Origin of the sequence: Nocardioides massiliensis (genome assembly GCF_030811215.1) — a bacterium.
Lineage (GTDB): Bacteria > Actinomycetota > Actinomycetes > Propionibacteriales > Nocardioidaceae > Nocardioides_A > Nocardioides_A massiliensis.
This window is the reverse complement of sequence record NZ_JAUSQM010000001.1, coordinates 2,605,138-2,658,262: the sequence shown is the minus strand read 5'-3', so window position 1 is coordinate 2,658,262 and position 53,125 is coordinate 2,605,138. Positions and strand designations below refer to the sequence as shown.

The 53,125-nt window shown below is 69.8% G+C and carries 64 protein-coding genes, 4 tRNA genes and 1 pseudogene (2 of these 69 running past the window's edge); 18 read left to right on the top strand and 51 right to left on the bottom strand.

The window, feature by feature from the left end:
• The 5 genes in view from ruvX to J2S59_RS13185 are tightly spaced (at most 11 nt apart) and all read right to left on the bottom strand, a layout consistent with a single transcriptional unit that may run on beyond the window.
• Nucleotides 1-137, bottom strand: the 5' end (the start) of a protein-coding gene (gene ruvX, locus J2S59_RS13205) for a Holliday junction resolvase RuvX (RefSeq protein ID WP_068121131.1). The gene continues 331 nt to the left of window position 1, outside the view; only the first 137 of its 468 coding nucleotides appear in the window; it begins with the start codon at nt 135-137; the stop codon falls past the left edge of the window.
• Nucleotides 138-141: 4 nt separating this feature from the next.
• On the bottom strand, nt 142-2,826 hold the full coding sequence (gene alaS, locus J2S59_RS13200; protein WP_306825199.1) for an alanine--tRNA ligase: 2,685 nt from the start codon (nt 2,824-2,826) through the stop codon (nt 142-144).
• Nucleotides 2,826-3,164 carry a DUF6167 family protein gene (locus J2S59_RS13195; protein WP_068124551.1) on the bottom strand — a complete coding sequence of 113 codons (339 nt, stop codon included), beginning with the start codon at nt 3,162-3,164 and terminating at the stop codon, nt 2,826-2,828. Before J2S59_RS13195 ends, alaS begins: the two co-directional genes overlap by 1 nt.
• Nucleotides 3,161-3,757, bottom strand: coding sequence for a hypothetical protein (locus J2S59_RS13190; protein ID WP_306825198.1), 597 nt, complete (start codon nt 3,755-3,757; stop codon nt 3,161-3,163). Before J2S59_RS13190 ends, J2S59_RS13195 begins: the two co-directional genes overlap by 4 nt.
• An 11-nt stretch (nt 3,758-3,768) precedes the next feature.
• The gene (locus tag J2S59_RS13185) at nt 3,769-5,151 is read right to left on the bottom strand and encodes a replication-associated recombination protein A (protein ID WP_306825197.1); all 1,383 of its coding nucleotides are present in this window, start codon (nt 5,149-5,151) and stop codon (nt 3,769-3,771) included.
• A 116-nt stretch (nt 5,152-5,267) separates the two neighbouring features.
• Between J2S59_RS13185 and J2S59_RS13180 the strand changes: the two genes are divergently transcribed.
• Nucleotides 5,268-7,400, top strand: coding sequence for a VWD domain-containing protein (locus J2S59_RS13180; RefSeq protein ID WP_306825196.1), 2,133 nt, complete (start codon nt 5,268-5,270; stop codon nt 7,398-7,400).
• Between the two features lie 25 nt (nt 7,401-7,425).
• On the opposite strand, the gene aspS is transcribed toward J2S59_RS13180, so the two are convergent.
• The 3 genes from aspS to J2S59_RS13165 are packed head-to-tail and all read right to left on the bottom strand — an operon-like array spanning nt 7,426 to nt 11,302.
• Entirely contained in the window at nt 7,426-9,207 is a 1,782-nt protein-coding gene (aspS, locus tag J2S59_RS13175; protein WP_068124486.1) for an aspartate--tRNA ligase, read from the bottom strand.
• Nucleotides 9,204-10,562, bottom strand: a complete 1,359-nt coding sequence (hisS, locus tag J2S59_RS13170; RefSeq protein WP_068124490.1) for a histidine--tRNA ligase — start codon at nt 10,560-10,562, stop codon at nt 9,204-9,206. The genes aspS and hisS overlap by 4 nt, the downstream gene beginning before the upstream one ends.
• Nucleotides 10,563-10,567: 5 nt before the next feature.
• Complete coding sequence (locus tag J2S59_RS13165; RefSeq protein WP_068124492.1) at nt 10,568-11,302, bottom strand: MBL fold metallo-hydrolase; 735 nt, start codon at nt 11,300-11,302, stop codon at nt 10,568-10,570.
• A 149-nt stretch (nt 11,303-11,451) separates the two neighbouring features.
• Between J2S59_RS13165 and J2S59_RS13160 the strand changes: the two genes are divergently transcribed.
• Nucleotides 11,452-12,855 carry a DUF349 domain-containing protein gene (locus tag J2S59_RS13160; protein WP_306825195.1) on the top strand — a complete coding sequence of 468 codons (1,404 nt, stop codon included), beginning with the start codon at nt 11,452-11,454 and terminating at the stop codon, nt 12,853-12,855.
• Between the two features lie 83 nt (nt 12,856-12,938).
• Here the strand turns inward: J2S59_RS13160 and J2S59_RS13155 are convergent, their stop codons facing one another.
• From J2S59_RS13155 to J2S59_RS13090, 14 genes and pseudogenes are all read right to left on the bottom strand, one after another.
• Nucleotides 12,939-15,176 carry a RelA/SpoT family protein gene (locus tag J2S59_RS13155; protein WP_068124819.1) on the bottom strand — a complete coding sequence of 746 codons (2,238 nt, stop codon included), beginning with the start codon at nt 15,174-15,176 and terminating at the stop codon, nt 12,939-12,941.
• Nucleotides 15,177-15,349: 173 nt separating this feature from the next.
• Nucleotides 15,350-15,910: an adenine phosphoribosyltransferase gene (locus J2S59_RS13150; RefSeq protein WP_068124811.1), complete on the bottom strand. Its 561-nt coding sequence runs from the start codon at nt 15,908-15,910 to the stop codon at nt 15,350-15,352.
• Nucleotides 15,911-15,915: 5 nt separating this feature from the next.
• On the bottom strand, nt 15,916-16,215 hold the full coding sequence (yajC, locus tag J2S59_RS13145; RefSeq protein ID WP_068124809.1) for a preprotein translocase subunit YajC: 300 nt from the start codon (nt 16,213-16,215) through the stop codon (nt 15,916-15,918).
• A gap of 72 nt (nt 16,216-16,287) precedes the next feature.
• A complete protein-coding gene (ruvB, locus tag J2S59_RS13140) occupies nt 16,288-17,445 on the bottom strand; it encodes a Holliday junction branch migration DNA helicase RuvB (RefSeq protein WP_181642622.1) in 1,158 nt (385 codons plus the stop codon).
• Between the two features lies 1 nt (nt 17,446).
• Nucleotides 17,447-18,073 carry a Holliday junction branch migration protein RuvA gene (gene ruvA / locus J2S59_RS13135; protein WP_068124806.1) on the bottom strand — a complete coding sequence of 209 codons (627 nt, stop codon included), beginning with the start codon at nt 18,071-18,073 and terminating at the stop codon, nt 17,447-17,449.
• Nucleotides 18,070-18,609, bottom strand: a complete 540-nt coding sequence (gene ruvC / locus J2S59_RS13130; RefSeq protein ID WP_068124803.1) for a crossover junction endodeoxyribonuclease RuvC — start codon at nt 18,607-18,609, stop codon at nt 18,070-18,072. Before ruvC ends, ruvA begins: the two co-directional genes overlap by 4 nt.
• Before the next feature lie 82 nt (nt 18,610-18,691).
• Nucleotides 18,692-19,459: a YebC/PmpR family DNA-binding transcriptional regulator gene (locus J2S59_RS13125; protein ID WP_068124800.1), complete on the bottom strand. Its 768-nt coding sequence runs from the start codon at nt 19,457-19,459 to the stop codon at nt 18,692-18,694.
• A gap of 51 nt (nt 19,460-19,510) precedes the next feature.
• The gene (pdxT, locus tag J2S59_RS13120; RefSeq protein WP_181642621.1) at nt 19,511-20,137 is read right to left on the bottom strand and encodes a pyridoxal 5'-phosphate synthase glutaminase subunit PdxT; all 627 of its coding nucleotides are present in this window, start codon (nt 20,135-20,137) and stop codon (nt 19,511-19,513) included.
• A gap of 28 nt (nt 20,138-20,165) precedes the next feature.
• A complete protein-coding gene (locus J2S59_RS13115; protein ID WP_068124796.1) occupies nt 20,166-20,666 on the bottom strand; it encodes a hypothetical protein in 501 nt (166 codons plus the stop codon).
• A complete protein-coding gene (locus tag J2S59_RS13110; protein WP_181642620.1) occupies nt 20,663-21,223 on the bottom strand; it encodes a SipW-dependent-type signal peptide-containing protein in 561 nt (186 codons plus the stop codon). Before J2S59_RS13110 ends, J2S59_RS13115 begins: the two co-directional genes overlap by 4 nt.
• 50 nt (nt 21,224-21,273) lie before the next feature.
• Nucleotides 21,274-21,846, bottom strand: a complete 573-nt coding sequence (locus J2S59_RS13105; protein ID WP_246360614.1) for a signal peptidase I — start codon at nt 21,844-21,846, stop codon at nt 21,274-21,276.
• 37 nt (nt 21,847-21,883) lie between these two features.
• A pseudogene (locus J2S59_RS13100) lies at nt 21,884-22,772 on the bottom strand (IS5 family transposase).
• A gap of 62 nt (nt 22,773-22,834) precedes the next feature.
• On the bottom strand, nt 22,835-23,371 hold the full coding sequence (locus J2S59_RS13095; protein ID WP_068121941.1) for an alternate-type signal peptide domain-containing protein: 537 nt from the start codon (nt 23,369-23,371) through the stop codon (nt 22,835-22,837).
• A gap of 251 nt (nt 23,372-23,622) precedes the next feature.
• On the bottom strand, nt 23,623-24,792 hold the full coding sequence (locus J2S59_RS13090; RefSeq protein WP_306825194.1) for a metallophosphoesterase: 1,170 nt from the start codon (nt 24,790-24,792) through the stop codon (nt 23,623-23,625).
• 77 nt (nt 24,793-24,869) lie between these two features.
• Between J2S59_RS13090 and J2S59_RS13085 the strand changes: the two genes are divergently transcribed.
• Nucleotides 24,870-25,067: a hypothetical protein gene (locus tag J2S59_RS13085; protein ID WP_068117296.1), complete on the top strand. Its 198-nt coding sequence runs from the start codon at nt 24,870-24,872 to the stop codon at nt 25,065-25,067.
• Nucleotides 25,051-25,389, top strand: a complete 339-nt coding sequence (locus J2S59_RS13080) for a type II toxin-antitoxin system PemK/MazF family toxin (protein WP_068117293.1) — start codon at nt 25,051-25,053, stop codon at nt 25,387-25,389. Before J2S59_RS13085 ends, J2S59_RS13080 begins: the two co-directional genes overlap by 17 nt.
• Nucleotides 25,390-25,442: 53 nt before the next feature.
• On the opposite strand, the gene pdxS is transcribed toward J2S59_RS13080, so the two are convergent.
• Genes pdxS through pgsA form a run of 5 tightly spaced genes read right to left on the bottom strand, consistent with a single transcriptional unit; the run spans nt 25,443 to nt 29,671 of the window.
• Nucleotides 25,443-26,351: a pyridoxal 5'-phosphate synthase lyase subunit PdxS gene (gene pdxS, locus J2S59_RS13075; RefSeq protein WP_068117289.1), complete on the bottom strand. Its 909-nt coding sequence runs from the start codon at nt 26,349-26,351 to the stop codon at nt 25,443-25,445.
• On the bottom strand, nt 26,348-27,016 hold the full coding sequence (locus J2S59_RS13070) for a hypothetical protein (protein ID WP_181641536.1): 669 nt from the start codon (nt 27,014-27,016) through the stop codon (nt 26,348-26,350). The genes pdxS and J2S59_RS13070 overlap by 4 nt, the downstream gene beginning before the upstream one ends.
• On the bottom strand, nt 27,013-28,110 hold the full coding sequence (locus tag J2S59_RS13065; RefSeq protein ID WP_181641535.1) for a glycosyltransferase family 4 protein: 1,098 nt from the start codon (nt 28,108-28,110) through the stop codon (nt 27,013-27,015). Before J2S59_RS13065 ends, J2S59_RS13070 begins: the two co-directional genes overlap by 4 nt.
• A gap of 3 nt (nt 28,111-28,113) precedes the next feature.
• Nucleotides 28,114-29,034, bottom strand: coding sequence for a phosphatidylinositol mannoside acyltransferase (locus J2S59_RS13060; protein ID WP_068117286.1), 921 nt, complete (start codon nt 29,032-29,034; stop codon nt 28,114-28,116).
• 16 nt (nt 29,035-29,050) lie between these two features.
• On the bottom strand, nt 29,051-29,671 hold the full coding sequence (gene pgsA, locus J2S59_RS13055; RefSeq protein WP_068117282.1) for a phosphatidylinositol phosphate synthase: 621 nt from the start codon (nt 29,669-29,671) through the stop codon (nt 29,051-29,053).
• A 107-nt stretch (nt 29,672-29,778) separates the two neighbouring features.
• On the opposite strand from pgsA, the gene J2S59_RS13050 reads away from it, so the two are divergent.
• Together J2S59_RS13050 and J2S59_RS13045 are read left to right on the top strand one after the other, a co-directional pair.
• Entirely contained in the window at nt 29,779-29,913 is a 135-nt protein-coding gene (locus J2S59_RS13050; protein ID WP_281366690.1) for a hypothetical protein, read from the top strand.
• Nucleotides 29,914-29,957: 44 nt separating this feature from the next.
• Nucleotides 29,958-31,079: a N(5)-(carboxyethyl)ornithine synthase gene (locus tag J2S59_RS13045; protein ID WP_068117279.1), complete on the top strand. Its 1,122-nt coding sequence runs from the start codon at nt 29,958-29,960 to the stop codon at nt 31,077-31,079.
• On the opposite strand, the gene J2S59_RS13040 is transcribed toward J2S59_RS13045, so the two are convergent.
• A complete protein-coding gene (locus tag J2S59_RS13040) occupies nt 31,054-31,626 on the bottom strand; it encodes an HIT family protein (protein WP_068117277.1) in 573 nt (190 codons plus the stop codon). The genes J2S59_RS13045 and J2S59_RS13040 overlap by 26 nt on opposite strands.
• Before the next feature lie 7 nt (nt 31,627-31,633).
• Nucleotides 31,634-33,655, bottom strand: coding sequence for a threonine--tRNA ligase (gene thrS / locus J2S59_RS13035; protein WP_068117275.1), 2,022 nt, complete (start codon nt 33,653-33,655; stop codon nt 31,634-31,636).
• A 256-nt stretch (nt 33,656-33,911) separates the two neighbouring features.
• Here thrS and J2S59_RS13030 point away from each other — a divergent pair, with 256 nt between their 5' ends.
• Nucleotides 33,912-34,388: a hypothetical protein gene (locus J2S59_RS13030; protein ID WP_306825193.1), complete on the top strand. Its 477-nt coding sequence runs from the start codon at nt 33,912-33,914 to the stop codon at nt 34,386-34,388.
• Nucleotides 34,389-34,403: 15 nt separating this feature from the next.
• On the opposite strand, the gene J2S59_RS13025 is transcribed toward J2S59_RS13030, so the two are convergent.
• Nucleotides 34,404-35,063, bottom strand: coding sequence for a DUF2238 domain-containing protein (locus tag J2S59_RS13025; RefSeq protein WP_068119555.1), 660 nt, complete (start codon nt 35,061-35,063; stop codon nt 34,404-34,406).
• 215 nt (nt 35,064-35,278) lie between these two features.
• Between J2S59_RS13025 and J2S59_RS13020 the strand changes: the two genes are divergently transcribed.
• Nucleotides 35,279-36,088, top strand: a complete 810-nt coding sequence (locus tag J2S59_RS13020; protein WP_181641748.1) for a GTP pyrophosphokinase — start codon at nt 35,279-35,281, stop codon at nt 36,086-36,088.
• Between the two features lie 68 nt (nt 36,089-36,156).
• Here the strand turns inward: J2S59_RS13020 and J2S59_RS13015 are convergent.
• Nucleotides 36,157-36,228, bottom strand: a tRNA-Val gene (locus tag J2S59_RS13015).
• A 55-nt stretch (nt 36,229-36,283) separates the two neighbouring features.
• A complete protein-coding gene (locus J2S59_RS13010; protein WP_181641749.1) occupies nt 36,284-36,826 on the bottom strand; it encodes a TIGR02611 family protein in 543 nt (180 codons plus the stop codon).
• 186 nt (nt 36,827-37,012) lie between these two features.
• Between J2S59_RS13010 and J2S59_RS13005 the strand changes: the two genes are divergently transcribed.
• Complete coding sequence (locus J2S59_RS13005; RefSeq protein WP_068119565.1) at nt 37,013-37,438, top strand: SsgA family sporulation/cell division regulator; 426 nt, start codon at nt 37,013-37,015, stop codon at nt 37,436-37,438.
• 3 nt (nt 37,439-37,441) lie between these two features.
• Here the strand turns inward: J2S59_RS13005 and J2S59_RS13000 are convergent, their stop codons facing one another.
• Nucleotides 37,442-38,278, bottom strand: coding sequence for an aminotransferase class IV (locus tag J2S59_RS13000; protein WP_306825192.1), 837 nt, complete (start codon nt 38,276-38,278; stop codon nt 37,442-37,444).
• Between the two features lie 167 nt (nt 38,279-38,445).
• Between J2S59_RS13000 and J2S59_RS12995 the strand changes: the two genes are divergently transcribed.
• From J2S59_RS12995 to J2S59_RS12955, 9 genes are all read left to right on the top strand, one after another.
• A tRNA-Gly gene (locus J2S59_RS12995) sits at nt 38,446-38,518 on the top strand.
• Between the two features lie 34 nt (nt 38,519-38,552).
• Nucleotides 38,553-38,626 (top strand) — tRNA-Cys (locus J2S59_RS12990).
• Between the two features lie 22 nt (nt 38,627-38,648).
• A tRNA-Val gene (locus J2S59_RS12985) sits at nt 38,649-38,723 on the top strand.
• Nucleotides 38,724-38,840: 117 nt separating this feature from the next.
• Nucleotides 38,841-39,371, top strand: a complete 531-nt coding sequence (locus tag J2S59_RS12980; RefSeq protein WP_306825191.1) for a hypothetical protein — start codon at nt 38,841-38,843, stop codon at nt 39,369-39,371.
• Nucleotides 39,368-39,610, top strand: coding sequence for a hypothetical protein (locus tag J2S59_RS12975; RefSeq protein ID WP_068116647.1), 243 nt, complete (start codon nt 39,368-39,370; stop codon nt 39,608-39,610). The genes J2S59_RS12980 and J2S59_RS12975 overlap by 4 nt, the downstream gene beginning before the upstream one ends.
• Nucleotides 39,607-39,807, top strand: a complete 201-nt coding sequence (locus J2S59_RS12970) for a hypothetical protein (protein WP_068116645.1) — start codon at nt 39,607-39,609, stop codon at nt 39,805-39,807. Before J2S59_RS12975 ends, J2S59_RS12970 begins: the two co-directional genes overlap by 4 nt.
• A gap of 66 nt (nt 39,808-39,873) precedes the next feature.
• The gene (locus J2S59_RS12965; protein WP_068116644.1) at nt 39,874-40,182 is read left to right on the top strand and encodes a hypothetical protein; all 309 of its coding nucleotides are present in this window, start codon (nt 39,874-39,876) and stop codon (nt 40,180-40,182) included.
• Nucleotides 40,179-40,490, top strand: a complete 312-nt coding sequence (locus J2S59_RS12960) for a DUF6907 domain-containing protein (RefSeq protein WP_068116642.1) — start codon at nt 40,179-40,181, stop codon at nt 40,488-40,490. Before J2S59_RS12965 ends, J2S59_RS12960 begins: the two co-directional genes overlap by 4 nt.
• A gap of 9 nt (nt 40,491-40,499) precedes the next feature.
• The gene (locus tag J2S59_RS12955; protein ID WP_068116640.1) at nt 40,500-41,288 is read left to right on the top strand and encodes a tyrosine-type recombinase/integrase; all 789 of its coding nucleotides are present in this window, start codon (nt 40,500-40,502) and stop codon (nt 41,286-41,288) included.
• Between the two features lie 101 nt (nt 41,289-41,389).
• Here J2S59_RS12955 and J2S59_RS12950 read toward each other — a convergent pair whose 3' ends face one another.
• From J2S59_RS12950 to J2S59_RS12875, 18 genes are all read right to left on the bottom strand, one after another.
• Nucleotides 41,390-41,929 (bottom strand): GNAT family N-acetyltransferase, encoded by a 540-nt coding sequence (locus tag J2S59_RS12950; RefSeq protein WP_181641447.1) that lies wholly within the window; start codon nt 41,927-41,929, stop codon nt 41,390-41,392.
• Entirely contained in the window at nt 41,926-42,132 is a 207-nt protein-coding gene (locus J2S59_RS12945) for a hypothetical protein (RefSeq protein WP_068116636.1), read from the bottom strand. Before J2S59_RS12945 ends, J2S59_RS12950 begins: the two co-directional genes overlap by 4 nt.
• 155 nt (nt 42,133-42,287) lie before the next feature.
• Nucleotides 42,288-42,839 (bottom strand): hypothetical protein, encoded by a 552-nt coding sequence (locus tag J2S59_RS12940; RefSeq protein WP_181641446.1) that lies wholly within the window; start codon nt 42,837-42,839, stop codon nt 42,288-42,290.
• A 58-nt stretch (nt 42,840-42,897) separates the two neighbouring features.
• The gene (locus J2S59_RS12935) at nt 42,898-46,572 is read right to left on the bottom strand and encodes a tape measure protein (protein WP_068116632.1); all 3,675 of its coding nucleotides are present in this window, start codon (nt 46,570-46,572) and stop codon (nt 42,898-42,900) included.
• Nucleotides 46,573-46,627: 55 nt separating this feature from the next.
• Nucleotides 46,628-46,849 (bottom strand): hypothetical protein, encoded by a 222-nt coding sequence (locus J2S59_RS12930; protein WP_068116630.1) that lies wholly within the window; start codon nt 46,847-46,849, stop codon nt 46,628-46,630.
• Between the two features lie 58 nt (nt 46,850-46,907).
• Nucleotides 46,908-47,399 carry a hypothetical protein gene (locus J2S59_RS12925; protein WP_306825190.1) on the bottom strand — a complete coding sequence of 164 codons (492 nt, stop codon included), beginning with the start codon at nt 47,397-47,399 and terminating at the stop codon, nt 46,908-46,910.
• 112 nt (nt 47,400-47,511) lie between these two features.
• The gene (locus tag J2S59_RS12920; RefSeq protein WP_068116626.1) at nt 47,512-48,147 is read right to left on the bottom strand and encodes a hypothetical protein; all 636 of its coding nucleotides are present in this window, start codon (nt 48,145-48,147) and stop codon (nt 47,512-47,514) included.
• Nucleotides 48,144-48,551, bottom strand: a complete 408-nt coding sequence (locus J2S59_RS12915) for a hypothetical protein (protein ID WP_068116624.1) — start codon at nt 48,549-48,551, stop codon at nt 48,144-48,146. Before J2S59_RS12915 ends, J2S59_RS12920 begins: the two co-directional genes overlap by 4 nt.
• A gap of 10 nt (nt 48,552-48,561) precedes the next feature.
• Nucleotides 48,562-48,789, bottom strand: coding sequence for a helix-turn-helix domain-containing protein (locus J2S59_RS20355; RefSeq protein ID WP_370871539.1), 228 nt, complete (start codon nt 48,787-48,789; stop codon nt 48,562-48,564).
• Nucleotides 48,790-49,276: 487 nt separating this feature from the next.
• Entirely contained in the window at nt 49,277-49,549 is a 273-nt protein-coding gene (locus tag J2S59_RS20350; protein WP_368668665.1) for a WhiB family transcriptional regulator, read from the bottom strand.
• A gap of 8 nt (nt 49,550-49,557) precedes the next feature.
• On the bottom strand, nt 49,558-50,805 hold the full coding sequence (locus J2S59_RS12910; RefSeq protein ID WP_068116623.1) for an AAA family ATPase: 1,248 nt from the start codon (nt 50,803-50,805) through the stop codon (nt 49,558-49,560).
• Complete coding sequence (locus tag J2S59_RS12905) at nt 50,802-51,041, bottom strand: hypothetical protein (protein WP_068116620.1); 240 nt, start codon at nt 51,039-51,041, stop codon at nt 50,802-50,804. Before J2S59_RS12905 ends, J2S59_RS12910 begins: the two co-directional genes overlap by 4 nt.
• Entirely contained in the window at nt 51,038-51,298 is a 261-nt protein-coding gene (locus tag J2S59_RS12900) for a hypothetical protein (protein ID WP_068116619.1), read from the bottom strand. Before J2S59_RS12900 ends, J2S59_RS12905 begins: the two co-directional genes overlap by 4 nt.
• The gene (locus J2S59_RS12895) at nt 51,298-51,576 is read right to left on the bottom strand and encodes a hypothetical protein (protein ID WP_181641443.1); all 279 of its coding nucleotides are present in this window, start codon (nt 51,574-51,576) and stop codon (nt 51,298-51,300) included. The genes J2S59_RS12900 and J2S59_RS12895 overlap by 1 nt, the downstream gene beginning before the upstream one ends.
• On the bottom strand, nt 51,576-52,397 hold the full coding sequence (locus J2S59_RS12890; protein WP_306825189.1) for a hypothetical protein: 822 nt from the start codon (nt 52,395-52,397) through the stop codon (nt 51,576-51,578). The genes J2S59_RS12895 and J2S59_RS12890 overlap by 1 nt, the downstream gene beginning before the upstream one ends.
• Nucleotides 52,394-52,621, bottom strand: a complete 228-nt coding sequence (locus tag J2S59_RS12885) for a hypothetical protein (protein ID WP_181642050.1) — start codon at nt 52,619-52,621, stop codon at nt 52,394-52,396. The genes J2S59_RS12890 and J2S59_RS12885 overlap by 4 nt, the downstream gene beginning before the upstream one ends.
• A complete protein-coding gene (locus J2S59_RS12880; RefSeq protein WP_068121585.1) occupies nt 52,614-52,826 on the bottom strand; it encodes a helix-turn-helix transcriptional regulator in 213 nt (70 codons plus the stop codon). The genes J2S59_RS12885 and J2S59_RS12880 overlap by 8 nt, the downstream gene beginning before the upstream one ends.
• A gap of 103 nt (nt 52,827-52,929) precedes the next feature.
• On the bottom strand, nt 52,930-53,125 hold the end of the coding sequence (locus tag J2S59_RS12875; protein ID WP_068121588.1) for a hypothetical protein. It continues 308 nt past the right edge of the window; only the last 196 of its 504 coding nucleotides appear in the window; the start codon falls outside the window, past its right edge; it ends in the stop codon at nt 52,930-52,932.

Here is a 53,125-nt window from a genome sequence, read left to right as displayed (position 1 = left end):
CCGAGGATCTGCTGCAGGTCTCCCTCGCCACGCTGGACCGTCGCCAACGGGGTCGCGATGATCCCGGATGGGTCGCACACGGCGACGCCGATCCGGACGTCACCGGGATCGACGCCGAGCCGCACTCCGGCGCGCATGGGTTCAGGCGCTCCCGCTGCGGATCGCCGTACGCACGGCCTCGAGCGCCTCGCCGATCCGGCTGACGTCGGTGCCGCCACCCTGCGCCACGTCGTCCTTGCCGCCGCCCTTGCCACCGAGCGCCGGAGCCGCCGCACGCAGCAGGTCGTTGGCCGACAGACCACGCTCGCGCGCGGCCTCGTTGGTGGCCACGACGATGGCGGGCTTCCCGCCTCCGTCACCGATCACCGCGACGACCGCAGGCGCGCCGTTGCCCAGGCGCCCCCGCACGTCCAGGGCCAGCTTGCGTACGTCGCCCCCGCCGGTGCCGGCGGCGTGGTGGCCGACGAAGCGGACCCCGCCAAGGTCTTCGGCTCCGGCAGCCAGGTCGCCGGTGGCGGCCAGCAGCTGCTCGGCGCGGAGCTTCTCGAGCTCCTTCTCCACCGACTTGAGCCGGTCGACGGTCTCCCGGACGCGGTCGACGAGGTTGTCGGGGCGCGCCTTGAGCATTCCGGTCAGGGAGTTCACCAGGTCGCGCTCACGCGCGAGGTAGGCGAATCCCTCCAGCCCGACCAGCGCCTCGACGCGGCGGTTGCCCGAGCCGACCGACGACTCCGAGGTGACCACCACGGTGCCGATCTGCGAGGACCGCTCGACGTGCGTGCCACCGCACAGCTCGCGCGACCACGGGCCGCCGATCTCCACGACCCGCACCTTTTGGTCGTCATACGTCTCGCCGAACAGCGCCAGCGCACCGAAGTCGCGCGCCTCCTGCAGCGTCATGTAGTCCGCGGCGACCGGCAGGTCCCGGCGCAGCGCCTCGTTGGAGATGCGCTCCAGGTCGCGCACCTGGTCGGGGCTGAGCGCTTTGGTCCAGCCGAAGTCCAGGCGCAGGTAGCCCGGCCGGTTGTAGGAGCCGGACTGCAACGCGGTGGGTCCGAGCACGTCGCGCAGCGCGGCGTGCACGACGTGGGTGCCGCTGTGGGCCTGCCGCGCGCCCACGCGCCACTCCTTGTCGACCTGCGCGTGCAGGGTGCCGGCAGCGCTGGAGCCGACCGCGAGCTCGCCCTCGACCACGCGCACCTGGTGCACCACCAGCCCTCGCACCGGTCGCTGGACGTCGAGCACCTCGAGCCGGCCGCCGTCGAAGGCGATGATCCCGGCGTCGGCCGCCTGCCCGCCGGACTCGGCGTAGAACGGCGTCCGGTCGAGCACGAGCTCGCCGACCGAGCCCTCACGCAGCACGTCGACCGACTGACCCTCCGACAGCAGCGCCAGCGGCGCCGACTCGGTCTCGAGGGTCTCGTAGGCGAGCCATTCCGTGGGGCCGTGCGCGTCGAGGATCCCGCGATAGACACCGGTGTCGGCGTGCTGGCCCTTCTTGGCCTTCGCATCGGCCTTGGCCCGCTCGCGCTGCTCGGTCATGAGCGCCCGGAAGCCGGCCTCGTCGACCTCGAGACCCTGCTCGGAGGCCATCTCGAGGGTGAGGTCGATCGGGAAGCCGTAGGTGTCGTGGAGCGCGAACGCCTTCTCCCCCGACAACCGCGTCCCGCCGCTCTGCTTCACCTCGCCGGCCGCGACGTCGAAGATCTGCGTACCGGCGGTCAGCGTCTTGCGGAACGCGTCCTCCTCGGCGTACGCGACGCCCGAGATACGCGCGAAGTCGGCTTCGAGCTCGGGGTAGCCGAGCTTCATGCGCTCGAAGCTGACCGGCAGCAGCTCGGGCAGTGCCCGGTCCTCGTAGCCCAGCAGGCGCATCGACCGCACGGCGCGGCGCAGCAGCCGGCGCAGGACGTAGCCGCGCGCCTCGTTGCCGGGGGTGACGCCGTCGCCGATCAGCATGAGGGCGGAGCGGACGTGGTCGGCGACGACCCGGAAGCGCACGTCGTCGGTGTGATCGGCGCCGTAGCGGCGACCCGTGAGCTCACTGGCCTTCTCGATGACCGGGAAGACCTCGTCGATCTCATACATGTTGGTCTTGCCCTGCAGCAGGTACGCGACCCGCTCCACACCGAGGCCGGTGTCGATGTTCTTGGCCGGCAGCGGACCCTCGATGTCGAAGTCGTCCTTCGCGCGGACCTGCGAGAGCGACTCCTGCATGAAGACGAGGTTCCAGATCTCCAGGAACCGGTCCTCGTCGACGATCGGTCCGCCGTCAGGCCCGAACTCCGGGCCGCGGTCGTAGTAGATCTCGCTGCAGGGACCACCGGGACCGGGAACGCCCATGTTCCAGTAGTTGTCGAGCAGGCCGCGGCGCTGGATGCGCTCGGCCGGGATGCCGGTCTCGGAGCGCCACAGCTCCGCCGCCTCGTCGTCACCGTCGAGGACGGTCACCCAGATCCGGTCACCGTCGAAGCCGAAGCCACCGGACTCCACCGATCCGGTGATCAGCTCCCAGGCCAGCCGGATGGCGCCGTCCTTGAAGTAGTCGCCGAAGGAGAAGTTGCCGGCCATCTGGAAGAACGTGCCGTGGCGGGTGGTCTTGCCGACCTCCTCGATGTCGAGGGTGCGCACGCATTTCTGCACGCTGGTCGCCCGGGCGTACGGCGGCGTCTCCTGGCCGAGGAAGTAGGGCTTGAACGGCACCATGCCGGCGTTGACGAACAGCAGGTTGGGGTCGTCGAGCAGCAACGACGCCGACGGCACGAGGGTGTGGCCGTTGCGCCTGAAGTGCTCGGTGAACCGGCGGCGGATCTCCGCGGTGTCCATCAGCGGTGGGTGCCCTTCTTGTCAGGTGTGGGGTTCGGCAAGTGCTCGGAGGGAGGGGGTACGGCGTGCAGCGCGCGCGCCGCGGGTGCCGGCAGGTCATCGACCGGGTCGGCGGCGGTGATCGCCAGCATCCGGTCGTCGATGCGGGTGCGCAGGTCGGTCTCGGCCTCGTCGCGTCCGGTCTGGAACTCCTCAACGAGGACGCGGGCGCCGGCGAAGAGCCCGTTGACGCGGTCGCGCATCCCGTCGGGGGTGAACGCCTCGGCGGCGCGCCGGGCCTTGGTGAGGGCGTAGACGCCCGCCCCCGCGCCGGCGAGGAACCAAGCGGCTCTGCTCATGCCGCTCCGTCCCCCGTGCGGTCGCGGCGAGCTTCGTGGGTCAGGTGTTCACGCTGGTGCTCGTGCAACAGGCGGCGGGCTTCGCGGAGCTCCTGCCGACGGTGCTTGCGCGAGCGGCGTACCTCCTGGCGGGCGGCGAACGCCGCTCGGTTGCGCGCCTCCGGCGAGAGCGCCCGCCGCAACCCGTGGCCGAGGACGGCCACCCGTGCCAGGGACTCCCCCAACGCGATGGCTGCGAACTGCCGGCTGTCGGTGACGCGACGCTCGACGTCGGCCGGCGCGTGCCGCGCCAGCTCAGAGCGGGGGTGGGTGGCCGGCTCACCTATCCCGGTGATCACGAACTCGGCGCGGGTCACCTGGCTGGCACGTCCCGTCGCCGGGGCAGCCTGCGCACCAGTGCGCTGCTCGAGCTCCTCGCGCAGCCGGACGATCTCCGCGTGGGCGGCGTCCTGTGCGGCCGACGTACGCCGCAGGGCGCGCGCGGTCCGCGCGGTCAGCCAGCCGAGGACCACCACCGCCAGGACAGCGGCGGCGAGCAGTCCCCCCGCCAGCCAGACCGCCCACGAAGGCAGGTCGGTCAGGGGGCCATCCATGGGGCCCGACCCTACCGCGCGGGCCGGGACCCGCGGATCAGCGCCCGTAGCCGCTCCCACCGCTCGCGGACGCCGGCCTCCGCGCCGAGGTTGGTGGGTTGGTAGTAGGTCGCGTCGAGGACGACGTCGGGGGCGTACTGCTGCTCGACCACGCCATAGGGAGCGTTGTGGGCGTACTTGTACTTCACGCCGTGCCCGAGGTCCTTCGCCCCCTGGTAGTGCGCGTCGCGCAGGTGCGCCGGCACCGGGCCGATCTTGCCGGCGCGGACGTCGGCCTGGGCGGCGTCGATGGCGGCGATGACGGCGTTGCTCTTCGGCGCGACCGCCAGCGCGATGACGGCCTGGGCGAGGTTGAGCCGGGCCTCCGGCATGCCGATCAGCTGCACGGCCTGGGCAGCCGCCACCGCCGTCGTCAGGGCGGTCGGGTCGGCCAACCCGATGTCCTCGCTGGCGAGGATGACCAGCCGGCGCGCGATGAACCGCGGGTCCTCCCCCGCCTCGATCATCCGCGCCAGGTAGTGCAGCGCCGCATCGGCGTCGGAGCCGCGGATGGACTTGATGAACGCCGAGGTGACGTCGTAGTGCTGGTCGCCCTGCCGGTCGTAGCGCACCGCGGCCCGGTCGACGGCCGTCTCCGTGGTTGCGAGGTCGATGACGACTCGCTCGCCGGTCGAGCTCGTCGAGACCCCCGCCGCTCCCGCTGCGGCCTCGAGGTAGGTCAGCGAACGCCGGGCGTCACCCCCGGCCAACCGGACCAGGTGGTCGAGCGCGTCGTCCTCGATCGTCGCCGTCCCGGCGAGGCCGCGCTCGTCCTCGAGCGCCTGGCGGATCACGTCGCGGATGTCGTCGTCGGTGAGCGGCTCAAGCGTGAGCAGCAGCGAGCGGGACAGCAGCGGCGAGATGACGGAGAAGAACGGGTTCTCCGTCGTCGCGGCCACGAGCGTCACCCAGCGGTTCTCGACCCCGGGGAGCAGCGCGTCCTGCTGGGCCTTCGAGAAGCGGTGGACCTCGTCGACGAAGAGGACCGTCTCGCGGCCGGTGCGGACCAGTTCGGAGCGCGCCGCGTCGATCGCCGCGCGCACCTCCTTCACCCCGGCCACGACCGCGGAGACCTCCGCGAAGTGCCGGTTGGTCTGCTGGCTGACGATGGCCGCGATCGTCGTCTTGCCGACCCCCGGCGGCCCCCACAGCAGCAGCGACATCGGCTGGTCACCCTCGATCAGCCGTCGCAGGGGCGACCCGGGCGCCAGCAGGTGCTGCTGGCCGACCAGCTCGTCGAGGGTCCGCGGCCGCATGCGTACGGCGAGGGGTGCCGAGGCGTGCGTGTTCCCCGCCAACGACCCGGCCGGTGTCCGGGGCGCGTGGCCGGGCACCTCGAACAGGCCGTCGCTCATGGCGCCATCGTAGGTGCGCACCCTCGCAGCGGCGGCCCGGTCGACACCGTGCGGGTGGGGCATGGTGAGAAACCAACTATGGCTACCGCTCGGCAGATCGCTCTAGCGTCCCGGCCATGCGTCCGCACCGCCTACTGCCGCGCCATCGTGCGCGGTTGCCCATCGCCATCGCCGTACTCCTCGTCCTCACTGCCTGCACCGGCACGACGGCGCCGGCCGAGAGCGCCCCGAAGGAGGACGCCGCCGCGACGGCAGCGGCGGCCGGGGCGGGCGGCAACCCCCACACCCAGGACCTCTGGCTCTTCGACGGTCTGCGCACGCTCGACCGGAGCGGGCAGGTGGTCGAGCACAGTGCTGCGGTGCTTGCTCACCTCAGTGACCTGGAGCCCACCGGTGACGCCATCGAGCTGATCCCCGGTGCGACGTTCTATCCACTCGAGCAGATCGGTGCGCACCTGAAGGGTCCGGACGGCGAACCGCGCACTGACGCCGATGCCGTCGTCGGCCTCGTCGAGACGGAGGTGGGCGCGACGTTCGCGGTGCTCGGCAGCGTGAACGCGAACAGTCAGGTCCCGATCTCGATCGAGGACCGGTTCTTCTTCGACATGGAGTTCGTCGGCGACAGCATCGCGGTGGGCGACCTGGTGAGTGCCGACTACACGCTGGTGCAGCTGCTCCCGACCGGGGAGGCCGCCGAAGCCGAGCTGAACTCGCTCGAGCTCGCCGCCCACCGCGCAGCGGCCGGGGCCCTCTCTTACACCGCAGACGACGACGGCGACGTGATCGTGCTGACCCACCAGCTCGGGCGGATCGTCCAGGGCTCGACCGGCCCGGAGCTCCCCCCGAAGTCGGACGACATGATCGACGGCCTGAAGAAGGACAAGGCGAAGTGTCTGATCCGCTCTGCCCGTCCCGGGGCCGCACTCAAGTGCATCGGGCAGCACTTCAAGAACTTCGGCGACGGGGCGTTGAGCAGCTGGCAGCAGATCTGGCGCAACGACACCCCGGAGCCGTGGCGTCCGCCGTCGCCGGAGCCTCCTCCCCTGCCCCCGGCCCCGCCGCACCCGCCGTGCATCCACCCGCCGTGCGGCAAGTCGACCGGCGACCCGCACCTGACCACGCTCGACGGGCACCGCTACGCCATGCAGGCCGTGGGTGAGTTCGTCCTCGCCCGCCACGAGAACGACGGCGTGGAGGTCCAGATCCGGACCGCAGCGGTCGACGAGCACGTGTCCTGGGTGGACCGCGTGGCGGTGTTCGTCGGCGAGACGCGCATCATCGCCGGTCTCGACGACCTGATCATCGACGGCAAGGCACACACCCTGCGAAAGGCCCCACACACGAGCGACGGGGACGGCTACGAGCTCACCCACCACAACAAGGTGAGCGTCGTGGAGACCGACGCAGGTCATCGCATCTGGATCAGTCGAGGCGTCCGCGCGACCATCAACGTCGTCGTGGCTGCCGCGGAGGCGGACGGCGGGTGGGCGGGCCTGCTCGGCGACGCCGATGGCGATGTTGCCAACGACCTCAGCACCCGCGACGGTGATCGGCTCGACCTGGACCCCGGCTTCGACGAGTTCTATGACCTCTTCGTCGCCGGCTGGCGGGTCAGCGACGCCGAGAGCCTCTTCGACTACGCGCCCGGCGAGGACACCGACACGTTCACCGACCTGGCCATGCCCCAGGCGGAGATGACCGTGAACGACCTCGGGGCCGACCAGCGTGCGCACGCCGAAGCTGCGTGCGGCCTCGCCGGGGTCGTGATGGCGACGGCTCTCGCCGAGTGCGTCCTCGACTACGCCCTTACCGGGGAGATCGACACCCTGCGAAGCGCCCGGGTCAGCGATCTGGTCGACAGCGTGTTGGACGGCCGGACCGACCCGTACGGCGTCCCGCTGGACGGCGACAGCCCCGGACCCGAGGCGGTGGACGCGTGGAGGGTCGGAGGCGAGAGGCTGCTCGGCGCCCACGCCACCGACGGGTCGGTGACCCATCACTGTCCGGCAGTCGAGGCCGACGTGCTGAGCGGTGCTGTGGTCTACGGCGACGGCACCTACTCACCGGACTCCGGCGTGTGCGCAGCTGCTGTTCACGCTGGCGTGATCACCGTCGACGGCGGCACCATCGAGGTCATTGCCACGGTGCCCGACGCAGCGGGGTATGCCGCGCGTGAGCGCAATGACGTAAGAGCCCGAGCTCTGCGTGCCGACTACCCGTGGGGGTTCCGGGTCAGGCGAGCCGACTGACCCGGCGTCGGTCCGGCCACCGCACTCAGACGGGCTCGGTGGCCGGCTCCGGCTTGGCGTCGACGCCGGCCTCCTTGCGCTGCTCGGGCGTGATCGGCGCGGGCGCCGCGGTGAGCGGGTCGTAGCCGCCGCCGGACTTCGGGAAGGCGATGACCTCGCGGATCGAGTCGGTGCCGGCGAGCAGGGCGCAGATCCGGTCCCAGCCGAACGCGATGCCGCCATGGGGCGGGGCGCCGTACTTGAACGCCTCGAGCAGGAAGCCGAACTTCTCCTCGGCCTCCGCCTCGCCGATGCCCATGATCTCGAAGACCCGCTTCTGCACGTCTTCGCGGTGGATACGGATCGAGCCGCCACCGATCTCGTTGCCGTTGCAGACGATGTCGTAGGCCCAGGCCAGCGCGTTGCCGGGGTCGGTGTCGAACTCGTCGAGCTGCTGGGGCGAGGTGAAGGCGTGGTGGACCGCGGTCCACTGGCCGGTGCCGACCGCGACGTCGCCGGAGGCGACCGCCTCGGAGGCCGGCTCGAACAGCGGGGCGTCGACCACCCAGCAGAACGCCCAGGCGGACTCGTCGATCAGGCCGGCGCGGCGGCCGATCTCCAGGCGCGCAGCGCCGAGCAGCGCGCGCGAGCTCTTGACCGGGCCGGCGGCGAAGAAGATGCAGTCGCCGGGCTGGGCACCGACGTGAGCGGCGATGCCCGCCTTCTCGGTGTCGCTGAGGTTCTTGGCGACCGGACCGCCGAGCTCGCCGTCCTCGCCGACGAGCACGTAGGCCAGACCCTTGGCGCCGCGCTGCTTGGCCCACTCCTGCCACGCGTCGAGCTGCTTGCGCGGCTGGCTCGCACCGCCGGGCATGACCACGGCACCGACGTACGGCGCCTGGAACACCCGGAACGAGGTGTCCGCGAAGAACTCCGTGCACTCGGTGAGCTCGAGGCCCATCCGCAGGTCGGGCTTGTCGGTGCCGAAGCGCGCCATGGCGTCGGCGTACGTCAGCCGCTCGAACGGAGCGGAGAGCTCGACGCCGATCAGCTTCCAAATCGCGACGAGCAGGTCCTCGGCCAGGGCGATCACGTCGTCTTGCTCGACGAAGCTCATCTCGATGTCGAGCTGGGTGAACTCGGGCTGGCGGTCGGCGCGGAAGTCCTCGTCGCGGTAGCAGCGCGCGATCTGGAAGTAGCGCTCCATGCCGGCGACCATGAGCAGCTGCTTGAACAGCTGCGGGCTCTGCGGCAGGGCGTACCAGCTGCCCGGCTGCAGACGCGCGGGCACGAGAAAGTCGCGCGCGCCCTCGGGGGTCGAGCGGGTCAGGGTCGGCGTCTCGATCTCGACGAACGCGCGCTGGGTGAGCAGCTCCCGGGCGACCCGGTTGACGTCACTGCGCAGGCGCAGCGCGGCCGCCGGGCCGGAGCGGCGCAGGTCGAGGTAGCGGTGACGCAGGCGCGCCTCCTCGCCGACCTCGCCACCGCTGTGGGCGCCGTCGTCGATCGGGAACGGCAGCGGCGCGGCGGTGCTGAGCACCTCGAGGTCGTCGGCGATGACCTCGATGGCGCCGGTCGGGAGCTGGTCGTTCTCGTTGCCCTCGGGGCGCACGGAGACCTGACCGGTGACCTTGATGCAGTACTCCGAGCGCAGCTGGTGGGCGACCTCCTCGTCGCGCACGACCACCTGCACGACCCCGGATGCCTCGCGCAGGTCGAGGAAGGCGACCCCGCCGTGATCGCGGCGGCGGGCGACCCAGCCGGCCAGCGTCACGGTCTGACCGGCGTGCTCTGCGCGCAGGCTGCCGGCGTCATGGGTGCGGATCACGAGAGCTCCTCGAGGGTGGTGGAGACGATGGTGGGGTGAAGGTCCTGGGTGGGAGGCTGCCACGCATCGGGATCGGCCTCCACTTGGTTCCCGTCGCGGATGTCCTTGACCTGGTGGACGGTTTCGTCCGCCGCGGTCGGCGGGAACCAGACGAACGGGATCCCGCGGCGCTCGGCATACCTGATCTGCTTGCCGAGCTTCTGCGCCGAGGGCGCCACCTCGGTCGGGATGCCGCGGGCGCGCAGGCGTTGGGCGACCTGGTTGCTGACCGTGCGGGAGTCCTCGTCCCAGACGGCGACGAGGACGGCCGACGGCACCGGGCGCGAGCCGCGCAGGTGTCCGCGGGCGATCAGCGGGATGAGCGTGCGGGAGATCCCGAAGGAGATGCCGACACCCGGGTACGTCGTCTTGCCGTCGGAGGCCAGGGCGTCGTAGCGGCCACCGCCCCCGACCGACTTCAGCGACTCGAAGCCGTCCATCGAGATCTCGAAGACGGTGCCGGTGTAGTAGTCCAGGCCGCGGGCCAGGCTGAGCTGGGCGCGCACGGAGAACCGGTCGCCGTCGAGATCGCTGACGCCGTCGACGACGGCGGCGAGCTCGGCCAGGCCGGTCTCGAGCAGCTCGTGCTCGACGCCGAGCGCCCGCACCTGCTCCACGAAGCTGCCGTCGGCGGCGGTGATCGTCGCGAGCTCCAGACAGGACGCCGCCTGGGCGTCGTCGAGCCCGGCGTCGGTCACGAGCAGCGCCGCGACCTCGTCGGTCGAGAGCTTGTCGAGCTTGTCGATGACGGTGATGACCTTGGCCGGGTCGGGCGCGCCGATGCCGCGGTAGAAGCCCTCGATCAGCTTGCGGTTGTTGATCCGCAGGGTCATCGGCGGCAGGGGCAGCGCGGAGATGGCCTCGGCCATCACCCGCGCGACCTCGACGTCGAAGTGGAAGGGCAGCTCGTCCTTCATCACCACGTCGATGTCGGCCTGGGTGAACTCCCGGAAGCGTCCCTCCTGGGGCCGTTCACCGCGCCAGGCCTTCTGGACCTGGTAGCGCCGGAACGGGAACTCCAGCTTGCCGGCGTTCTCGAGCACGTAGCGGGCGAACGGCACCGTGAGGTCGAAGTGCAGCCCCATCCCCGCGTGCCCCTCCTCGGAGGTCTCCTGCAGCCGGCGCAGGACGTAGACCTCCTTGGAGGTCTCCCCCTTGCGCAGCAGCTGGTCGAGGGGCTCGACGGCGCGGGTCTCGATCTCGGCGAAGCCGTGCAGGGAGAAGGTACGGCGCAGCGAGTCGGCGACCGTGCGCTCGACGACCCGCTCGGAGGGCAGCAGCTCGGGGAAGCCGGACAGCGGCGTGGGCTTGCTCATCGCACTCACAACCCTCGCGTGACCGGCGGGACCGGGCCGTTGCCCTCGTCGAGGCCACGGGCAATCTCGAGGAGGTAGGGGTTGGTGGCCCGCTCGCGGCCGATGCTGGTCTGCTCACCGTGGCCGGGAAGCACGACGATGTCGTCGTCGAGCGGCAGCACCTTGGCCGCCAGGCTCTGCAGCATGGTGGCGTGGTCGCCGCCGGGCAGGTCGGTGCGACCGATCGAGCCGGCGAAGAGGACGTCGCCGGAGAACAGCAACGCGCTGACGTCGGCGTGCGCCGGGTCGTCGTACGGCGTCCGGAACATCACCGACCCGCGCGTGTGGCCGGGCGCGTGGTCGACGCGGAACTTCACGCCGGCCAGCTCCAGCTCCTCGCCGTCGGTGACCTCCGCGACGTCGTCGGGCTCGGCGAACTCGTACTTGCCGCCGAGCAGCATCCCGGCGGTCTCGGGCGACATGCCGGCCATGGGGTCGGAGAGCAGGTGCCGGTCCTCGGGGTGGATGAAGGCGCGGGCGTCGTAGGTGCCGGCGACCGGAGCGACACACCACATGTGGTCGATGTGTCCGTGGGTGACCAACACCGAGACCGGCTTGAGGCGGTGCTCGCGGACGACCTCGGCGACCCCGGCTGCGGAGTCCTTGCCGGGGTCGACGACCACGCACTCCGCCCCGGGACCGGTGGCGATCACGTAGCAGTTCGTGCCCCAGGGGCCTGCGGGAAATCCAGCGATCAGCACCCCGGGAGCCTAGCGACCGTGGTACGGCGAGCGCGCATCCGGGCTGGTCACCCGTAGCCGCCCGACACGCAGCGGTCCGTGACTACGATGGGCGACCGATGCGCTCGCCGCGAGCGCGTCGCCATCCGCCAGCGAGCAGTGAGGTACCCGTGACCAGCCAGGGCAACTCCGACCAGGGCAACCCCGAGCCGGGCAACGCCGACACGCCCCGCCCGGGCCCGGTGCCCGGCCCGCGGCCGACGCCGCGCCCCCCGGGCCCGCGCCCTGGCGCCCCCGCCGCGCGTCCCGCCACGCCGGTCGTGCCCGTCGCTCCTCCGACGGTCGCCGACGCCCCCACCTGGGGTCGGGTCGCCGAGGACGGCACGGTCTATGTCCGCACCGCGGACGGCGAGCGGGCGGTCGGGCAGTACCCCGAGGGCACCGCGGAGGAGGCGCTGACGTTCTTCGTACGCCGCTTCGAGGCGCTCGCGTTCGAGGTCGACCTGCTGGAGAAGCGGATCGCCACCGGCACCGTCGCGACGGGCGACGCCGAGGCGTCGCTGACCAAGCTGCGCGGCGAGGTCGTCGGTGCGAACGCCGTCGGCGACCTCGGGTCGCTCGAGGAGCGCCTCACCGCGCTCGAGTCGCTCATCGAGGAGCAGCGCGCCGCTCGCAAGGCCGAGCGCGCCCAGCGCGTCGAGCAGGCGCGCGCCCGGATGGCGCAGATCGCCGACGAGGCCGAGAAGGTCGCGGCCGGCAACGACTGGCGCAACGGCGCGAACCGGCTGCGCGACCTCCTGGAGGAGTGGAAGGGCCTGTCCCGGCAGGACAAGACCTCCGACGACGCGCTGTGGCGCCGGTTCTCCACCGCCCGGACGACCTACACGCGACGCCGCAAGGCCCACTTCGCCGAGCAGAACCAGGCACGCGAGGGCGCCCGCCAGATCAAGGAGCGGCTGGTGGCCGAGGCCGAGGCGTTGGCGGACTCCACCGACTGGGGACCGACGGCCGGCAAGTACCGCGACCTCATGCAGAAGTGGAAGGCCGCCGGCCCCGCACCCAAGGACGTCGACGACGCCCTGTGGAAGCGCTTCCGCGGGGCGCAGGACACGTTCTTCGGTGCCCGTGACGCCGCCAACGCCGCCCTCGACGAGGAGTTCGCCGCCAACGCCGAGGTCAAGGAGGCCCTGCTCGCCGAGGCCGAGGCACTGCTGCCGATCGAGGACATCAAGGTCGCCAAGGAGAAGTTCCGCGGCATCGCCGAGCGTTGGGAGGCCGCCGGCAAGGTCCCGCGGGCCCGGATCAAGGAGCTCGAGGCGCGCATCCGCAAGGTCGAGCAGGCGATCCGGTCCTTCGAGGACGAGCAGTGGCGCCGTACGGACCCCGAGAAGTCGGCGCGTGCCAACGAGATGGTGACCAAGCTCGAGACTGCCATCGCCGACGTCGAGGCGGACCTCGCCAAGGCACGCGAGGCCGGCAATGCCAAGAAGGTCGCCGAGCTGGAGGAGAACCTCGCCTCGCGTCAGGCGTTCCTGGAGATGGCGCGCCGGACGTCGCAGGAGTTCAGCGGCTGATCCCGCTGGCTCCCCGGCCGGCATCACCGATGTCGTCAGGTGTCACCCACTGACACCTGACGACATCGTTGACGCGCACTCGCTCAGCCGGTGACGCGGTAGGCGTCGAAGACGCCGGGGACCGTGCGCACGGCCTTGAGCACGTGGCCGAGGTGCTTGGGGTCGGCCATCTCGAAACTGAACTTGCTCTTCGCGACGCGGTCGCGGGTGGTGCTGAGCGAGGCCGACAGGATGTTGACGTGGGCGTCGGACAACACCAGCGTGATGTCGGACAGCAACCGGGCGCGGTCGAGCGCCTCGACCTGGATGTTGACCAGGAAGACCGACTGCGCACTGGGTGCCCACTCGACCTCCAGCAGGCGCTCGGGCTGGGCCTCGAGGCTGGCAGCGTTGGTGCAGTCGGAGCGGTGCACCGAGACCCCACCACCCTTGGTGACGAACCCGAGGATCGCGTCACCCGGGACCGGCGTACAGCACCGCGCGAGCTTGACCCAGACGTCGGTGGCGCCCTTGACGATGACGCCGGCGTCGGTGCTGGTCGTCGCGCGGGTCTCGCGCGGCCGGGTGATGGTGACGGCCTCGGCGAGGTCCTCCTCGGCTCCGGCCTCTCCCCCGCGCAGCTCGATGACCTTGCGTACGACGGTCTGCGCGCCGACGTTGCCCTCGCCGACCGCGGCGTAGAGCGCCGAGACGTCGGCCAGGCGCAGCTCGGCGGCGACGGTGCTGAGCGAGTCGTGGGTCAAGACGCGCTTGAGGGGCATGCCCTCCTTGCGCAGGAGCTTGGCGATCTGCTCCTTGCCCTGCTCGATCGCCTCCTCGCGCCGCTCCTTGGTGAACCAGTGGCGGATCTTGGTGCGGGCCCGCGGGGAGGCGACGAAGCCGAGCCAGTCGCGGCTGGGACCGGCGTTGGGCGCCTTGGAGGTGAAGACCTCGACGACGTCGCCGTTCTCGAGGCGCGACTCCAGCGGCACGAGCCGGCCGTTGACGCGCGCGCCGATGGTGTGGTGGCCGACCTCGGTGTGGATCGAGTAGGCGAAGTCGACCGGAGTCGACCCCGTCGGCAGCGCGATCACGTCACCGCGCGGGGTGAAGACGTAGACCTCGGCGGAGTTGATCTCGAAGCGCAGCGACTCGAGGAACTCGCCGGCGTCCTCGGTCTCGCTCTGCCAGTCCAGCAGCTGGCGCACCCACGCCATGTCACCGGCCGAGTCGGGACCGGGCAGCTGCGGGGCCGTCGTGCCGGCGCGCTGGTCGGCCTTGTATTTCCAATGGGCCGCGACGCCGTACTCCGCGCGGCGGTGCATGGCGTAGGTGCGGATCTGGAGCTCGACCGCCTTGCCCTCGAGTCCGATGACCGTCGTGTGCAGCGACTGGTACATGTTGAACTTCGGCATCGCGATGTAGTCCTTGAACCGGCCGGCGACCGGGTTCCATCGCGAGTGGAGCACGCCGAGCGCGGCGTAGCAGTCCCGGTCGTCCTCGACCAGGATGCGGATGCCCACCAGGTCGTAGATGTCGGAGAAGTCGCGGCCGCGCACGATCATCTTTTGGTAGATCGAGTAGTAGTGCTTCGGCCGGCCGGTGACGGTGGCGTTGATGCGGGCGTTCTTGAGGTCCTTCTCGACCTGGGCGATGACCTGGGCGAGGAACTGGTCGCGCGACGGCGCACGCTCGGCGACCATCCGCACGATCTCGTCGTAGATCTTGGGGTGCAGCGTCGCGAAGGCGAGGTCCTCGAGCTCCCACTTGAGGGTGTTCATGCCCAGGCGGTGAGCCAGCGGGGCGAAGATCTCCAGGGTCTCGCGCGCCTTGCGCTCCTGGGTGTCCTGCTTGAGGTAGCGCAGGGTGCGCATGTTGTGAAGCCGGTCGGCGAGCTTGATGACGAGCACGCGGATGTCGCGGCTCATCGCCACGATCATCTTGCGGATCGTCTCGGCCTGCGCCGAGTCGCCGTACTTGACCTTGTCGAGCTTGGTGACGCCGTCGACGAGCAGCGCGACCTCGTCGCCGAAGTCCTTGCGCAGCTCCTCGAGGCTGTAGGAGGTGTCCTCGACCGTGTCGTGGAGCAGCGCGGCGCACAGCGTCGCCTCGGTCATGCCGATGTCGGCGAGGATCTGGGTGACGGCGAGCGGGTGGGTGATGTAGGGGTCACCGCTCTTGCGCATCTGGGTGCCGTGGGCCTGCTCGGCGGTGACGTAGGCGCGCTCGATCAACGCCAGGTCGGCCTTGGGGTGGTTGGCCCGGATGCTGCGGAAGAGCGGCTCCAGGACCGGGTTCCCGGACTGGCTGCGGGTGCCGATGCGGGCCAGTCGTGCACGCATGCGGCGACCGGACGGCGTACCGGTGTTGACCGGGACCGGGGCCACGGTCGGGCTGGCGGCGCGCGTGTCCGACTCCGCGGGGTTGTCCGCGGTCCGCACCACTCGCTCGTCGCTCACAGGCCTCCTCGCACGCTTCGTGCTCCTAGTCTACGAGCGGCGTCCACCGCGGCGGGTCAGACGGTGAGCAGGGTGCTGAGGGGCGCGTCACCGGCGGCTGCGCGACCCTCGAGGAACGCCAGCTCCATCAGCACGCTCACGGCGTGGACCTCCGCGCCGGCGCGGTGCACCAGCTCCGTGGTCGCAGCGATCGTTCCGCCGGTGGCGAGCACGTCGTCGACCAGCAGCACCCGGTCGCCGGGGCGCAGCGCGTCGGTGTGCATCTCGAGGGTGGCGGTGCCGTACTCGAGGTCGTAGGTGACGCCGTAGGTCTCGGCGGGCAGCTTGCCGGCCTTCCGGATGGGGACGAACCCGACACCGAGGGCCAGCGCGATCGGTGCCCCGAGCAGGAAGCCACGGGCCTCCATCCCCAGCACCCGGTCGACGACGGTGACGCCGTCGGCGTCCCTGCCGGCCTCCGCCATCGCCTCCACGACGTCGTGGAAGGCCTCGCAGTCCGCGAGGACCGGGGTGATGTCCTTGAACAGCACGCCCGGCTCCGGGAAGTCGGGGACGTCGCGGATCAGGCGTTCGAGGGCGCCGCGCGCACGCGCTGCCGCCGCCTCCTTGGCGCTCACGACCGTCAGGAGTCCGGGCCGTCGATGATCGGGTTCTCCGGCGTCACGACCCGCACGATCGCCTGCCGAGCCACCTTCACGGTGGTGCCGGGCGCGACCTCGACCCAGGCAAGGTCGGGCTGGTCGGCGTCGAGCAGCGAGACGGTGCCGTAGAGACCCGAGGCGAGCATGACCTCCGAGCCGACCTCGACGGTGTTCTGCAGCTGGGCCATCTCCTGCGCGCGCCGGCGCTGCGGACGGATCAGCAGGAACCAGAACACGACGATGATCAGCAGGAACGGGAAGAGGGAGGCAAGCGCTTCCACGAGGAGACCTCTCGAAGACGACGGGCGACAGGCACACCCGTACGGGCAGCCTGCAGGAGTCTAGGCGGTCGGTCAGTCGGCCTCGGGGCCGGTGCCGGACTCCGCGGACGGCTGGTCGTCGAGGTCGAACAACGTCGCCCCGCCCTGGAACGCCGCGTCGGCGGGCACCGCCAGACCCAGGTGGGTCCAGGCCGCGGGGGTCGCCACCCGACCGCGCGGGGTGCGGGCGAGCAGGCCGGTGCGGACGAGGAACGGCTCCGCGACCTCCTCGACGGTCTCGCGCTCCTCCCCGACGGCGACGGCGAGGGTGCTGACACCCACCGGTCCCCCGCCGAAACGCCGGCACAGGGCGTCGAGCACCGCCCGGTCGAGGCGGTCGAGGCCGGACTCGTCGACCTCGTAGAGCTCCAGTGCGGCCCGGGCGATCGGGTGGGTGACCACGCCGTCGGCGCGGACCTGGGCGTAGTCGCGCACGCGGCGCAGCAGGCGGTTGGCGATGCGGGGGGTGCCGCGCGAGCGCGAGGCGATCTCGCCGGCACCCTCGTCGGTCAGCTCGACCTCGAGCAGCGCCGCGGACCGGCGGACGATGCGCTCGAGGTCGGCCGTCTCGTAGAACTCGAGGTGGCCGGTGAAGCCGAAGCGGTCGCGCAGCGGACCGGGCAGGAGGCCGGCGCGGGTGGTCGCCCCGACGAGCGTGAACGGCGGCAACTCGAGGGGGATGGCGGTCGCGCCGGGCCCCTTGCCGATGACGACGTCGACCCGGAAGTCCTCCATGGCGACGTACAACATCTCCTCGGCCGGGCGCGACATCCGGTGGATCTCGTCGACGAAGAGGACGTCGCCCTCGTGGAGGCCCGAGAGGATCGCGGCGAGGTCGCCGGCGTGGGTGATCGCGGGGCCCGACGTCAAGCGCAGGGGGCTGCCGACCTCGGCCGCGATGATCATCGCCAGCGTCGTCTTCCCGAGCCCGGGCGGGCCGGAGAGCAGCACGTGGTCGGGCGCGCGACCACGGCCGCGCGCCGCCTCGAGGACCAGAGACAGCTGCTCGCGGACCCGCTCCTGGCCGACGACCTCGTCGAGGGTCCGCGGACGCAGGGCGGCCTCGACGGCCCGGTCGTCGCCGTCGGCGTCGGCGGCCGTCAGCGATCGGCCGGCGAGGTGCTCGGCCTCCGCAGCGGCGTACGCGTCGTCGATGGGGCTGTCGTCGATATGGCTGTCGTGGTGGTCCATGTCAGGCCTTGCTCAGCGTGCGCAGGGCGGCGCGCAGGAGCGCGGCGACGTCGGGTTGGCCGCCGTCGGCGGTCTGCTGCTCGGCCTCGCCGCCGACCGCCTGGACCGCGCGGTCGGCCTCCTTGGCGGACCAGCCGAGTCCGACCAGCCCGGCGTGGACCTGGTCGGCCCAGGCCGCTGCTGCAGCGACGGCCCGAGCAGCGGGCGTCGCGGGGACAGCCGACCCCGGGGCGCCGATGCGGTCCTTGAGCTCGAGGATGATCCGCTGGGCGCCCTTCTGCCCGATGCCGGGTACGGCGGTGAGGGTCTTGGCGTCCTCGCTGGTGACCGCACGGCGCAGGGTGTCGGGACTGTGGACCGCGAGCATCGCCTGGGCGAGCTTCGGGCCGACACCGGAGGCCGTCTGGAGCGTCTCGAACATCGCCTTCTCGTCGGCGTCGGAGAAGCCGAAGAGCGTGAGCGACTCCTCGCGCACCACCATGCTCGTCGGCAAGGTGACGTCGGCGCCGAGGCTGAGCTCGGCCAGCGTGGTCGGCGTGCAGTTGAGCTCGAGACCGATGCCGCCGACCTCGACCACGGCGGAGGTCAACGTCACCTCGGCGACGCGACCGCGGACGAACGCGATCACGCGAGGGTCCCCTGCCGCCGGGTCGCACGCGCCGCGGCCAGCGCGGCATCGATGCGGCTCTGCGCCCCGCCCCGCAGGACGTGGCAGATGGCCAGGGCCAGCGCGTCGGAGGCGTCGGCGGGCTTGGGGGTGGCGTCGAGCCGGAGCAGCCGGACCACCATCGCCGCGACCTGGGCCTTGTCGGCGCGACCGCTGCCACTGACCGCTGCCTTGACCTCGCTGGGCGTGTGGAGGGCGACCGGGAGCCCGCGGCGAGCAGCCGCGACCATGGCGACGCCGCTGACCTGGGCGGTGCCCATCACGGTGCGGACGTTGTGTTGGCTGAAGACCCGCTCGACCGCGACGGCATCGGGGCGGTGGAGGTCCAGCCAGGCGTCGATCTCGGTGCCGATGGCGTGCAGCCGCTCGGCGATCGGCAGGTCGGTGGCCGACCGGGCGACGCCCACGGCGACCAGGCTCATGGCGCGACCGCCGCTGCTGTCGACCACGCCCAACCCGCACCGGGTCAGGCCGGGGTCGATCCCCAGCACGCGCATGCCGCCTCCTGCCGTCCGAACATGTGTTCGCTCAGAGCACGCTATCCGGCCACACGGACGGACCGGCCACCGACACGCCCGGTCAGTCCTCGTCGAGCTGCGCCATGACCTCGTCGGAGACGTCAAAGTTGGCGTAGACGTTCTGCACGTCGTCGAGGTCCTCGAGGGCCTCGACCAGCCGGAAGACCTTGCCCGCGCCGTCGGCGTCGAGCTCGACCTGCATCGACGGCACGAACGACGCCTCGGCGGAGTCGTAGTCGAGTCCCGCCGCCTGCAGCGCCGTACGCACCTGGACCAGGTCGGAGGCCTCGGTCACGATCTCGAAGGTCTCGCCCAGGTCGTTGACGTCCTCGGCTCCGGCCTCGAGCGTGGCCTCGAGCAGCTCGTCCTCGGTGACCTGGCGACCGTCCTGCTCCTGCGGGACGAGGATGACGCCCTTGCGACCGAAGAGGTACGCCACCGAGCCCGGGTCGGCCAGCGACCCGTTGTTGCGGGTCATCGCCGTCCGCACCTCCATCGCGGCGCGGTTCTTGTTGTCGGTGAGGCACTCGATCAGCATGGCGACGCCGTTGGGGCCGTAGCCCTCGTACATGATCGTCTGGTACTCGGCACCCCCGGCCTCGGCGCCGGAGCCGCGCTTGACCGCGCGGTCGATGTTGTCGTTGGGGACCGACGACTTCTTCGCCTTCTGGATGGCGTCGTAGAGCGTCGGGTTGCCGGTCGGGTCACCGCCGCCCATCCGGGCCGCGACCTCGACGTTCTTGATCAGCTTGGCGAAGAGCTTGCCCCGACGGGCGTCGATCACGGCCTTCTTGTGCTTCGTGGTCGCCCACTTGGAATGTCCGGCCATGCGGTGTCCTCGCTCCGTCCTGTCGACTGACCTGTGATCTGCGCTCGGCGGTCAGGCGGGTCGCGCGGAGAGGGTGTCCCCGACCGATGCTCGGACCAGGTCCACGAAGAACGAGTGGACCCGTGCGTCTCCTCCCACCTCGGGGTGGAACGCGGTGGCCACGAGCGGTCCCTGCCGGACCGCGACGATCCTACCCACGGCGGGGTCCTGCGCGAGGACCTCGACCCCCGCGCCGGCCTCCTCGACCCACGGAGCACGGATGAAGACACCCGGCACGGTGCCGACGGCATTCGCCGACCCGGCCATCTCGACCTCGCCCTCGAAGGAGGCGACCTGGCGACCAAAGGCGTTGCGGCGCACCGTGATGTCGAGCCCGCCGAAGGTCTCCTGGCCGACGGCGCCGTCGACCACGCGGTCGGCCAGCAGGACCATCCCGGCGCAGGTGCCCAGCGCCGGCATGCCCGCGCGGATGCGGTGCTGGATCGGCGCGAACAACTCGAACGTGCGCGCCAACTTCGCGATCGTCGTGGACTCCCCACCCGGCAGCACGAGCGCGTCGACCGCGGCGAGCTCAGCGGGGCGGCGCACGGCGATCGCAGTGGCACCCGCCGCGGCCAGCGCCGCGAGGTGCTCGCGGACGTCGCCCTGGAGGGCGAGGACGCCGATGGTGGGGGTCACGAGAACGGAGGTTATCGGCTGAAGACCCTCAGCTGCATGAAGTCATCAGTCCCAGCCCAACCACGCTCGTGGCACGACCGGTGTCGGTGACCCCCGGGCTGCTCACCCATGTCTGTGCCGACGCCAAGTACGACCGGACGCGCACGGTCACCCCGACGTTGATCCCGATCAGGCTCTCCAAGAGGGCTGGAGCGTAGTTGGTGGTCTGCAGAGTCCCCGGTGCGCCGTTGTTCGCGATACGGCGCGTTTCACGCACCACTCCAGCGGGCTGCTCGAGAGTGACCAGGAAGTCGTAACGAGCGTCGGGGTTGGTCCACGCGAAAACGAGCGGCGAAAGCAGACCCGACGAGACGCATTCCACCGAGTTCGGCGACCGGACGCTGTCGGCGTGAATCACGCCCGTGGTCACCACTGCCGTATCGGTGTAGGCGGCTGTCGTCGTCGAGACAGAGCCCAACGTCACTGCAAGCACACCAACGAGCCCACCGAGGAGGTGCTGGGTGGCACGCCGCCGCTTCGCAACTCTCACGGCGTCACCTGGACGGCATCGAAAGTCAAGGCGACGGCGCCGGAAGCGCCCTGGTTCGCGTTACCCGCGGTGTCGTCCATGGCGATCAGGACGCACACGACCTCGCTCTGACCAGCGGTCAGCAACTGCGGACCAGCGGTCAGCAGACTGCTGCCGGCGGTCACCGCAACCACCGAACCCATTGCTGGGTGCGTGCAGGAGTCGACGCGCGGGTAGCTCGCATCATCGACGGGTGCACCCCGGTGCAGCGTGACCAACAAGGGATCCCCCGAGTACCCCCATGCCGGGGTGGCGGCCCTCGTGGCGGTCGCGGTCCACTTCAGGTCCGGAGTGCCGACATTGGAGATTGTTAGGGCAAACGCCTGCGCCTCTCCCGGAGTCAAGTCGTTCGTGGCGATCGCGGCGACAGTGACGCTCGTGCCCGTCCCGACGGCCTCTCCGTTGACTCGCAGATCCATCGACCCGGCCCGGATGGGTCCACTCCTGACGGTCGCGGTGTCGGTCCAGTAGGCCCAGGCCCCGGCGACCCCGGTGCCGGCGAGGACACCGAGGATCACCAGCACTGCTCGCCACGGCGGCCGCCGCGAGGCAACGTGACGGCCGCGCGTCACGGGACGCCGACCGGTTCGTCACGCTCGGCGCGATGCCGGCCCCGTGCATCACCGTGGTCGCCCTGAGGCGTGCGTCGCCGGCGATCCCGGTAGGCCGAGCTGAAGAGCGAGACTCCGTAGATCGCGAGCAGACCAGCGAGTAGCCAGATGCCCCACCGTCGTTCACGCAGGTCGAGCAGTGTGCCTGCGCGACCCAGGTGAGGGACCGCGTACCAGACCTCGCCACGGACTTGGACCGGACGGACCCATTCGGCGTCCGGGACCGGGTTCGCGTCGCCGCGGGTCTGGTAGCGGATCTCACCTTCGCGGATGCCCACAGCGACGACACGATGCGTGACGACCGCCTCCCGCCCGGACTCCGGCTGATAGGTGATGACACTGCCGATGGTGATCGCGTCTGGCTCCACCGCGCGCACGACCACCAGCGCACCAGTGGGGTACGCCGGAGACATCGACCCGCTGAGTACGGCGTACGGCGTCGCCCCCGCGACGCGAGGGACGACGACGGCCACCGCCAAGACAGCAAGCAGTCCCAGCAGCACTGCCCAGGTGCCCGCTCGGAGCACCACGCGCACCACCCTCATCGTCGGTCCCGAGCCAGACGCATTAGGGCATGTCTGACAAATGTCGGGTCCAGGCGATCACGGCGTTGAGGACAGCGGCTGCGCGGTAGGTGATGGCGAGCTTGTCGTAGCGGGTGGCGAGTCCGCGCCACTGCTTGAGGTGGCAGAAGCGGCGCTCGACGACGTTGCGTCCCTTGTAGATCTCGGCGTCGAAAGCCGGCGGTCGTCCGCCGCGCGATCCTCGCCGTCGGCGGTGTCCTTGTTGGTCGGAAGGCTCAGGGATGGCTGCGCGGATGCCGCGCTGGCGCAGATGAGTGCGGATCGCGCGTGAGGAGTAGGCCTTGTCCGCGCGCACGAGGTCGGGTCTGGTTCGTGCTCGCCCGACCGGCTGCGCGACGCGCAGGTGCGCCATCAACGGCCCGAACATCGGCGAATCGCCCGCCTGCCCGGGACTGAGCAGCACCACCATCGGTAGGCCGTGGCCCTCGACCAGGGAGTGGATCTTGGTCGACAACCCGCCGCGGGAACGCCCGATCGCGTGGTCAGGCGGCTCCGCGAGCCGGTCGGGTGGATTCGTGTAACTCGATCCAGCCCCCTGTGAGGCGCGTGGTGTTCGTCGCGTGCTGGTGAGCACGCGCGATCGTGGAGTCCACCGACAGCGACCAATCGACCAGCCCGGCAGCATCGGCCGCAGCGGTCAACCGGTCCAGCACGGTGTCCCACGTGCCGTCCTCGGCCATCCGTCGATGCCAGGTCCACAACGTCTGCCATGGCCCGTACACCTCGGGCGAATCGCGCCAGGCGATCCCGGTTCGGTAGCGGTAGATGATGCCCTCCACGACCTGGCGCGCATCAGCAAACGGGCGGCCCTGGCGCCCCGTCGGCTTCGGAAGCAGGTCCTCGATCAACGACCACTGGGCATCGGAGAGCATCTGGAAACGCGACACGACCCGAACGTTCCCAGACCTACCGCCCAATCTTTGTCAGACACGCCCTAGTCGTCCTGGTGATCCTGCGCGACGGCGACCACGATGTCCCCGAGCGTGGTGGTGAGACCGCCGTTGAGGTCGTTGTCCTCCGTGCCGTGGGGCCACGTCACCGTGACCACGACCGGGATCAGGTTTGTCCCTCCGGTCACGGTCACGTCTTCGGCTCCCGTCGCTGTACCGCGGACGGTGGCCGCCACGGTCACCTCTTCCCACGCCCCGGCGAGAGCACCCGACGGCACGACCGCTTCGATGTCGACCTGGGTCAAGTGGGTGCCGGCGACGTCGATGGCCACGTCACAGGTCATGGTGAGGGTGTCACCTGGGATCAGCCTGTCGGTTGCGGGGTCGAAGGCATCGCCTTCGAGCGTCCATACCGCAGCCCCGGCGTCGCAGTCGCTCGCGTCGACCGCCAACTTGCCCGAGGTGAGACTCGCTCCGCCGAGCGTCGCCTCGTCAGTCCAGAAGGCCAGCGTGCCGGCACCTCCGACCAGCAGCGCTCCCGCCGCACCGAGCGCCAGCGTCGCCTTGACTTCCTTGCGCATATCGACCTCCGTCCGCGGCACGGGTGCGCCACTTCCCCGAGATCGGCAGCGTGAGGCTCATCACAACCGAACCCGTTGCAAGACTTGCTCAAGTCGACGCGACGCCCAGGCGGAGGAGTCCTGGATCCACGGCGGCGGACGCCTCACGACTGGAAGCGGGACTCGGTCTGGTTGCGGGAGCGATCGGCGACGGTGACCCGCAGGTCGTAGGAGAACGGGTTGAGCCACGACGCCAGCTCCCAGATCAGTCGCTACTCGACGGCCGCGGGGGCGCTGCGCAACGTGAGCACGACGATCTCCGGTGGGGAGCCCACGCGGACCGGCGGCCCGGACGTCCCGAAGCCCCGCGAGGTCACGACCGTCACGCCGTTCACCTCGTCGACCCCGGCCAACGTGGGCTGCTGCAGCGGCACGAGCCAGCCGAACGGCCAGATCTGACCGCCGTGGGTGTGGCCGGAGAGCTGGAGGTCGACCCGGTCACCACCCGGTACCTGCAGCGGCTGGTGCGCCACGAAGATCACGAAGTCCTCGGCCTCGACCCCCGCCAGTGCCGCGTCCGCGTCGGGCGCCAGTGCACCGGTCCCGGTCGCGTCGTGCACCCCGGCCACGACGAGCTTGTCTCCCCCGCGCTCGATGCGCACCGCGTCATTGCGCAGCACGGTCAACCCGACTTCCTCGAACCGATCGAGGTACGCCGCTCCGTCACCACTCTCGACCTCGTGGTTGCCCGACACCGCGAAGGCGCCCAGCGGTGCGTCGAGATCGGCGATCGGCGCGAGCAGCGGCCCGGTGTGGACCTCCCAACCGTCGACGAGATCACCGGCCAGCACCACCAGCTCAGGGTCCTGCGCCGCGACGAGGTCCGCCATCCGCCGGGTCCACCCCTGTCCGTGGACGGCGCCCACGTGCAGATCGGTGACCAGCACGACGCGCGTCCCGTCCCAACCCGCCGGCAGACCGGCGATCTCGACGTCGTACGCCACGACCCCTGGACGCGCGGCCACCACGGCGCCGTACGCCGTCACGGCGACCGTCGCGACCACCACCGCGACCGTGCTGACCCGCAGCCACCGGCGGCGCGCCGCGAGCCGTCCCGACAGCCGCAGCACCCGCGCAGGTACGGCGACGAGAGCGCAGCCCAGGGTGAGGTACCACGCCACCGCGAGCCAGGTGAGGCCCACGACGATGACCGGGCGCCACGGCTCCGGGTCGAGGAACCGGTAGGCGACGTTGGCGACGCCGAACAACACCAGCCCACCGGCCACGACGACCAGGGAGACGATGCGGACCCATCGGGGTGCACCGGCATGGACGGTCAACCTCCGGTGCAGCCACCGCGCCCACGCGACGATCGTGGCCAACAGGAGCAGGAGGGCGAGGACGCCGAGGGCGGTCCTCAGCAGCTCACCAGCCGCACGCAACGTGTCATGTCGGGTGAGCGTAGACCGACCCCCCGCACGTGTAGACCGAGCGATCTACAGGCGGGTACCGTGGGTGCATGGCCGACACCACGACGATCCGGGTCAGCCGCGCCGCGCGCGACTCACTCAACGAGCTGGCAGCCAAGCGCGGCGAAACCCTCACCGACACGGTCTCGCGTGCCGTGCGGTTGCTGCAGCAAGAGGCCATGGGGGTCGACCTGGCCGTCGCGCTGCGCGAGGACGAGACCGCTTGGCTCGATGCTGACGCCGGGTGACGTGGTCGCGCTCGACCTCGGTTCGCCAGCGGGGTCCGAGGCAGGGTTGCGTCGGCCCGCGGTCGTCATCACCGCCGAGCAGGTTCTGCGCGGCGGACCGAACGTCGTCCAGGTCGTTCCCCTCACGCGCACGATCCGCGACAGCGGCTCCGAGATCGTCGTCGAACCCGATGAGCACAACGGGCTCGCGGCCGTGTCCGCCGCCCAGTGCCAGCACATCCGATCCATCGCCACGGCCCGCGTGCGTGCACGGATCGGCAACGTCGGACCGGTCGTGCTTCAACAGATCCGCGTCACGGTGACGATCATCATCGACGGCTGAGGCCGCAGCCCGCCGGGCGGCACGAAGGTGACATCGCGCTGCAGGATCTCCTGCTACCAGCCGCGCTCGGAGAGCCGATGCGGCTGCGGCAGCTCCTCGACGTTGATGCCGACCATCGCCTCGCCCAGCCCGCGCGAGACCTTGGCGACCACGTCGGGGTCGTCGTAGAAGGTGGTCGCCTTCACGATCGCCTCCGCACGCTGCGCGGGGTTGCCGGACTTGAAGATCCCCGAGCCGACGAAGACCCCTTCCGCGCCCAACTGCATCATCATCGCCGCGTCGGCCGGCGTCGCGATCCCGCCGGCGGTGAACAGCACCACCGGCAGCTTGCCGATCTCGGCCACCTCACGCACCAGGGCGTACGGCGCCTGCAGCTCCTTCGCCGCGACGAACAGCTCGTCGCGCTCCATCGCCTGCAACCGGCGGATCTCGGCGCGGATGGTGCGCATGTGGGTCACGGCGTTGGAGACGTCGCCGGTGCCGGCCTCGCCCTTGGAGCGGATCATCGCCGCGCCCTCGGTGATGCGGCGGAGCGCCTCGCCGAGGTTGGTCGCGCCACACACGAACGGCACCGTGAAGGCCCACTTGTCGATGTGGTTGGCGTAGTCGGCCGGGGTCAGCACCTCGGACTCGTCGATGTAGTCGACGCCCAGGCTCTGCAGGACCTGCGCCTCGGCGAAGTGACCGATGCGGGCCTTGGCCATCACGGGGATCGACACGGCCTCGATGATCGAGTCGATCATGTCGGGGTCGCTCATCCGGCTCACGCCGCCCTGGGCACGGATGTCGGCCGGGACCCGCTCGAGCGCCATCACCGCGACGGCACCCGCGTCCTCGGCGATCTTGGCCTGCTCCGCGGTGACCACGTCCATGATCACGCCGCCCTTGAGCATCTCGGCCATGCCGCGCTTGACGCCTTCGGTGCCGGTGGTCGGGGTGGTGGGGGCGGTGTCGGTGCTCATGCGGGGTCCTCGGGGCTGGGTGGGTCGGGGCTGTGTGGGGCGTTGGCCTGGGGGTCGGGGGTGACGGGGTCGACAGTAGGGCCACCGGTTCCGAGGCTGGCAGCGGTCTCGACCGAGAAGACCGCCGGCGGCTGGTCGTCGAAGTCGATCGGGCGGGGCTCAGGTGCCTTCGCGGCGAGCCGGAACCACTGCGTACGACGGCGGCTGCGCAGGTCGCGGGTGGCGCGCACCTGGTCGTTGTGGAACCGACGCGCCAGCTCGACCTTGCGGCTCGCGGCCGCCAACTGGTCGAGCAGCTCGCGCGCGGGCGGGTCGGCGTACAACGTGCGCAGGGCGTCGCGGGTCTCCTCGTCCTCGGGCAGGACCAGGCGCAGCGTCTGCGACAGGTGTGACTGGGCCTCACTGTCGGGGCGTTCGAGGTCGCCGCGTGCCGCCGCGGCCGCGTCGATGAGGAGCAGGGAGCTCGCGGGGTCGAGGAGGCCGGCGGTCCCGAGCTCCAAGGCCAACGCTGCTCGGAGCTGCAGCTGGCCGACGAGCGAGCTGTGGGCCAGGTCGAGGCGGTGGTGCAGCCGGTCGAGCCGTCGCGCAGTCCAGCTCAACCACCACCCGAGGAGCAGCACCAGCACGACCAGCGCGACGACGACCGCCCACATGCTCGGGCTCATCCCTGCACCACCGTCTCGTAGACCTCGAGGATCTCGGCGGCGACGGTGGACCAGTCGTAGCGGCGTACGGCGACCTGGGACGCGGCCACCAGTGCCGCCCGCCGGTCGGGGTCACCGAGCAGCGCGATCGCCTGGTCGGCGAGGTCGTGGGCGTCGCGGTTCGCGAAGTGCGCCCCCAGCTCACCGTCCTGCAGGACCGAGCGGAAGGCGGGGATGTCGCTGGCCAGCACGCAGGCGCCGGCTGCCATCGCCTCCACGAGCACGATGCCGAAGCTCTCCCCACGCGTGTTGGGCGCGACGTAGAGATCGGCCGTCGCCAGCGCGTCGGCCTTGGCCGGGTCGTCGACCCGGCCGAGGAACTCGACCGCCGCAGCGTGCTCCCCCAACAGCTCCCGTGCCTGGTCGACGTCGCCCGCGCCGACCACCAGCAGTCGCGCACCGGGATGGGCCCGGCAGATCCGGGGCCATGCCTGGGCCAGCACGGCGAACCCCTTGCGCTCCTCGTCGAGCCGGCCGACGAACGCCAGCGTCGGGTCGCCGCGCCACTCGTCGCGACCGCACGCTGCGACGTACCTGCCGACGTCGACGCCGTTGGGGATCACCACGGGCTCGCCACCCTGATGCTGCACGAGCGTGCTGCGCGCGTGCTCGGAGACGGCGATGCGCGCGTCGATCTTCTCCATGAACGGTCGCAGCAGCGCGCTCGCGGCCGACATCGCCCGCGAGCGGACCTGCGAGGTGTGGAAGGTCGCGACCACCGGGACCTCGGCGCTGGCGACGGCGAGCAGGGACACGCTGGGCGTGCCGGGCTCGTGCACGTGCAGCACGTCGAGGTCCTGCTCACGCAACCACCGGCGCACCCGCGCGACCGCGACCGGCCCGAACGCCAGTCGCCCCACCGAGCCGTTGTAGGGGATGGGCACCGCTCCCCCGGCGGAAGTCACGAAGTCCGGCAGCGGGGTGTCGTCCTCGGCCGGCGCGAGCACGGCGACCTCGTGACCGCGCGCCATCAGCGCCTCCGCCAGGTCGAGCACGTGGATCTGGACCCCGCCGAAGGTCTCGAAGGAGTAGGGGCACACGATCCCGATCCGCACGGCTCAGCCCTGCCCGTGGTGGGTGTCTCGATCGGGGTCGTGCCGGGGGTCGCGGTCCGGGTCGAGGTCGGCGGCGAAGACCCGCTGCATCATGTGCCAGTCGACGGGGTGCTCGCCGATCGCGGCCGTGAACGCGTCCGCGACGTCCTGCATCATCCGCCTGTCGCCGCCCGGTGAGTCGTCGTGCGGCACGGGCTCATGGAACCTCACCGTCATGGTGCGCTCGGCGTAGTGCAGGGTGACCGGGATCAACGGTGCGCTCGTGCGCAGCGCCAGCCGCGCCGGGCCGCCCGGCATGCGCGCCTCCTCACCCAGCAAGGTGACCGGCACACCCTGGCGCGACAGGTCCCGATCGGCCAGCAGGCACACCAGCCCACCGTCACCCACCCACGCGGCGAGCCGGTCGAGGACGTCGGGCTCCCCCATCGCGAGCACCTCCATGCCGAGCTTGCGCCGGTAGGCGACGAACTCGTCGTAGAGCCGCGCCGGGCGCAGCCGCTCTGCCACGGTCATGAGCGGCGCCACCTCCGAGCACGCCCAGGCCCCGGCCCAGTCCCAGTTGCCCATGTGGGGCAGCGCGACGACCGCTCCCCGGCCGGCGGCGAGCGCGTCGCGGACGATGTCCTCGCGGACGGTGCGGGTACGCGCGACCAGGTCGTCGATCGGCCAGGACGGCAGGCGGAACGACTCGCACCAGTAGCGCAGGTAGGAGCGCACCGCGGCGTGCGTGACCGCGTCGAGCTCGGCCTCGGGCACCACCCGGCCGAGGTTCGCGCGCAGCCGCTGCACGCTCGGGCCATCCCCGGCGTACACCCGGTCGGCGATGGTGGCGAAGAGTCGGTACGCCGCGCGCTCCGGGAGCAGCCGCACCAGCCGCCACCCCGCGACGTACGCCGAGGCGGTGAGGTCCTCGCGCAGGCTCACGGTCGCCTCGGGAGGCTCATGCCGGCAGCGACGGGTCGGCAAGTGCCTGGCGCCGGACGATGAGCATCCGCTGGATCACCGTGATCGTGCTGGCGACCGCCAGCGCGACGAGGACGATGGGGATGAGGATCGGCAGGTCGAAGATCTCGGAGAGCCCGGTGAGCACCAGGACGGCGACGAGCCGGTCGGCGCGCTCGGCGATGCCGCCCTTCGCCTGCATCCCGAGCGACTCCGCGCGCGCTCGGGCGTAGGAGGTGACCGAACCCATCACGAGGCAGTAGAGCGCCAGGCACGCCAGCGGCATCGAGTCCCCAGGTCCGGCGAAGTAGAGCACCAACCCACCGAAGATGGCGGCGTCGCCGATCCGGTCGAGTGTGGAGTCGAGGAAGGCGCCCCACCGCGAGGACGTCCCCGACTCGCGGGCCATGTAGCCGTCGATGAGGTCGGAGAAGACGAACGCCGTGATGACCAGGACCCCGATGAGCAGGTCGCCGCGCGGGAAGAACACCAACGCTCCTGCGCTCACGCCGATCGTGCCGACCAGCGTCACCATGTCCGGGCTGACGCCCAGCCTCATCAACAGGTGCGCGATCGGCGAGAGGAGCTTGGTCCAGAAACCGCGGAAACGTTCCAACATGGTGGCAGCAGGCTAGTGCCCCCGAGCTCGTCCGGCCGCACGGCGGGGTGAAGTGGCGTACGGTCGCAGTACGGAGCCATCCAGGCGCCCGACCAAGGAGCGCCCCCATGAGTGACAAGTCCCCCCGCCAGGCCATGTCCAAGAAGGCGACGAAGTCGATCAAGGAGAAGCGGGCCGACAAGCGCGCCCAGGGCGCCGCCGACTCCGCCATCACGCCTGAGCCGTCGAAACGCAAACGTTGATAGGCACGAACCTGCTGCGACTCGCCGTCGTGGGAGGTTCGTCCATGGAGAACGAGCGCCGGCTGCCGCTGCACCCCGCCCACCTGGGGCGCATCGACGCCGACCTGCGCGCCGCCATGCTGCTCGAGGAGGGGTACGGCGAGCCGTTCGGCATCCCGGACCACGAGCTCGCGCCGCTGGTCGGCGGCGTCCTGCCCCGACCGGCACTCCTCGAGGCCGCGGACGTTGTGCTCCTGCCCAAGCCGCAGCACGAGGACTTCGAGGCCCTGCGGCCCGGTCAGGTGCTGTGGGGCTGGCCGCACTGCGTGCAGGATCCGATCGCCACGCAGATCGCCATCGACCGACGTCTGACGCTGATCGCCTTCGAGGCGATGAACCACTGGGACGCACGCGGCGGCTTTGGATTGCACGTGTTCCACAAGAACAACGAGCTCGCCGGCTACTGCTCGGTGCTCCACGCGCTCGCGCTGACCGGCACGACCGGCACCTACGGACGCCCGCTGAGCGCGGTGGTCATCGGTTTCGGCGCCACTGCGCGCGGCGCCATCACCGCGTTGAACGCGCACGGCGTTCACGACGTCCAGGTCCTCACCACCCGCCAGGTCGGTGCGGTCGGCTCACCGATCCACTCCGTGCGCATCAAGCACTTCGCGCACGAGCCCGACGCACCCTTCGGCACGATCGTGTCCACCGCCGCCGGTCCCGCGCCGGTCGCTCAGGTGCTGGCAGCGGCCGACGTCGTCGTGAACTGCACCCTGCAGGACACCGACCAACCGTTGACCTACCTGGACGAGTCCGACCTACCGGCGTTCCGCCGCGGCAGCCTCGTTATCGACGTCTCGTGCGACGAAGGGATGGGCTTCAGCTGGGCACGACCCACGTCCTTCGACGAGCCGATGTTCACCGTCGGTGACGGAATCGGCTACTACGCCGTCGACCACACGCCGTCGTACCTCTGGGCGTCGGCGACCTGGGAGCTCAGCGAGGCGCTCATGCCGTTCCTGCGCACCGTCCTCGGCGGACCGCAGGCGTGGGCGGGCGACCAGACTGTCGCACGTGCCATCGAGATCCGTGACGGGGTCGTGGTGAACCCCGCGATCTTGTCGTTCCAGCAGCGAGCCGCCGAGCACCCGCATCGGCTCAGGGGCGCGACCACGCACTCCTGAGCAGCTCCTGGGTGTCGGAGAGCAGCTGCGGGAGCGTCTTGGTGTTGCCGGTGACGGTCATGAAGTTGGCGTCACCCGACCAGCGCGGCACGACGTGCTGGTGCAGGTGTGCGGCGAGCGAGCCGCCCGCAGCCGCGCCGAGGTTGATGCCGACGTTGAACGCGTGCGGGTTGGACACCGAGCGGATCGTGCGGATCGCCTGCTTGGTGAGCTCCGCGACCTCGCGGGTCTCGTCCTCGTCGAGCTCGGTGTAGTCCGCGACGTGGCGGTAGGGCAGCACCATCAGGTGCCCCGGGTTGTAGGGGTAGAGGTTGAGCACCACGAACGCGCTGCTCCCCCGGGCCACCACGAGGTCGCCGTCCGGGTCGGTGGCTGCCGCGATCCGGCAGAACGGGCAGCCCGGCTCCTCCGTCGGCTCCGGGCTGCTGCCGGGGTCGGCCGCCAGGTCCCCGCGGACGTAGGCCATCCGGTGCGGGGTCCACAGCCGGTCCAGACCGTCGGGCTCCCCCACACCGGTCTGGGACTGCCCCTGCCGCTCGCCGCGCATCGTCGCCTCAGACCTGGCTGCGCGACGCCACGGCCTCGGCCACGCGGCGGATCGCCTCGTCCACGGGTACGCCGTTGTCCTGGCGCCCGTCGCGGTAGCGGAAGGAGACCGCGCCGGCCTCCACGTCGTCATCGCCCGCGATCAGCATGAACGGCACCTTCTGCAGTTGCGCGTTGCGGATCTTCTTCTGCATCCGGTCGTCGGACAGGTCGACGTCGGCGCGCAGCCCCTCGGCCTTCATCCGGCGGGCGAGGTCGAGCAGGTAGTCGTTGTGCCGCTCGGCGATCGGGATGCCCTGCACCTGGACCGGCGCCAGCCAGGGCGGGAACGCCCCGGCGTAGTGCTCGACCAGGACCCCCATGAACCGCTCGATCGAGCCGAACTTCGCGGAGTGGATCATCACCGGCTGCTGGCGCGTGCCGTCCGCGGCGACGTACTCGAGGTTGAACCGGTCGGCCGAGGGCTGGTTGAAGTCGTACTGCACGGTGCCCATCTGCCACGTCCGCCCGATCGCGTCGCGTGCCTGCACCGAGATCTTGGGTCCGTAGTACGCCGCCCCACCCGGGTCGGGCACGAGCTCCAGGCCGGTCGCGCGGGCGACGTCCTCGAGCACCTGGGTCGCCACAGCCCAGTCCTCGTCGGAGCCGATGAACTTGTCCTTCGACGCGTCGCGGGTCGACAGCTCGAGGTAGAAGTCGTCGATGCCGAAGTCGCGCAGCAGGCTCAGCATGAAGTTGAGCAGGTGGGCGACCTCGTCGGGCGCCTGCTCGGGGGTGCAGTAGGAGTGCGAGTCGTCCTGCGCGAAGCCGCGCACGCGGGTAAGGCCGTGGATCACGCCGGACTTCTCGTGCCGGTAGACGTGGCCGAACTCGAACAGCCGCAGCGGCAGCTCCCGGTAGGAGCGCTGGCGCGAGCGGTAGATGAGGTTGTGCATGGGGCAGTTCATCGCCTTGAGGCGGTACTCCATGCCGTCGACGTCCAGCGCCGGATACATCCCCTCGCCGTAGTAGGGCAGGTGCCCGGAGGTGTGGAAGAGCCCCTCCTTGGCGATGTGGGGGGTGCCGACGTACTCGAAGCCCTCCTGGATGTGACGCTCGCGGACGTAGTCCTCCATCGCCCGCTTGATCACGCCGCCCTTGGGGTGGAAGACCGGCAGGCCGGAGCCGATCTCGTCGGGGAAGCTGAACAGGTCGAGGTCGCGCCCGAGCTTGCGGTGGTCGCGCCGTTCGGCCTCCTCGATCCGGTGCAGGTAGTCGTCCAGCGCCTCCTTGGACTCCCAGGCGGTGCCGTAGACGCGCTGCAGCTGCTTGTTCTTCTCGTCGCCGCGCCAGTACGCCGCAGCAGACCGCATCAGCTTGAACGCCGGAATCCGCCTGGTCGTCGGCAGGTGCGGGCCGCGGCACAGGTCCTTCCACGCGACCTCGCCCTTGCGGTCGAGGTTGTCGTAGATCGTCAGCTCGCCCGCGCCGACCTCGACGTTGGCACCTTCAAAATCTTGGGTGGTCGAGCTGGTCGAGGCCCCGCCCTTGAGACCGATCAGCTCGAGCTTGTAGGGCTCCTCGGCGAGCTCGACGCGCGCCTCGTCGTCACCGACCACGCGCCGGGAGAAGCGCTGGTTCTCCTTGATGATCTTGCGCATCCGCGACTCGAGCTTCTCGAGGTCCGCCGGGGTGAACGGGGTCTCGACGTCGAAGTCGTAGTAGAAGCCATCGGTGATCGGCGGACCGATGCCGAGCTTGGCCTCGGGGAAGAGGTCCTGCACGGCCTGGGCCAGCACGTGCGCGCAGGAGTGGCGCAGGATGTCGCGGCCGTCGGCGGAGTCGATGGCGACCGGCTCGACCAGGTCGCCCTCGCTCAGCTCGTGGCTGAGGTCGCGGAGGGCAGGTTCATCGTCGGTCGAGCGTGTCGAGACCCGCGCGGCAATGACCTCGGGCTCGTCGGCGAACAGCTGCCAGGCCTTGGTGCCCGTCTCCACCGTCTGCTCGGTCCGCTCGTCGGGGCGGATCACGGTGACGGTGAGCTGGGACACGGGGTCTCTCCTGGTTCGGCCGGTCGGGGGTCAAGCGAGTCGTGTTGATCGTAACGAGACCGCACGATCGTGCGCCGCCGGGTTTCCCTGCGGCACCGCCGCCGACGTCGACCCGTGTCAGTCATTTCTCCCACGATGCGTGCTCGGCGCCGCGTCGGGGCAGCAGTGAAGTGACGACGGAGCTCGGCTCGCGCGTGAGCGAGCGCTTCACCCACGGCTCACGCCGTCGACGATCCACTTCCGATGAGGAGTCGCCATGAACCTGACCCACGTCCCGCTGCGTGTCGCCACCGGCGCGTTCGTCCTCAACTCCGGCATCAGCAAGCTCGGTGCCGACGAGGGCACGGCCCAGTTCCTGCACGGCGCAGCCGCGGGCACCTACCCGGCGCTGTTCAAGGACATGGAGCCCACGAAGTTCGCCAAGGTGCTTGCCTACAGCGAGATCGGCGTGGGCGCCGCCCTGCTCATGCCGAAGGTCTCTGCGACCGTGGCGGGCGCCGCGCTGACCGGGTTCGGCGCCAGCCTGATGGGGATGTATCTCAAGACCCCCTCGATGACCCTGGACGACGGCATCCGCCCGAGCCAGGAAGGTCTCTCCGTGGCCAAGGACGTGTGGCTCGTCGGGGCTGGGCTGACGTTGCTCAGCCAGGGCGTGCTCGGCGCGGCCAAGTCCGGCGCCAAGGCCTCGCGCAAAGCCTCGAAGAAGGCCATGAAGAGGGTCGCGCCGCGCTGACAGCCTCGGCGTACGTCAGATCAGGCGCTCGACCTGAGGTCGGCCGGCCCAGTCATCGAGCTGGGGCGCGGCCGACCTCAGCCGACCCTGCTGCCACGACCGGTGGATGACGACAGCGGCCACCACGGATCCGAGGACGCCCAGACCGAGATCGCTGAGAGTGTCGGCGTAGGCGAAATGCCGGTGGGACGAGCCGCTGATGAAGGCGAAGTACTCGCCGATCTCCCATGCGATGGCACCGGTCGCCCCGACCGCCAGCGCGCGCTCGAGCACGCTGGGGAGGCTGGCGGAGCGGTGCAGCGTCAGCAGGATCGCGGCTCCGGCGAGGAGGCCCGTGTTCATGAAGTGCATCCAGTCGTCGAACCACACGATGGTGTCGTAGAGGTTCATCCGGTTGCCGAGGATGTCGGTGAAGCACGTGATGGTGACCATGAAGTCGGCCAGCCACGGGAGCGACGAGCGTTCGCGCCACCACACGTACCAGACGACGGGCACCGTGAACGACAGCAGCGGATAGACGAGCGCCCGCACCCCCGCGGCCTTGTCCTCCATGTTGCCGGACTCCGGGTGCAGCAGGGCGAGGAGCAGCATCAGCACGAGACCGCCCTTGGCGGCGACGTTCGCGGTCCGGATGACCGGCGGGACGGGATAACGGGCCGCCACCAGTTCGGTCATGCGGCACTCCTGCTCTGTCTCATCTGGTGAGGGCCGGCGCCGACTGCGACGCAGGGCCGTTCACTCCGTACACGATCGAGCACCCGTGAGTCCGAGGACGGTTCCTCTGCACGGGCGACCCCGCAGCGTAGCGCGCCCCCGTTGCGCGCCCTCGCCCTGCCATGCCGTCACGCACGGTATACGGCGCCTTTCCGGTTGCTGGATAGCGTTGTTGCATGGGATCAGACGCAGGTGCGGCAAATCTCCTCGACAACGACGCGGGTCCAACGACGGTGGAGGACGCATCTTCGACCGCAATGCCGTCTCTCGATGATCTCGTCCAACTCCGCGCCGAGTTCTCCCGCTTCATGCTCCAGTACCAGTTCGGCATCGAAGAGGTGAAGACCAAGATCGAGATCTTGCGGCTGGAGTTCATCCATCTGCACGCCCACAACCCGATCGAGCATGTCGCGGCGCGACTGAAGTCGTCGGAGTCCCTGATCGCCAAGGTCTCGCGCAAGGGGCTCGACCCGTCGTTCGAAGCGATCAGTGCGTCCATCACGGACATCGCCGGTCTTCGCATCGTGTGCAGCTTCGTCTCCGACGTCTATCGCGTCGCGGAGATGCTCAGCCGCCAGTCCGACATCACCGTCCTGGAGACCAAGGACTACATCAGCGCGCCGAAGCCGAACGGATATCGAAGCCTGCACCTCCTGGTGCAGGTCCCGGTGTTCCTCTCGGACGAGACCCTCGCCGTGACCGTCGAGCTACAGCTTCGAACCGTCGCGATGGACTTCTGGGCGAGTCTCGAACACAAGATCCACTACAAGTACGACCATCACCTGCCAACGGAAGTGCGCAAGGACCTGGAGGCATCGGCACGAACGGCGGCCGAGCTCGACACGATCATGGAGCACCTGCATCAACAGGTGCATGGGGACGGGGAATCTGCTCCCCCACGTCGGGGCTCCGCCATACCCACCGACGCCGTGCTCGCGCAGTTCCTCCGCATCCGCGCAGCGCGATCAGGTCCACCCTCCCCCTGAAGCGCATCGCTACAAAGAAACCCCCTCTGACCTGCGCATTTGCAGATCAGAGGGGGTCCTGTACTCGGTGGGCGATACTGGGTTCGAACCAGTGACCTCTTCGGTGTGAACGAAGCGCGCTACCACTGCGCCAATCGCCCGAGTGCGGGGACGAGAGTAGCGCACGATCGGACGTGCCTCCCAACCCGGCCCGGCTCACATGCCCGGAAGGTCCGGGATCCACCCGGCGATGCCCTGCAACCAGGCCCAGCTGTCGACCGCGAGCCGCGGCCAGTCGTAGGTCCAGACGTACCAGGCGCCGGCCGCCGCGACGGCGACCAGGACGAGGCCGACCAGCATGATCCGCCGCCGGCGTACGACGGGGTCCATCTGCTCGGCCTGCTCCTTTGCCTCGACCAGCTTGCGGCGAGCCGCGCGCAGCCAGCGCTCCGCCCAGTGGTACTCGGTCGACAGGATCGCCAGCCCCACGGCGATGCCGACCATTCCCGGCCCCGGCGTCACCATCATCACGACGCCGGCGAGGACGACCACGGTCCCGACGATGGTCACGCCGATCTTGGTGGCCAGCGCGAGCGCCGGGTTGGCGTGCATCCGGGCGTGGAGGCGGCCGCGGCGACTCAGTCGCTCGACGGCCTCGACCGGCTCCACCGTCTCGGCCCGCTCGCTGTGCTGAGCCGGTGACAGGTCGCCCGGCCGCGCGACCACGGCTGCGTCGCTCGTCGAGTCCTCGCTGCTCATGCCCGCCTTGTCTGTCCGCGTGTCGTGCACAACACCGTCATACGGCGCTTGCGCTCAGGTGCTCACGATATCGGCCGATCGAAAGCCGGGTCACCCCCACGACGACCGGTCGATGCTCCGATTCGGGGCATTGGCGTAGGAATCGCCGGGCGCGGGTACCCGACACCTATCTCGGGAGGAGGACTCATGCCACTCAAGGCCCCAGCCGTTCGCCAGCAGACCTCGTTGGAACTGATCGACCCTTCGGGTGGCTTCGCGCCCATCGCGGCCGCCCTCGGGTACGACCCGCAGCGCGACCCCTACGCCGTCACGGCCGGCTTCGCCGTGGGCGACTCCCCCGTCGTCTGGACGTTCGCCCGCGACCTCCTCGTCAACGGGCTCGCGGAACCGACCGGTGACGGCGACGTGCACGTGTGGCCGGCGGTCGACGACGCCGGCGTCCCCGTCGTCGCGCTCGAGCTCAACTCCCCCGACGGCTCCGCACTGCTGCAGGTGCGCACCTCGGAGGTCAAGCGATTCCTGAGCCGCAGCCTGCGTTCGGTCCCCCAGGGCCGCGAGAGCGATCACCTCGACCTCGACGCGCTCGTCGGACGCCTGCTCGAGACCGACTGAGGCTCACGGGTCGATCTGCACGGTCTCCCGCTCGCGCCACACCTGCTGAGCCCGACGAGTCAGCGGCCCCGGCACGTCCCAGGTCCGATCGTCCAGGCGGTGCACCGGCTGCACGTCACGCGTGGTCGAGACGACGAACACCTCCTCCGCGTCCGCAAGGACCGCGAGCGGCGCGTCTTCGACGCGCACCGCGGTGCCCGCGTCCTGCAACCACTCGAGCAGCAGGGCCCGCGTGACGCCGGCAAGACAGCCGGACTCCAGCGTCGGCGTACGCAGCTCCCCGTCGATGGCATAGAACACGTTGGTGCCCGTGCCCTCGCAGATGTTGCCGGCGAGGTTGCCGAACAGCGCCTCGCTCGCGTCGCGTTCGGCGGCGTAGGCCAGCGCGACGACGTTCTCGCCGTACGACGTGGTCTTCAGCCCCGCCAACGGTCCCCGCTCGTTGCGTGGCCAGGGCACGGTGACGACCGCGACGCTCGGCGCCGGCCCGGGCATCTCGGAGACGGCCACGACGAGGGTGGGCGGCTCGTCCCCGCGCCCAGACCCCATCGGCGCCGGTCCTCCGGTGTAGGTGATGCGCAGCCGGCCGAGCGCCGGCGCGTCCGTCGCGAGCACGGCGTCCACCCCGCCGCGTACGGCGTCCAGGTCGACGGGCGGCAGACCCATCCCCTGCGCGGAGTACGCGAGACGGTCGAGGTGTCGCGTGAGCGCGAACGGCCGGCCCTCGACGACCTTCACCGCCTCGAACACTCCGTCGCCCACGGTGAACCCGTGGTCGGTGATCGCCACCGCCGGCTCACGCGCATCGACCAGGAGCTGTCCGTTCACCCATGCCCGCATGCCCCGCAGCGTAGGCCGCGCAATCGTCGCCGGCGCCGCTCCGGAGCCGCCGTACGCCGTCGCCACGCCATGCGCGACCCCAAATTTGTCATTCGACTCGCTTCGGCTACAGTTCTGCTCGCACCTCACGGGGTGCCCGGCTCGCCGGGTGCATCGCGATGTGACAAGCGGACGTAGCTCAGTTGGTAGAGCGCAACCTTGCCAAGGTTGAGGTCGCGAGTTCGAGCCTCGTCGTCCGCTCGGAGAGGTCAGTGTGTCACGGCCAGGCCTTCCTGGTGGGTTGGCCGAGAGGCGAGGCAACGGACTGCAAATCCGTGTACACGGGTTCAAATCCCGTACCCACCTCCACCGCACGACAACTCAAGATCTAGGGCGATTGGCGCAGTGGTAGCGCGCTTCCTTGACACGGAAGAGGTCACTGGTTCAAACCCAGTATCGCCCACCAGCAGCAAAACCGCCTCTGACCTGCGAGAACAGCAGATCAGAGGCGGTTCTCGTTTTCCCGGTGCATCGTCCACGCATCGGATGCGGAACCACCTCTCTCCCGAGAGGAACCGCGCAGATGACCACCACCATCGCCCCACCAATCACCCGCACCGAACTTGCCCGCACCCTCCCGCCGATCGAGTGCGAGCCGTGGTGCCACGCCCGCGACGGCCACCCCGAGAACTGGGCACCCGAGGACCAGTACTGCTTCTCCAACGGCATGGTCACCCCGCTCTCGCGCTACCAGATGGAGCGGTACGGACCCGAGGGCTTCTTCCAGAACTACCTCGAGGTCTACCTGGAGACCTTCCACGGCATCGCTGCCGTTCAGCTGCGCGAGGACAGCACCGACAAGCCGATCCGGATGACAGCCGCCGAGGCACGCACGACCGCGCTGTCCCTGCTGCTCACCGCTCAGGTACTCGACGGCCAGGACACGTCCGCACCTGAACAGTCGGACGTCGACGCCGTGCGCGAGCTCCTCGACCTGATGGAGACCTTCTCCGACAACGACCAGCGCGCCCGCTACCTCCTGACCAGCAACTGGCTGCGTGACCGTGGGGCGATCGCCGGCGCACGGCTCCAGGCCACGGAGGCGACCCGATGAGCACGCGACCCAAGGACCCGACGCGCTGCTCCCGGTGCTCGAAGAAGTACCGCGGTCGCGGTGACTGGAACAGCACGTACAAGCAGGGCATCTGCATCGGTCTCCTCTGCCCGGCCTGCCAGACGCCCGAGGAGAACGCAGAGGCTGCGATCAACGAGGCCACCCTCGACTACGGCCGCGGCGGATTCGACGCCTTCGGCCGCCAGTACGCACGCTCGAAGGAAGGAACGGGCCGATGAGCACCCCGATTGCCACCCTCGAAGAGCGTCACGCCCGCATCCTCGATGCGCTCACCGGCGTCGACCTGACCGAGGACGAGGAACGATTCGTCGCCTGGATGGCCGGCTGGGACGACTCGACGGTTGACCGGCTCATCAACGTGCTGCGCAAGGTCCGCGCTGGCGGGGCGGCCGACTGCGCCTCTCAGCCCACCTGAACGGCACTGTCGGTGCCATCCACCACCCTCAAACGACACCCCATCACCGCGACGGAAGGAACCGAGATGACCAGCGCGATCGACGAGAAGCACCGCATGATCTTCTGCCCGACCTGGTGCAGCGCAGAGCCGCACGAGCATGACTTCGCCATCGAATCCGAGACTGGGCGCCCTGTGATGAGCCACACCGGCCCGATGTTCGGCCCGTTCTTCACGAGTGCCAACACTCATGTAGACACTCTGCCGGACCTGCAGGCCGTGAACGCAGAGGTGCGAGCCTTCGATCTAGACGACGTCGCCATGACCCCCGAGTCGCTTCGTCAGCTCGCGGCGGAGGCGCTGGACGCCGCGGAGTGGCTGGAGGCGAACCGATGACGACCACGACCGTCTCTCTGGATCTGACCTGCCCTGACTGGTGCACCATCTCCGCCGAAGACCACGTCAGCGCGCTGTGGGACACCGAGGCCAACCTCATCCACCACAGCGCCGACCAGCCCGTGGGCGCGTTCGACGTGTCCTGGACGACGGTGACGAGGCCGGACGGCCGGCCCAGCGAGGCTCCGACGGTCTTCCTTGACGGCCAAGACATCACCCCGGCGCAGGCACGCGAGCTAGCAGCCGCGTTGATCCGTGGCGCAGAAGCCATTGAGCAGAGTCTCGCTGCGCCGATTGGCGCGGAGTAGCGGGGCGACATGGACGAGCTCCATGACTACGCCAACTGGATGCTTGGCCAACGTCTGGCCCCGCGCACGATCGAGCAGCGGGTCGAGTTCGCCGATTGGCGACTGCGGGAGTGGCGAACCTGGGATCTGCCTGGGCATGTGATCGCCGGCTGGCTGAGCCAGCACGACGGCTGGACGGCCGTCACCTACTACGGGCACCTGAGGTCGGTATATGCCTGGCTTCTCGAGGCCGGCCACATCACCAAGTCCCCGATGGATCCGATCCGGCGACCGAAGCCGCCACCACCTCGCCCGAAGCCGCTCACGCCGAGTGAGGTCGTCGCGGTGCTCGACGGTGCGTCCGGACACCTGCGCTCATGGATGCTGCTAGCGCTCCTCGCGGGCCTGCGCGTGCATGAGATCGCCAAGCTGCGCGGCCAGGACATCGACGAGACCGAGATCTACGTGATCGGCAAGGGCGGCAAGCCCGAGGTGCTGCCCACGCACCCCGACCTGTGGGAGCTCGCGCAGACCTACCCGCGGCACGGCCTCTGGTTCCCCTCGCCGGTGCGGCGCGGCGAGCCCTACACGGCCGACCACATCTCTGGCCAGGTCGCCGACCGCTTCCGGTCGGTCGGCATCGCGCGCGGCTCGATCCACCGACTGCGCGCCACCTACGGCACCAACCTCCTGCGCAACGGGGCGAACCTGCGCGTGGTGCAGACGCTCATGCGGCACTCGTCGCTCGCGACCACTGAGCACTACCTCGGCGTGGATGAGGTCGAGCGCACCGAGGCGATCAGGAGGCTGAGCGCGTGACGAGGGTACGCGCTGAGCGCGTACCCCTGGCAGAAAACGCATCCAGATGCCAGCGGGCGGGCTAACGAACGAGAACTTCCCGGAGCCGAGGTAGACGTTGGCTAATCGTCAGGGCTGGCCAGAGGAAAGCGCAGCGCCCAGGTTTGAGCACCAGTCGGCGCCTCCTCGACGAACTGCATCCCGAAGCGACGCATCAGACGAAGACTGCAACCGTTGTGCTTGAAGATCTCGCACTCCACGTACATCTGCAGAGCGCCAGACTCGATGCACCATGCCTCGATCTCGCCGAGAGCGTGCCGGATCATGTCGTAGCCGAGGCCACTGCGTGCTTCACGGTGCCGCATCGCGACTGCAGCCACGTCGAGGTGGACCAGTCCGGGCTCGTTCAGCTTGGCCCAGCTACAGACTCCTGCCACGCCGTCAGCGTCGACCATGACCCAGGTCTCCATATGCCCGCGCGCAGGGACGCGAAGCGAGCGAACCATCTGCTGAGCGTTGTACTCCCACAATCGGGGGTGCTCGGCCTGCCAGTTGGTCGCGCGACTCCGGCGAGGCTTCTCAGGCTCTGTGCATACGAAGTGGTCGATCTCGGCCTGATCGGCGCGCTGGGCGCGGCGCCACTCTGCCGGGCCTTCAGTCACCAGGTCTTGGTGGTGAGGGGCGCGACGCGTGCGGCGTTTTTGCGAGCCCGCGCGGTTCGCTCCTCAAGGGGCTGCTCGGCACCGATCATCGTGCGGTAGCGCTGAGCGGCTTCGATCTCGGCGACGGCAGAACCCCTGGGCGTGCGCAACGGCGCCTTCCGTAGGCTGCGCTTGGCGCGCGCGGTGATACCCGTGATGCTCATGTCTCCTCCAAGAGAACGTGGTCCACTGAGCGCCCTGGGGAAGCCGGGTGCATGGGCGGTCCAGCGGTGTCCACTTGTCTCCACGGTACGCCACGAGAGCAACTGAGCGCACCTGAAAGAACTGAAAGCAGCACGGAACCACATCCGGCGACCGCCTACGCGTCGCGGTCGTTGTACTTCATGTCGAACGGGTTGGGCGCTGCCTCGCCGTTGGCTCGCACGCGGGCAGCTTCCAGCGCGTATCCGACAGCGCTGCGCATACTCCGCCGACCGCCTTCGACGTGCATGTCCTGGAGTTCCAGGTCGGCCAGCAACAGGTAGATCATGTTGCACAACATGCCGATGACGGCGCTGGAGCCGGGGCGGTTGTCGTACTGCGCCAGGACCCGCCGCGACTCATCCGAGAGCCCACCGCCGCCACGGAGGTCTTCCAGTACATCGAGGACCTCGTTTGCGATTGTTCCCCCGGTGATCGAGCTCGCGTCAAGCTCGTAGCCACCACGCTGAGCGGCCACGACCTGGGCGAGCACGGGGAACGACGTGCCGGGGTGGTGGCGTAGCGAGACCACCGCCGACGCGACCTGTATCAGGGCGCCGACCGAGCCAAGATCGTCGATCATTTGCTGACCAAGCATCGCGACGTCTTCCCCGCGGCCCTCCTCGAACGCGTGGAGGTATCCGTAGAGGGACTCGTGGATCTCGCTCATCTGGGACCTCGCGTGGTGGAGCGCCGCTGGCGTGACATGGACGGACGGTACGCGGCCATCATCCTGCACGCCCCCTCTTGGTGGCCGCGATCTTCTGGTTCGTCTGCTGCTGCTGGCGACCAAGGAAGGCGATCTGGTCCTGGATGCCCTGCATCTGGTTGGCGAGGATGTCGGTCTGCGTCTGGATCAGCGCGTCCCGCCGGGCATCGTTCGCGGCACCCTGTGACACCAACGTCGCGAGCTTCGCGTCCTGTGCCGTCAGCAGCGCCGCCTCACGCTCGTAGGCCGCCAACTGCTCAGCGAAGTGGGCGCCGTGGACCTCGTTGGCGACCTGCGCTCCCAGGCCGGCGACCATCTGCTCGCGCTCAGCCCAGGCACGCTCTCGGGCGTCGATGCCGGCCGGACCCGTGGCGAGCAGTTCGAGCGCGAGACCCAGGTCGCCCTCCCGCGCCAACATCTCGTACAGCGGCCCGTCAAGCCCCGCCGCAGCGAGCGCCGTCAATGTCTCCGAGAACTGCCGAGCCGCCGCCGTGTTCTCAGCAAGGATCTGGTCGAACGCCGCAAGGCCAGTGATCGCCTGGTCCGCAGCCGACCCGACGCCGCCGAGGTCGCGCGACAGGGAGTCGACCTGCGACTGGTACTGGTCCATCTCCGCCAGCGCCGACGACGCCGCGCGAGCACGAGCGATCTCGCCGAGCGAGGAGTCACCCAGCGCGAAGTGGTAGCGGCCCTTCGCCGACGACAACGCGTCCTGGGCGGCCAGCAGCTCAGCCGACGGACCCGCTGCACCGCCGCCCGCGACGACCGGGGAGATCGAGGCGTTGAACGGGTTCGACAGGAAGTTGCTGGCGACCTGCGACGACAACTGATCCATCGCCTGCCGCACCGCGTCGAGCGACTGCTGGTGCTCGGCGAGAGAGTCGGCGAGCGCGTCCCGGCGCTGCGTCTCCGCGTCGATGGCCTTCTCGTTCGCCTCGATCGCGCGAGCGTTCGCCATCATGTCCGACGCCATCTTCTGCGCACGCTTCGTCCACGTGCCGCCCGCGTCCACGATGGAGCGGCGGAAGTCCTGCAGGGCCTTCTGCGTGTCGCCGACGATGCCGTCCGGGCGCAGCATGTCCGCCCGCAGGGAGCGCAGGTCGCCGATGCCGCCACGGAGGTCCGCGCGCCGGTCGCGCAGCGCGTCACGGCGCTCGATCAGCGGCTCCAGCAACGGGGCACGGCGCGCCTGACGCAGGTCACGGCGGGCGATCAGGCGGTCCAGGGTTGCCGCTGCGAGGTCGCCCGGCTTCAAGGCGTCCTTGCCGGTCGCGTTGATGCTCTTGGTCAGCTCGTTGATCGACTGCTGCAAGCGCAGGATCTCGCGGCGCTGGTCGAGGGTGGGGCGAGCGCCGCGGATGCCGCCGGCAGCGAAGCCCTCGACGCCCAGCCGGCGTCCCGTCTCGGCCCAGATGTCCAGGGAGCGGTCGCGCTTCGCGGCTGCCAACGGGATGTACGCCTCGCCGCCGGTCTCCTCCTCGGCCCAGACGCGGTAGGCACCAGCCGGGGCGATCTGCGCGACGTGGCTCTCGCGCATGCCGCCGTTGGCGTAGAAGTCGAGGACGGAGCCGCGAGCCTGGTCGCGGACAGGGTTCATGCGAGGGACCTGCACGCCACGAAGCGGGTTGAGAGACCCGAGACCGCTCAGGTCACTGCGCAACGCGCTGAGGGCGTTCCGGACACGCTCGATGCCCGCCTCTGCGGCTGCGGTCTCGACGTCGACGCGGACACGTCGCGGCTTGATCTCGAGGAGCCGGTTGGCCAGCCGCTTGGCCTTCTCCTCGCCCATGCCCATCTCGGTGGCCATCTCGACGAACTGCCGACGAGCTTCGCGGGCCGCTCCACTGGCGTTCTTCTGACGGTCCGAGAGGTTGTTCCACGAAGACGCGAGACTGGTTAGCGCCGACATGTTGGCGCGCCCCTTCTCCGTGGTCAGGTCGAGGGTGCGCCCGTTCTCCTTGAGCGACTTGCGCGCGTCGTCAATGGCCGCGTGGTAGCCGATCTCGGCGTCGATGGCCGCGAGTGCTGCGGTGCGCTTGTTGCGCATCGCCTCCACGGCTTCGTTGATCGCCTCAGCCTGCTTCTCGCTTGCAGCGGCCGCCGCTGCGGCCTCCTTGGTGTAGCCGCTAACCGCATCCGCTGCGCCTTCGCCGGACAGCTCGAGGGCGGCGAGCGCGTCACCGTATGCCGGGAGCATGTCGGCGGCTTCCTTGGTCGACTTGCCTGCCTTGGCGGCCTCGTCGGCGAAGTACTCCGCGCCGGCTGCTGCAGCGTCGAGGTTGCCGCGGTTGACCAGGTCGGCGAGGGCTGCGTCGATGTTCTTGATGACATCGGCACCGACGTCGGCGCGGGTCTCGCGGGTCAGGCCGGCGAACCAGTTCCCGACCTTGTCGAGCGGTCCCAGGTCGAGGGCGCTGATCGCATCGGCCACGCCGTTGATGTTGTCGGTGATCGCTGTGGAGCCGGTGTCGAGCAGTCCGCCGAGGCTGTTGATCTGATCCAGCCAGGAGTCCATGACCGGGGCGGTGGCAAGCTCGTCGAGCTTCTTGCGTGCACCGTCCGCGTCGACCTCGAGGCTGGCGAGTGCTGCACCGAACTGCGTGACCGAGGCGATTTGGTGTCGGTCGAGGAAGGTGCCTGCGGCCTTCGCAGCGAGAAATGCCGTCGACAGGCCGACCACGGAGCGGGTGACCCCGTCGATGGCACCGCCCAGACGGGGCATGCTCTCGCGCAGCGACTGCATCGCCGCGTAGGTGGACATCACGCGCGGGAACACCAGTAGGAACGCACCGCCGGCAAGCGCAGCCGCGCCACTGAGTCCGACGGTCGCGGCGGCGAGGTTCTTCGTCTCGGGCGAGAGTCCCTGATAGGCCCGCATCGCGTCCGCGGCATGGTTGGCGAGGTCGACGAGGTAGCCGCCTCCGGTCGGGTCGACCAGTGGCGTGGCGAGCTCGGAGGCGAAGTCGCGCCAGGCGGCCTTGACCCGGTCGATCGCTCCGGCGAAGGTCGTCTTGACGTTGTCGGCCGCGCCGTCGAACCGCTCCGACATGCCGGCAGCCAGAGCGTCGAGAGCCATCTGCGCATCCAGAGATCCGTCAGTGATCGCCTCACGAATCTGAGCACCGGTCATATCCATCTGCGAACCGATGAGGTCCGCAGCGTTGACGCCCCGGTTGCCGAACTCGTTCAAGTCCTGCGCGGTGATCTTCGCCGAGGACTGGATCTTGCTCATCGTGGCGACGATGCCCTCGATCTCAGCGTTGCTGCCACCAGCGGCTGCGACTGCGTTCTGAATCGCGTCGAGGTACGGCACCACCTTCGACGCCTCGATCCCGAACGCCAGCATCTGTTGCTGCGCAGCGATGAAGGTCTGGCGAGCGAACGGCGAGTTGCGGGCGAAGTCGTCGAGCCGATCCATCTGATCCGCGGCAGCCGAGGCGCTTCCCAGGATGGTGGTCAATGCCGCCGTGGACTGCTGGCGAAGCTGGTTGTAGGCGATACCGGTCTTGAGAATGGATCCGGCGAGCGCCGTGACACCGACGCCGTAGGCGGCCAGCGAGGTGCCGACGGTCGTCCACGCTTGCCTCTGCTTCGCGGCAGACGCGGCAGCGGTCTGCTGGATCCTGCGATGTTGCTGCTCGGTGCCCACACCGGCCTTGGCGACGTCCTCGGCTGCCTTCGCAGCGTCAGCCATTGCCTGCCGGTACTGGCCGATCTCGGCCCTCAAGAAAATCTGGACGGTGCGGCGACTAGTCATGACGGTCCTCCTTGCTCGCCAGCACGTGGAGCACCCAAGAGGCGACCGCGCGCAACATGAATTCCTCGTCGTCGCCGTGCTGCTCAGCGGCGTACTTGATGCCGACCTGACCGAGCAGGACAAGTCCCATCAGCGAGGCGTTGATGTCGGCCTGCGCGTCGAGCAACAGGTCCGTCAGCGCGGCATCGTCGGCCTCGCGGAAGGCGCGGATCATGTCCTCGGCACGCAGGATCGCGTCAGCGTGGTCTGGAAGCGACTACCCGTTTCGGTGCTCATCCGACGTCACCAGCCTTGGGCTGGTCATCGACAGGCGCTACGACCGTGATCCGGTCCCGCGAGGAGCGTTGACCCGTCTGCGCAGGTGGGTCGACGGAACGAGGAGCCGAGCGGGCAGCCGTCCAGCCCATCCCTGCCAACCCCGCGTCCGTCAGCCCGATCTGGTCGGCGAAACGGTGGAGCTGCGCAACGTGCGCGGCGCCGACATCCTCGGACTCGCAGCGGACGAACTGTCGGACGTACATCGCCACGATGCCGTGGCGCCACTCGTGACCTGGCTGGGACCAGATGTGGCCCTGCGGCAGCTTCCACACGTCGCGCCAGAGGGTCAGCTCCCGCTTCGTGGGCTTCTCGAGGGGGAAGCTGGGCGGCTTGCCCGAGTACCCCTCGGTGGGCAGCTCGCGGAAGTTCAGCCCAAACCGATCAGAGCGGCCAGAAAGCGGGTTGGGGGCCGGGCCAGAGCGCAAACGGGCTCCTCCGTGGGTCATCGCGCGCCTCCTGGGGCCGGAATGTTGAACCCCTCGCAGGTAGGGCAGCTCTCACCGGCGGTCATGGGCACGGTCGGCCTGCCCCATCCCCCTGGGGGGTACGCGGCGGGCATCAGCCGGCCACCATCGCGTCGGAGAGCGCCACGCTGAGCGCGCCACTCTCGTCGGGCTGGGTGGCGTATCGGACGGCCGAGACGTAGCGCTCACTCGCGTCGCGAACCGCGGCCTTCAAGCCGAGGGCGGTTGCCGCGGGGCTTCCCTCCCGTGCGACCCCGGCGAGAGCATGGTCGACGGCTTCGCGGTGCTGCTCGATGAACGGCAGCCTGTCGCCGGGCCGCGAGGCGAAGCGATCGGCGACAGACGGGAGCACCTGGCGGACCGCGAGGAGCCCGTCGATGTCACGGTCCTCGGCAAGGGCGCCGATGATGTCACCGGGATGCGACGCTTCCAGGGCCAGGCTCACCCTGAGTACCGCGTCGCTGACCTCCCGCGCGCGGCTCAGTCTGCGCATCTCCTCCTCGACCGCTGTGGCTGCATCGACCAGTGCCTGCGATGCAGTGGGGGCGAGCTCCTCCACCTTGCCCCTGATGGTCTGCCGGAGTTCCTGGCGATGAGCTGTACGTCCTTGCGCGGACACGTGCGGGTCGCGCCGCAGCTTCGACACACCCTGTCGGTACTCATCGGCAGCCTGACTCAGCAGCTCGGTAGCCACCTCGACCTGACTCAGCAGCTCTCTGATCGGCTTCATGCCGCACCTCCACGCATCGAATGGTTCACAAGTAGAGCGAGCTCGCTGTTCAGCCTGCCGGCCGCGAGACTGAGCTCGTACAGCTCGATGAGGTCGGCTTGAACTGCGGCATCGCCGCCAACCCACTCATCCAGGACCGAGGCCCACTGCTGCTCGAAACAGTGCCGGGCGACCGCCTTGGCCAACACGAGGTCGTCGGTGCTCTGCGCCTGGGCAAGCAGCCGAGCGGCCTCGGCTTGGGTCGCCAGTCGCGAGGCTCGATCGGCGGCGTCGCGCTGGCTGATGATGTCTGCCCCGTTGGCGGTTGCGAAGGTGCCGAACAGGCGGCGGTGCAGCTCGTCGCGTCGTCCGCACCTGTCGGCCGCTCTCCGACCTGAGTCTGTGCTCCTTGGCTTCGCGTACACGGTCCCTCCTTCAGGCTGCTCGTGCGGCTTTGAAGTGCGCTAGGTCTTCTCGGTTGATCCGGTGCCGGCCGCCGACCTGGACTGCTGGGAGTCGGCCTTCACGAATCGCCTTGCGAATCGCGGAGTCTGAGATCCCTGCCAGGCCGGCGGCCTCCCCGGCGGACAACCACTCACACCCTGTGCCAGGTTCCGGGCTGGTGTCGCTCTCGGTTCCGGCAGCGGAACCGCGCCATGACATCGCCGCAGACCGCAGGTCCTCCAGCACCTCGGCCGCCACCGGGTCGATGCCACGTGTACGAACCCGCAGCTCGGTGAGGTTGCCATGGCGCTCGAGGATCGCGGCGACGCGTGCCGGAACGAGAACCGCAGGTCCATCGACGCCAACGAGGTACCGCGTCATCGCACACCACCCGCTGGTCGGCGTCCCGCGGTCGCACGGTTGCACGCAGGATGGCTCGGACCGAGGTAGCGCAAACGGTCTCGGTCGTCGTGGTCCAGGTCGAACGCAGCACCAGGCTCGATCACGACACCGCATCGCGCGCAGGGCACACCGCCCGCATCGATGCGTGAACGCCACCTGCGACGCAGCTGCACGTGGTCACGTCCGTAGCCACGCTCCGCTGTCGTGCCGCGCAACCGATCAGTCTCACGCTCGTGCTGACGGCATCGACCACCACGAGTTCCGGCGGGCACCAACGTCGGGCACCCCGGCACGCTGCAGACCCTCATCGGTCCACCTCCGCTCGGCGCCCTGCCCGCGACGCACGATCACGTCCACCCCACACGTGCCAGACCTCTCCGTTGGCCACAGCGAACGCCTCGCACGCTTCGATCAGCGGACAGCCAGCACAGGCTCGAGCAGCGTCCCGACGCTCGCGCAGTTCATCGCTGGTGAATGGCTCCGGGTCGACCTGGCACGGCGTCGGACGGCCGACCCCTACCTGGGCTTCAAGAGCAGCAACCAGAGACACCCATGCGAGCGATGCCTCAGTCCGCATCCGCATGCTCATCTCGTCACCTCCCCGAGGTGCGGGGTGGTGACCTGGTCCACCGCCCCACGGACCACCCCCCTTAAGGGGTGGTTGGGGTGGTCGTCCGACGGCCCCACCGGGGACGTCGTGGGGTCGTTGGGGTTGTCGGCACTCAGGTAGTACTTCCGACCCCCTCGATCCCCCGGACCATCCGTCACCTGACCGAGCTCAACGGCGCGCTTCGCAGCTGCAGATCCATCACCCTTCTGGCACGACAGACCCTTCGCCTTCCACCGCTTCTCGATTTCGTAGCCACTGAGACCGTTCTCGATCTGCAGCTCGTCAACCACGAATCCGACCAGCGCATCAACCCGCCGCATCTTGGTAGCGGTGCGCCGGGATCCAGCACCCGACAGAGACAGCAGGCGCGTGGTCGGCTCGAACTCCAGCCGGTCCTCATCGAGCAGCACGTCACGACCCTCGGCCCGCAGGAACCGAGCTGACTGGTCGTCCTTGTCCCGGACCATCGTGATGATGACGTCGGCCCAGTCCTCGAGCGCTGAGGATCCACGGGTGCGTTCACCCTCCCAGCCGGCGTGCGCGGCCAGCACCAGGTCACTGACGCCGGCCTCGGCACGCGCAAACGCATCCAGATCGGTCAGCCATCCGCCGACCTCGCCCGGGTCGTTCTGCGACTTGCCGGTGTACGCACGACCGAACGGGTCCACGATCAACGACTCGACCTCGTGCTCGCGCAGCACCGCGGCCAGCCGTGCGCGGTCCTCGACGTGTGGCAGGGGGTTGCGTCGCCCACGGAGGTTGACCAGGAGTAGCCGATCCTGCGGCACGTTGACCTCATCAGCCCAGCGAGCGAGCTGGTGGCCGGACACCTCGTAGTTGAGGATCGCCACCCGTCCCGTCGTCGGCCTCGTGGCGAACTGACCAAGGAAGTGCTCACCCTTGGTCAGCGTCCGCGCCAGGTTCAGCATCAGCGTCGTCTTGCCGGTCTTGCGCTGCGCCACGATCAACGTGGACGCATCCGACGGGATCAGTCCCTCGACGCGCTGTGGTGGCTCCTGCGGACGCGCCAGCACCTCACTGAGCAGTCCAAGATCGAACCCGGGCGCGTTGGCTCCGCGCTCGGCCAGCACAGCGGCATGCGCTGCGTCGCGCACCTGGATCCGGCGCTTCTCCTTCGCGACGTCCATCGCGAAGGCCGTGTCGTAGTCCAGCTGGTCCTCGGGCGGCAGCGGGTCAACGTCGGGGTAGTCGTGACCGATCATCCGCCCTCACCCCCGAACAGATCGCCCTGCGCCGGGTCGTCGATCACGACCGGGATGTTGCGCGATTCGAGGTACGCGGACAGGTCCGGAAGCCGGGACGCGTCGAGCATCCACCCCGACGACACCCCGGACCAGATCGGCCGCAACCCGGCCTCCCGGGCCAGGTCTCCCGCCCGCCAGCCACGCACGATCATCAGGGGCCGGTCGAGCTCGATGGTGATGCGACGGCGACTCATCGGCCCACCTCCCCGGCGTCAGCGACCAGCGCGCCGTACCAGGCGCCCACGGCACGCGGCGCGCCCTGCAGGTCAAGGCATAGGCGCGGTTCGTGACGGGCCAGCAGCCAGCTGACCGACGGCTCGGGGACGGTGGTCCCGATGCGGACGATCACGCGCGTTCCGTCAGGGACTTGGTCGAGCTCGCCAATCGCGCGCCGCATCCGATCCGGGTAGACCGCGGCAGCGAGATCCAAGATCACAGAGGTGCTCAGCATCAGGCCACCTCCCCTCGGACGGCGGCCATGACGTCCTCAGCGATCGTCTGGTCCTCCAGCGCCAAGGTGGCGCGGTGCCGGCAGTTCCTCGCGATGAGGGTCAGCTCGTGCCACTTCCTGCGCAGCTCGAGCTCGGTCGACTGACCGGGGAAGTCCTGCGGCGTCGGACGTGCCCACTCGATCATCCGAGCGCGGCGCTCCCATGTTGCAGCGATCCCCTGCGACAGAGCGTCTTGGACGAACCGTGCGGCCATCTGGTCGAAGTAGTCGTCGCTCATCAGCGGCCACCACCCGACGCAGCCCACTCGCGCAGCTGCTCGACCTCAGTCCGCTCCTGAGCCAAGACAGCCTCAAGCGCGGACCTGTCCAAGTACTGCTCGACCGCCTCGGCGTACAGGCCGCGCAGAGTGTCTGGCGGGAGCGCATCGAGCTCGACCTGCACCAGGCGGCCGTGACGCTCGACGAACTTCGCCGCACGCGAGTCGGTCGTCTTTCCTGGCTGTGGCGGGAGGTTGTACTCCTCGACCTGGGCGGAGGTCAGTGCGACCCGCTCGACCTTCGCCCAGCAGTTGGTCCGCTCGACGAAGTCCCGGTCGATATCCTCACCGCTGGGATCGTGGTCACCGGCGTAGATCAAGATCGCAGGACGACCCAGCGCCCGGACGTGTCCGGCGATCCGATCGACGTGACCCTGTGAGCAGTAACCGCCCAGCGCAATGATGGGTAGGCCCAAGTGCCCGAACCACGACTTGATCTGTTCGACCTGGCCGTCCTTCTCCGAGGCCAAGAACAACGAGTACGGCTGACCCTCGGTCCGATCACGCCGGTAGATCCTCACGGTCTCCTCGACCGCCTCGGCCACCGACTCATAGCCGCCCGGAACGTGGAACTCCCGCTTGCGGTCCAGCAGGTCCGGGAAGGTCCCGGCCCGCCGTGCACGCGCAGTGTGATGCGACAGGGACTTGTAGGCCTGCACCGTGTTCGGCAGCACCTCGGCTGCCACGAGCCGGTAGAACAACTGCCGCAGCGTGACCCCGGTCGAGTACGACCGCACGATCGACGCGGACCTGTCCAAGATGGCATTCCAGTCGTGCTTCATGCCGCCACCTCCTCGGCCCAGGCGCGGGCGAGGGCGGATGCACCGGCGTCGTGGCGTGCGAGGCGATCGGCGACACGGTGGAGGTCGCGGACCAGCCGCGCGCGGCGAATCTGCTCGGTTCGGCGCAGTGCTTCACCTAGACTGGAGAAGTCGAGGTCGCCATCCGAGACATTGCGCCGCTTCACCTTTGCCGGGGTGGGGCGGCCGTTTCGGTTCTCAGGCATCCGCGTCACCGCCCGCCGGGATGGGGCGGAGGATGGCCTCGAGCTCGTTCAGGTCGACGCGGATCAGGCGGGATCCCATGCGATAGCCAGCGAGGCGGCCAGCCGAGATGTAGCGCCGAATCGTTTTCGGGGAGCAGGCGGCGTAATCAGCCGCCTGGGTGATGGATACCAGTCGCTTGCGCGTGGTCGTTGCGGATCTGGACACAGCAGGAACTCCTCAGATGAGGTGTTCCCGCGGCGGCCCATTGCTCGCGGGGTATGCAGCCGATCCGGCTAGGCGATGCGGTCAGGATAGCCCAGGTGTGGACTTAGTCGACGATCTTCGCTCCGTGTGTCGCGTCGGCAATTCGCAAGAGCTCGGCACGGTCAGTGAACGAGACCACCAGCCACCGCTTGCCGCAGCCCGACGCCTTGCAGGACGCGATGCCATGCACGTGTGGAGCCTCCCCCGCGACACCGTGCAGGGGGTACGCGGCCTCCGCGATCGATGGAGCTTTGCGAAAG

Bases quoted from the DNA above. Each gene is read 5' to 3' on its own strand.
- alaS (WP_306825199.1), bottom strand. From the start codon at position 2,826: ATGGACACCGCGGAGATCCGCCGCCGGTTCACCGAGCACTTCAGGCGC.
- J2S59_RS13195 (WP_068124551.1), bottom strand. From the start codon at position 3,164: ATGAGCAGAGCCGCTTGGTTCCTCGCCGGCGCGGGGGCGGGCGTCTAC.
- J2S59_RS13190 (WP_306825198.1), bottom strand. From the start codon at position 3,757: ATGGATGGCCCCCTGACCGACCTGCCTTCGTGGGCGGTCTGGCTGGCG.
- J2S59_RS13185 (WP_306825197.1), bottom strand. From the start codon at position 5,151: ATGAGCGACGGCCTGTTCGAGGTGCCCGGCCACGCGCCCCGGACACCG.
- J2S59_RS13180 (WP_306825196.1), top strand. From the start codon at position 5,268: ATGCGTCCGCACCGCCTACTGCCGCGCCATCGTGCGCGGTTGCCCATC.
- hisS (WP_068124490.1), bottom strand. From the start codon at position 10,562: ATGAGCAAGCCCACGCCGCTGTCCGGCTTCCCCGAGCTGCTGCCCTCC.
- J2S59_RS13155 (WP_068124819.1), bottom strand. From the start codon at position 15,176: ATGCGTGCACGACTGGCCCGCATCGGCACCCGCAGCCAGTCCGGGAAC.
- ruvB (WP_181642622.1), bottom strand. From the start codon at position 17,445: ATGGACCACCACGACAGCCATATCGACGACAGCCCCATCGACGACGCG.
- ruvC (WP_068124803.1), bottom strand. From the start codon at position 18,609: ATGCGCGTGCTGGGGATCGACCCCGGCCTGACCCGGTGCGGGTTGGGC.
- J2S59_RS13125 (WP_068124800.1), bottom strand. From the start codon at position 19,459: ATGGCCGGACATTCCAAGTGGGCGACCACGAAGCACAAGAAGGCCGTG.
- J2S59_RS13095 (WP_068121941.1), bottom strand. From the start codon at position 23,371: ATGCGCAAGGAAGTCAAGGCGACGCTGGCGCTCGGTGCGGCGGGAGCG.
- J2S59_RS13085 (WP_068117296.1), top strand. From the start codon at position 24,870: ATGGCCGACACCACGACGATCCGGGTCAGCCGCGCCGCGCGCGACTCA.
- J2S59_RS13080 (WP_068117293.1), top strand. From the start codon at position 25,051: ATGCTGACGCCGGGTGACGTGGTCGCGCTCGACCTCGGTTCGCCAGCG.
- pdxS (WP_068117289.1), bottom strand. From the start codon at position 26,351: ATGAGCACCGACACCGCCCCCACCACCCCGACCACCGGCACCGAAGGC.
- J2S59_RS13070 (WP_181641536.1), bottom strand. From the start codon at position 27,016: ATGAGCCCGAGCATGTGGGCGGTCGTCGTCGCGCTGGTCGTGCTGGTG.
- pgsA (WP_068117282.1), bottom strand. From the start codon at position 29,671: ATGTTGGAACGTTTCCGCGGTTTCTGGACCAAGCTCCTCTCGCCGATC.
- J2S59_RS13050 (WP_281366690.1), top strand. From the start codon at position 29,779: ATGAGTGACAAGTCCCCCCGCCAGGCCATGTCCAAGAAGGCGACGAAG.
- J2S59_RS13045 (WP_068117279.1), top strand. From the start codon at position 29,958: ATGGAGAACGAGCGCCGGCTGCCGCTGCACCCCGCCCACCTGGGGCGC.
- J2S59_RS13040 (WP_068117277.1), bottom strand. From the start codon at position 31,626: ATGCGCGGCGAGCGGCAGGGGCAGTCCCAGACCGGTGTGGGGGAGCCC.
- J2S59_RS13030 (WP_306825193.1), top strand. From the start codon at position 33,912: ATGAACCTGACCCACGTCCCGCTGCGTGTCGCCACCGGCGCGTTCGTC.
- J2S59_RS13025 (WP_068119555.1), bottom strand. From the start codon at position 35,063: ATGACCGAACTGGTGGCGGCCCGTTATCCCGTCCCGCCGGTCATCCGG.
- J2S59_RS13020 (WP_181641748.1), top strand. From the start codon at position 35,279: ATGGGATCAGACGCAGGTGCGGCAAATCTCCTCGACAACGACGCGGGT.
- J2S59_RS13010 (WP_181641749.1), bottom strand. From the start codon at position 36,826: ATGAGCAGCGAGGACTCGACGAGCGACGCAGCCGTGGTCGCGCGGCCG.
- J2S59_RS13005 (WP_068119565.1), top strand. From the start codon at position 37,013: ATGCCACTCAAGGCCCCAGCCGTTCGCCAGCAGACCTCGTTGGAACTG.
- J2S59_RS13000 (WP_306825192.1), bottom strand. From the start codon at position 38,278: ATGCGGGCATGGGTGAACGGACAGCTCCTGGTCGATGCGCGTGAGCCG.
- J2S59_RS12980 (WP_306825191.1), top strand. From the start codon at position 38,841: ATGACCACCACCATCGCCCCACCAATCACCCGCACCGAACTTGCCCGC.
- J2S59_RS12975 (WP_068116647.1), top strand. From the start codon at position 39,368: ATGAGCACGCGACCCAAGGACCCGACGCGCTGCTCCCGGTGCTCGAAG.
- J2S59_RS12970 (WP_068116645.1), top strand. From the start codon at position 39,607: ATGAGCACCCCGATTGCCACCCTCGAAGAGCGTCACGCCCGCATCCTC.
- J2S59_RS12965 (WP_068116644.1), top strand. From the start codon at position 39,874: ATGACCAGCGCGATCGACGAGAAGCACCGCATGATCTTCTGCCCGACC.
- J2S59_RS12960 (WP_068116642.1), top strand. From the start codon at position 40,179: ATGACGACCACGACCGTCTCTCTGGATCTGACCTGCCCTGACTGGTGC.
- J2S59_RS12955 (WP_068116640.1), top strand. From the start codon at position 40,500: ATGGACGAGCTCCATGACTACGCCAACTGGATGCTTGGCCAACGTCTG.
- J2S59_RS12945 (WP_068116636.1), bottom strand. From the start codon at position 42,132: ATGAGCATCACGGGTATCACCGCGCGCGCCAAGCGCAGCCTACGGAAG.
- J2S59_RS12940 (WP_181641446.1), bottom strand. From the start codon at position 42,839: ATGAGCGAGATCCACGAGTCCCTCTACGGATACCTCCACGCGTTCGAG.
- J2S59_RS12935 (WP_068116632.1), bottom strand. From the start codon at position 46,572: ATGGCTGACGCTGCGAAGGCAGCCGAGGACGTCGCCAAGGCCGGTGTG.
- J2S59_RS12930 (WP_068116630.1), bottom strand. From the start codon at position 46,849: ATGATCCGCGCCTTCCGCGAGGCCGACGATGCCGCGCTGACGGACCTG.
- J2S59_RS12925 (WP_306825190.1), bottom strand. From the start codon at position 47,399: ATGACCCACGGAGGAGCCCGTTTGCGCTCTGGCCCGGCCCCCAACCCG.
- J2S59_RS12920 (WP_068116626.1), bottom strand. From the start codon at position 48,147: ATGAAGCCGATCAGAGAGCTGCTGAGTCAGGTCGAGGTGGCTACCGAG.
- J2S59_RS20355 (WP_370871539.1), bottom strand. From the start codon at position 48,789: ATGTCATGGCGCGGTTCCGCTGCCGGAACCGAGAGCGACACCAGCCCG.
- J2S59_RS20350 (WP_368668665.1), bottom strand. From the start codon at position 49,549: ATGCGGACTGAGGCATCGCTCGCATGGGTGTCTCTGGTTGCTGCTCTT.
- J2S59_RS12910 (WP_068116623.1), bottom strand. From the start codon at position 50,805: ATGATCGGTCACGACTACCCCGACGTTGACCCGCTGCCGCCCGAGGAC.
- J2S59_RS12905 (WP_068116620.1), bottom strand. From the start codon at position 51,041: ATGAGTCGCCGTCGCATCACCATCGAGCTCGACCGGCCCCTGATGATC.
- J2S59_RS12900 (WP_068116619.1), bottom strand. From the start codon at position 51,298: ATGCTGAGCACCTCTGTGATCTTGGATCTCGCTGCCGCGGTCTACCCG.
- J2S59_RS12895 (WP_181641443.1), bottom strand. From the start codon at position 51,576: ATGAGCGACGACTACTTCGACCAGATGGCCGCACGGTTCGTCCAAGAC.
- J2S59_RS12890 (WP_306825189.1), bottom strand. From the start codon at position 52,397: ATGAAGCACGACTGGAATGCCATCTTGGACAGGTCCGCGTCGATCGTG.
- J2S59_RS12885 (WP_181642050.1), bottom strand. From the start codon at position 52,621: ATGCCTGAGAACCGAAACGGCCGCCCCACCCCGGCAAAGGTGAAGCGG.